The organism is Neobacillus niacini, from assembly GCF_036961885.1.
Classification (GTDB): Bacteria; Bacillota; Bacilli; order Bacillales; family Cytobacillaceae; genus Neobacillus; species Neobacillus niacini_H.
The window spans coordinates 4,245-51,634 of sequence record NZ_JBALNQ010000053.1 but is presented as its reverse complement, the minus strand read 5'-3'; the positions used below and the strand labels follow the sequence as shown (position 1 = coordinate 51,634).

Sequence of the window (47,390 nt, the reverse complement as noted above, 5' to 3'; positions counted from 1 at the left end):
CGCCATCCGCAACTAAATCTCGCCATCCGCCAGTATTCACCCGCCATCCGCCAGTATTTACGAAAAAATCCCAACATCATGTTGAGGATCTTAAATCTTTATTCATAGGTAATTTTATCAACGGTTTCACGGTTTAGTCGCTTGATGACTTCTACAATCAGCTTCACTGCATTTTCATAGTCATCGCGATGGAGCATCGCTGCATTCGTATGAATATATCGAGTTGCAATGGTAATGGCAATCGACGGAACACCGTGATGAGCTAGATGGATAGGACCTGCATCCGTTCCACCTCCAGGGATGGCATCAAATTGGTACGGGATATTCAATTCATCTGCTAAATTGGTAATAAAGTCGCGCAAACCTTTATGTGCCACAAGGGTAGCATCATATAAAATAATTTGCGGACCTTTCCCCATTTTGCTCATTGCTTCTTTTTCAGAAATTCCCGGCGTGTCTCCTGCAATACCTACATCGACTGCAAAACCAATATCCGGATTAATTTTTTCAGCAGAAGTCTTTGCACCGCGCGAGCCAATCTCTTCTTGGGTGGTTCCTAGGCCATAAACCTCATTCGGATGGTCCATACCTTTTAATTGCTTCATTACATCAATGGCAATCGCACAGCCAATTCGGTTATCCCATGCTTTTGCTAAAAGCATTTTTTCATTTTTCATAACGGTAAATTCGAAATATGGTACGACCATGTCACCTGGAAGGACACCCCATCCAAGAGCTTCCTCGCGGCTTGATGCACCAATATCAATAAACATATCCTTTATGTCTACCGGTTTCTTGCGAGCTTCTACCGATATAATGTGAGGAGGCTTGGAACCGATGACACCAATGATATCCCCTTTATTTGTAACCACCGTGACGCGTTGTGCCAGCATGACCTGTGACCACCAGCCGCCAACAGGTTGGAAACGAATAAAACCCTTATCATCAATTTGAGTAACCATAAAGCCTACTTCATCTAAGTGACCAGCCACGATAATTTTTGGCCCGCCCTCTTTTCCAACCTTCTTAGCGATTAAACTGCCAAGACCGTCTGTCGTTACTTCATCCGCATATGGTGCTATGTATTTCGTCATTACTTCGCGAACTTCCCTCTCGTTGCCGGGAATTCCATTGGCATCCGTTAAATCCTTTAACATCGTTAAAGTTTCATCTAATTTAGCCATTGCTTCGCCCCCTTTATGTATGTTAGACATTCATTATACAGAAAATAATGATGATATTCAGCTAATAGTTATTCTGCTGTCTTTGATAATTTACTTCATTTTTTTCAAAATATGCCTTTTCTAATTCTTCGTAGGTGATACCTAGCAGTGTACCTAACTGTATATAGGTTTCAAGCAGTTTTTTAAAGTCAACATTACTCTTTGTATTTTTAAAAATATTTACCTTTTCATAAATCAATAAAAATTGTTCTGAAACAGTTAATCCTGATGGTTCATTCGTAAGTGAGTAGTGTAAATCCTGGTACCCACATTCAATACCAAGCGATAAAATAAAATGGACTCCATCAACAAACTCCTCTAAGATAACGTCTTTTTCAGATGATGGCTTAATACTCCAAAATTTGAAACAGCGGGTTTCATTCGCCAATTCACCTAATTCTACAAGTAACGCAAGCACCTTCCTATTAAATAAATCCTCATCCTGTAATTCATGTTTTTCTTCAATATGCTGATCCAACGCTTGCTGCATTCTAAACAATTTCTCAAATTGCATTTTTTTCACTCCCTCTGCAAAATTATATCAAAGTATGGAAAGAATGAAACTTTTCTCTTTCTATTTCGTATAGTAGGTAAAAGTACTAGGAGGCATAACCATGGTTTGGCTGCTACGCTTGGTGTTACTATTATTAATTGCTTTCATTTTATTTGTAACAATTAAATTCCTCCTCAAACCAACACGGAAATTGGAAGCAGCACGGAAACACAAACGTTTCTTGCTATTAGATAACGATGAGGTCATAAAAAATTTTCAACTTACCTATAATGGAGCCGTATTTACGGGAGAAAAATATTTAGGTGCAACAAAAAACGCAATAGATGTTGTTTCCATTTCACTTTGGCCAAATCAGAACACTTCCATTACCGGGATGACTAAGGAAGACTTTTATTTTATTGAGGAAAAAATTCACGAAAAGTATCCTGTTGCCGAAATCCATTGGAAAAGTCCCATCCATGAATTTTTGCATCAAAAATAGCCGCTTACCCAGCGGCTTTTTCTTTTGTTCTTTTAAAAAAGACATTCCATTTAATCACATTTTGTTTTTCTCGCAACAAATAAACGAGACAAGTTAACCCAATTAGGATCAATACGATAAAAGAAGGGGTAAGCGTGCTGATGTACTCACCAAAAATGGTGCAAACAAAAGCAATTGGAATATTTGATAGGAGCGACGCCTTCATGTATTCTTTAAATCTTGGTTTTCTTTGTTTTAAACAAAAGCTTAATAGGTGGTAGTGTACAAATGGAATAAGTCTTAAAATAGTTATTTGACCAACCGTTAAGTTTCGATACTCACCGAACCAACGATTTTTAATTTTAATGATTCGTTCCTGCGTTTTCGGCATTTTATCAATAAAAACATAGAAAAGGATACTAACCCCCATTAAGCCAATAACTGAATAAGTAGTTCCCCACACCGTCCCAAAAAGAACTCCTCCCGCGATAACCACAACCGATACAGGAATAAATAAGAACGATCGCAACAAATGAAAGAGAATGAATGCCACCGGAGCAAAAATCCCCCCAGCTTCCACCATGATTAATAGCAAAGACAGATTCTCATTCATTATCATGCCCCCTGGGTTTTAAACTTTGTTCTGAATCCAGCTCCAGCGCCTAGCCCCTCGGGGTCATAAGCCATTCCGTCATGAAGGTTAAAGAACAACCTTCCTGCCGGCTCGGCCTTATGCCTGTCGGGGCTAAACAAGGCGCTTCCACTTTTTGTTGATAGTAAAGCTTATAGAAAGGGGCAAGCTGTTATGTCTATATCGTTAAAAAATAACCCAATAGTATGATTTCTGCTACAGCTAGAATAGGAAAACCAAATTTAAAGGATAAATGCTTTGTTTTATGTCGATACCTCTGCATTCCCACCGTTGTACCAACAGCACCGCCCAACAGAGCTATCAGCCACAGGGTATTTTCACTAATGCGATATTGCTGTTTTTTTGCTCGGTCTTTATCTACTTTCATCACAAGCAGTCCAATTAGATTCATGATGATATAAACCAGTAAAATGGAAGGCATTTTCCCCATCTCCCCTATAGAAAAAACCATCCTCACATGGAGAATGGCTTAATGAATTATTTCTGTTGTTGTTTTGCAACGTTTGCTAATTCAGTAAATGCTGCTGCATCGCTTACTGCTAATTCAGCAAGCATTTTGCGGTTTACTTCGATACCAGCAAGCTTTAAGCCATGCATTAAACGGCTATAAGAAAGTCCGTTCATACGAGCTGCTGCGTTGATACGAGTAATCCAAAGTCTACGGAAGTCGCGCTTCTTATTGCGACGATCGCGGTATGCATACATAAAAGATTTCATAACCTGTTGGTTAGCTACCTTATATAATATATGTTTTGAACCATAATAACCTTTTGCTAATTTAATAACTTTTTTACGACGCTGACGCGTTACTGTACCGCCTTTTACACGTGGCATTGAATTTCCCTCCTATATATCAATCGTTCGAGATTACTTAAGATTTGTTAATAAGAAACGAATGCGTTTGAAATCGCCTTTAGAAACAAGGGACGCTTTACGAAGCTTACGTTTAGCTTTTGTTGATTTGTTTGCAAATAAGTGGCTAGTATATGCGTGTGAACGCTTCAGTTTACCAGAACCAGTTTTCTTGAAACGCTTTGCAGCGCCACGGTGAGTTTTCATTTTTGGCATTGGGATAGTCCTCCTTATTACTTTTCAGTTTTAGGTGCTAGAACGAGGAACATGCTTCGTCCATCCATTTTCGGATGAGACTCGATGGTTGCAACTTCCTTACACTCTGCAGAAAAACGGTCTAACACACGCTGACCTATTTCTTTATGGGTAATCGCCCGGCCCTTAAAGCGGATTGAAGCTTTTACCTTGTCGCCTTTTTCCAAAAACTTAATCGCATTGCGAAGTTTTGTATTAAAGTCATGCTCATCAATTGTTGGGCTTAGACGAACTTCTTTCGTTACAATAATCTTTTGGTTCTTTCGAGCTTCTTTTTCTTTCTTTTGAGTCTCGAATTTAAATTTGCCATAGTCCATAATTCGGGCTACCGGAGGCTTCGCATTTGGTGCAACTAGTACCAAATCAAGATTTACTCGACCAGCAATCTCCAGCGCTTCAAATTTTGTTTTAATCCCCAGTTGTTCGCCGTTTTGATCAATTAGGCGAACTTCGCGAGCGCGAATACCCTCATTTAATAACATGTCTTTGCTAATAATTAGCCACCTCCAAGGTTTTAACGAATACAACTTTCGGGTCAAGTTAATCAACAGACTGACTATTGACACATTCGCTGATTCGGCAATAAATGAACAACGTTTAGATGCTTTGTTTTTTACAACATAAAAAAAGTGCGGATGCAAACACCCACACTTTACGAAACAAAAGTAATAAACTAAAAAGTTCACGTAAAACCTGCCAACTGCCAATTGCGTCAATCAGGTGAGAAGCGGGTGCTTCTTCTTTTCCCAAAACTAGTATTCAATTTTCCTTAGTTAATATAACATAAGCAAAGACGTTATGTCAAACATGCATTTCATATGACAACAAAATTCATTCTAACAAGAAACGAAAAATTATTCAATAGAAATATTTTCTTTTTTCGCCGTTGTTAACTAGTCTGTTGATTTCCGTTCCAGGCACTTCGCTTTCCGCAGGCGGTTCGGGAAGCCTCCTCGGCGCTAAAGCGCCTGCGGGGTCTCCCCTGTCCCGTCCTCCTGCAGGAGTCTTCGTGCCTTCCACTTCAATCAACAGAGTGCCAAAACATTCATCTTTACACAGCTTTTTTTAAAAAAAATTATCCTCTTTTTACTTCTGCAAGTAGAGATTCAAGGAACTGCCCAAATGGCACAGTTTCTGATTTTTGTTCGCCGTATTTGCGGACGTTTACGGCATTTTCTTCTACTTCCTTGTCACCGACAACAAGCATATATGGAATTTTTTGCATTTGTGCTTCACGAATTTTGTAACCGATTTTTTCATTACGTGCATCCAAATCAACACGGAAGCCTTCGTTTTGAAGCTGTTCCTGTACCTGCTTTGCAAAGTCATAATGTGCTTCTGGTGAAACAGGAATGACTTGAACTTGGACCGGAGCTAACCACGTTGGGAATGCACCTTTGTATTCTTCAATTAGAAAGGCAACAAAGCGTTCCATTGTCGACACCACTCCACGGTGAATAACGACTGGACGGTGCTGCTTGCCATCCTCGCCGACATACGTTAAATCAAATCTTTCAGGAAGCAAGAAATCTAACTGCACAGTTGAAAGAGTCTCGTCCTTACCTAAAGCAGTTTTTACTTGGACGTCAAGCTTTGGACCATAGAAGGCTGCCTCTCCCTCTGCCTCATAATACTCCAGACCAAGGTCATCCATTGCATCCTTTAGCATACCTTGTGCTTTTTCCCACATCGCATCATCATCATAATACTTTTCAGTATCTTGTGGGTCGCGGTAGGAAAGTCGGAAGGAATAGTCATTTAGGTCAAAGTCTTTGTAGACAGCAAGAATTAAATTAACAACGCGTTTAAATTCATCTTTAATTTGGTCTGGTCGAACAAATATATGAGCATCATTTAAAGTCATCCCGCGAACACGTTGCAGTCCTGATAATGCTCCAGACATCTCATAGCGGTGCTGTGTTCCAAGCTCCGCAATTCGAATGGGAAGTTCACGGTAGCTGTGAATGGCATTTTTATAGACCATCATATGGTGCGGGCAGTTCATTGGACGAAGAACCAATTGCTCATTATCCATCTCCATTACCGGGAACATATCCTCCTGGTAGTGATCCCAGTGACCTGAAGTTTTGTATAAATCCACACTTCCCATGATTGGAGTGTATACATGGTCATAGCCAAGACGCTGCTCTTTATCGACAATGTATCTTTCAATTACACGGCGAATGGTTGCTCCTTTTGGAAGCCATAACGGCAAACCTTGTCCAACTAATTGTGAACTTGTAAAAAGGCTCAACTCTTTACCAATCTTACGGTGATCCCGCTCTTTTGCTTCTTCTAATAAGCGAAGATGCTCAGCCAAATCCTCTTTCTTAAAGAAAGCAGTTCCGTAAATACGCTGGAGCATTTTATTTTTGCTGTCACCGCGCCAGTATGCACCAGCAATGCTTAACAATTTAAATTCTTTAATTTTTCCAGTTGACGGAACATGGACGCCCCGACAAAGGTCAGCGAAATCACCTTGCTCGTAGATGGTAACTGTCTCCTCATCAGGGATCGCTTCGATGAGTTCAAGCTTGTAAGGATCACCAGCTGCTTTGAAGAACTGCACTGCTTCTGCACGGCTTACTTCTTTACGGACGATTTCGATATTTTCATTAACGATTTTCGCCATTTCTTTTTCAATTCTTGGAAGGTCCTCTGGAGTAATCGATTCATCAAGGTCGATGTCATAATAAAATCCACCTTCGATAACGGGTCCTACACCCAGGTTTACCTCTTTACCATACAGCCTTTTAATCGCTTGCGCCATTAAGTGTGCTGTACTATGACGCAAAATCTCTAAGGCATCCTTTGAATCAGGGACAACGATTTCTATTGAACCGTCTTCTACAATCGGACGGCGAAGATCAAATAATTGACCATTCCATTTCCCGGCAATCGCTTTTTTCTTCAGTCCCGGGCTGATGGAAGCGGCAATATCTTCCGTTGTTGTTCCACGAGGGAACTCCTTTACTGCTCCATCTGGAAACGAAATCTTAACAACGTTTGACATGGTTTTTCCTCCTTTTAATTTAAAAGTCATTTTTGACTTAGTTTACTGTCCAGCTTCAGCGCCTAGTGGCTCGGGGTCATAAGCCAATCCGTCAAGAAGGTTAAAGAACAACCTTCATGCCGGCTCGTCTTATGCCTGTCGCCCCTGGGCACTAAGGAAAGCTCCTTAGAATAATCCTCGCAGGAACAAGCTGCGCTTGTTCCGAAGGCGCTTCCGCTTTTCTAATGAAAAATAAAAAAACCCGTCCCTGGAAAAGGGACGAGTTTAATAAACACGTGGTTCCACCCAATTTTTCATTTTTAAAAATAACATAAAAATGACTTTAGGACAGGGTAACGGGCTGTTTCCCGTCAGACGATTACTCACTTCAAAGAAGCGTTCACCGCTGAAGTTTAAAGGTGGTAAGCATTCAATCCGTGCTAGGAGGCTTTCAGCCAGGTCCTCCCTCTCTGGTAACCGTGAATAAATACTTTTGTCCTTATCATTACTTTTGCTTGATATATTGATGTCTAGCTTCAGTATTTCGTACTATGTACGTAATTATAATGATTCTATTTTCAAAAATCAATACACCAAGCACACAATTATGACAAAATTTTTCAAGCCCCATTTTCGTTTGCAGTATTTTCTAGTTGATTCCATTCTTTCGCATGCCGTAAACCCTTGTATGTTTTTATCGTTACTCTTTCTTCAAAAATATTCTTGATGGTCCGGACAAGCGGTTCTTCTGGTGTTTTTGTATAGAGTAAAATTCTCTTAGGGGCTATCGATAAAAGAGGGGCAATGGATGCAGAATCTACATACACGGGATGATTAAACAACAGCTTCCGGTCGATCATTCTCACCAGGTCACCTCTTTTTATCTCCATGAACTGTTCATCAAAAAATGTGATTTCCTCATCAAACAAAAGATGGAGCGTGTCCATTTTCGGTTCACGGCCAGATAAGAAATCCCTCAATGTATGAATAAATATTTGATACTCCTGCTCCATTTTATATTCGTCAATCGATATTTCCACATAACTCTCTAGCATCTTAAAATAGGGACGCATGCGGAATTTTAGAAAGGAATCAAACGAAAATGAAACATGCTCTTGGAAAATTTCATCAATGACTTCCCTTATTTTTGATACATCTCCATTTTCCTTAATTAAAATAGCCAGGTCCTTGCGCTGCCCTTCAAGAACGGAATAAATAATCTCCATAATGTGCTGCTGCTCTTCTAAATCCTCATAATAATATTGCTGTTGTAAAATAGCTCTAAACCAGTCATCAAGCTTTATTTTTACAATAAATTGATAAAAGGCGTCTTTGACCGCTTCAACTTCTACTTTGTTTTCTGAAATCTTTACTATATGTCGATCTTCTAAAAGAAGAATATCTAGATTATTTGGATTAAAACGTAAATACTCTAGCAAGTGATCATAAAATCTTTTCGCATCCATCCTGCTTCGGAAGATGATTTCTGCCAAACAAATCCCCCCTCTGACACATACTCTGTTTTACTATTTATATGGGGGTCTTGACCAAAATAGAAGTTTGTTAAGGCTCTTTTCTTAAACTAAGTTGTTTTTATCACAAAACAAACTTTGTAAAAAAAGGACTACCGAATATAACTCGGTAATCCTTTTAATTAATCTCTTCGGTTAGGTCCATCTACTAGAATTGGTTCACTTAAACTACGAATTCTTTCCAATATTCTTTTTGCTTTCATTTTTTCCTCTTCACCACGCTGGCTGTAGGTTAAATGGTGCTCCAACCCTTGCAAGTCGAAATTAGAGGTAAAGAAGGTCGGAAGCTTTTCAAGCATTCTAAACTGAAGGATCGGTCCAAGTACCTCATCTCGTGTCCAGCTAGAAACAGCTTCGGCACCAATATCATCAAGCATCAAGATAGGTTCTTTTTTAAGTGCTTCAATTTTTTCATTTAAGGTTGAATCACCAATTGCACTTTTCATTTCGCGCATCAGCTCAGGAACATAAACAATCATTGTGGAGATTTGTTTTTTCGCCAGTTCATTGGCGATGGCTCCTAATAAAAAGGATTTACCAACTCCAAACTTGCCATGCAGATATAATCCTTTAGGTTTAAGACCAGCCTCATAATTCATTAAAAAAGTGCCAGTCTTATCAGCTGCATCCATACGACCTAAGTCACTTTCAAACTCCTCAAAGGTAGCTTCCAAAATATCTTTCGGTACATATAGACTTTTGATTAGTTTTTGGTTCTTCTTTTGTTCATCAGCCATTACTTTCCTCGGGCATCGCTTATAAACCACATCAATCGAGTTGCGAACAAGCACCAAATCAGGATGATAGCCTTTCATGAAATTAATACAGCCATCAAGACTCTCGCACTGATTACATTCTTTACTCTGCTGGGTATATTCATAAAGCTTACTCATGCTTTTTTCAATGGTGGTTTGATCAAGCTTATTTTGATGTTCTGTCAGAAATGCCTTGATATCCGGATGGTTCATCACTTGCTGCCGCTGCTCTTCATAGCGTTTCTGAAAGCTTTCGCTAGAGGCTAGACGCTTAAGTGTTCGATTTATTTTTTCCAATTACCCTCACCCCCTATTTACGAAAGGCTTTTAGCTTTTCTTCAAATGCACGCTTTTTTGCTTCAAGCTCTATGTCATTATCTTTTGTTTGTTCTTTGACAGGATCTTTTCCTGTTTCATCAAACCAATCAGGTAATACCTCTGTCCGAATAGGTTTTTTAGCCGATCTTCCTGTTTTTTTACTCTCTTTAACACTGCGCTCTTCTTTCAGTGCTGCTTCCATCGCTTCCTTAACGGTTTTTATCTTTAATCGAGCCCAATGACTTGCAATCGATTCAACAAAGTTCTTTGTAAACTTCATATCTGTTTTTCTTAGAACAACCTCAATCAATACATTTACAACACCAGGGGGAAGTTTGTATTTAATCATGATTTCCTCTAATATTTTTAAATTGGAAACAGAAGGCTCTACACCACCTGAAAGTTCTTTAAAAATCACGATAGGGGGTGTCGTTTCATAATAACGAATTAATTTTTCTTCCTGCGTTTTCGGTTCTGTTAATTGGACCTGGTGTACAGCAGGCTGAGTTCTATTAATAAGACTCGGAAGTTGATCATAATTTTCAAATTGGTACCAATCACGCGCACCTTTTCTAAGATCTTCAATATCAATTTCATCCTTTTCATTGATGGCCCCTAAGATAAAATTTTTCATTTCAATAGGGCTAATCCCATATAGAAAGGCAAGGTTGCTAATAACCTCTTTTACCTTATTGGTTAGCGCTTTTTGCGGAACCAATGACTCATTAAGACCTGCCAATAACATATCGAAATCAAAGGTATTGGTATCAATTTGAATGGTTTTTTGATCCTGACGGCCAATAAATTCTTGATTTGCTTCTGCCTCTAAATCTTCTGAATGGTCTTGCATATACTGGAGGCTACCAGGTGTTGCCGAAGCAAACACATCCTGAAAGGCCCTAGTTACTTCTAAATAGTCTTCATCGACCGGCTTTTGCTTATCGCTAAAAAATCGTTTTAGACGCGCAAAGTGATTTTTCCCGATTTTACGATATAAATAAATATTTAACATTCCATCGAGAAAAAATTGCTCTGGATTTAAGGGCGGATTCATTTCATAGATAAAAGACCGACCACTTTCATCTGATTTTACATATGTTTTTAATAATCCAATTCCCTCAAGCTTCAACCTAGCTTCATATATATCCTTTAAGTTGATACTTAACAAATTCATTAATAAATGATGGGTGGAGGATTCAGACCACAATCTATTTTCTTCAAGCTCTGCCCAGAGAGTCATGTACAAGCTTAAGCAAGTGGAGCCAATTAAGGGCTGATACAGAAAAGTCAACACTTTGCGATCATATTCATGCAGCAATCCATTAGACGTAACAGAATAACGATCAATCGGAATCAATTCCTGCCAATGTTGCGCCATTTTCATTCACCCTTTTAAAAAAGTAATAAAGAGCCAAAGACTTTCTTCAGCTCCCTAGGATTTCTCCTTGTTTATCAATTCCTTTAATTCTTGAATAAAAACATTTATATCCTTAAATTGACGGTAAACAGACGCAAAGCGTACATAAGCAACCTCATCAACATGTGCGAGTCTGTCCATCACCATTTCACCGATCAATTCACTTTTTATTTCTGATATCCCTTGACTGCGAAGTTCCTTTTCTACCCCTTGGGTAATATCCTCAAGCTCTTTTAAAGCTACAGGGCGCTTTTCACAAGCTTTTATTAAGCCGCGTAAAATTTTATCACGACTGAATTCTTCCCTCGTACCTTCCTTTTTGACGACAATAAGTGGAATTTCTTCAATCTTCTCGAATGTTGTAAATCGATAACCACATTCTTCGCACTCACGCCTTCTTCGGGTTGCGCGACCCTCATCAACTGGCCGGGAATCAAGCACACGTGTACCATAATTTTGACATGAAGGGCACTTCATTTGATCAACTCCCAAATCAATCCATTCGTAAGTAAAAGTATCTATTATTATCTTAGTAGATAGAAAACGGTAACACAAGAAGTATTATGAGTTTTTTCCACTTCTTAAAAGTGTATGTATTTTGTTAATTTTCTCGTAATAAGAAATAAGCCTTTTTCTTAAAATAGGCTGCAAACCAATGGGCGAAAATTTTTCAGAAGAAATATTAAAGTCTACCGCCGTTTCCATTGGCTTCGCAGAAACCACCGTAACGATTAGAAAACAAGGAATCGGTTTATTGATTTCAACAGCAATTTCCCCATGGTCTTTCGAAACAGTTGTGATTCGACAATCTGCGTCCTGTCTAAATAGATCTTCAACGGATTTAAATAGCTGGTTGAAGGTCGCTTTATAATAATGGGTAGTTAAGGTACTATCTTTTTGATGATCTGAAGTTTCGATTTGTTTCCTGAAACGGATAAAAAAATTGCCGAACATTGACATAATTGCCTCCAAATTAATCTTTTTCTTTAGTTTACAATACTTTTAGAAAAAAATAAAAGGTGTGTGCTTAAATATACCGATCATTACCTTTCAAGGATAGATAAAAAGCTACAAAAAAAATGCTGTCCATCGACAGCATTTTTCCATTTTATCCAACTTTGACTTGATTGCAATTCGCCATTAGATGTGCAACATGTAAGGTTAGATCGACCACTCGGGAAGAATAGCCCCACTCGTTATCATACCAAGCAAGTACTTTTACTTTTCTGTTCCCCATTACCATTGTTGATAGTCCATCAATGATAGCAGAGTTCGGATTTGTTTTGAAATCAACTGATACAAGCGGTTCCATTGTAAAGTCAACAATTCCCTTTAAAGGACCATTTTTTGCTTCGATAAAAGCTTGGTTAATTTCATCAATTGTGACATCCTGTTTCAAATCAACTACTAAATCTACTAATGAAACATTTGGTGTAGGCACTCGAAGAGACATCCCGTGCAGCTTACCTTTTAACTGAGGTAATACAAGTGACAAGGCTTTAGCAGCCCCAGTTGAAGTAGGGATGATAGATTGTCCACACGCTCTAGCTCTCCGCAAATCTTTATGTGGATTATCAATGTTGTTCTGATCATTTGTATAAGAGTGTATCGTTGTCATTAGCCCGTTTTCAATTCCAAACTTTTCATCCAGCACTTTTGCAACGGGAGCGAGACAGTTTGTCGTACAAGAAGCATTGGAAATCACATCATGATGGTTGATATCAAGTATATCTTCATTTACTCCCATTACAATTGTGATATCCTCATTTTTACCCGGTGCAGTAATGATAACTTTTTTTGCTCCTGCATCTAAGTGGAGGCTCGCTTTGTCACGTGAGTTGAATTTACCAGTTGCCTCGATAACCACATCAATATTTAATTCTTTCCATGGAAGCTGCTCTGGATTTCGATTATTTAATAATTTTACACGTTTACCGTTTACAATCAGCTCTTCGTCCAACGCAATGATATCACCTTGAAATGGTCCATGGACCGTATCATATTTAATTAAATGAGCTAATGTTTCTGCCGGATAGCTCGCATTAATAGCAATAATATCAAGCTTATTTTCAAGGATCGCTTTTCTAAAAACCATCCTCCCAATTCTCCCAAAACCATTAATCGCAACTCTCGCTTTCATTTCACGGCCCCTTCCGCAATAATGTTATACTGTTTAACTCAATTCGATGTAATTAGTATAACATATTTAGATGAAATAGCGATATATAATGTGCGGATTTTTTAAAAATGTTTCTAATCCGGATAACTTGTTAACAAAACGTCCAAGAAGTTTGAGTCACAAAGATGGACTATTTGTATAAAATTAGAGTTAGAGAAAGGGAGTGGGAGATGTTAAAAAAAGGGCGGCCTATACCAGCCGAATTGATTGTATTACGAATTTTGAATGACAAAATGGAGTTTTCTGAAAAAGAAAAGCTTCACCTTTATAATCAAGAAAAAGGGTATGAGGGGGAAGTGAAGTTTGACGAAAAGACTGCAGGGCTAGAAAATGATAATTTGATTCTTAATGATTTGTTACTTGAAGTAGGTGAATCCTTATTTCAAATTGACACGTTGATTATTTTTTCCGGAGTTATTTACCTGATTGATGTGAAATATTATGAAGGAGAATATTATTATGATGAAGAAGGATTGTTTAAAAAGAAAACTGGAAGCGAAAAAAAGGACCCTATGCTTCAGTTGAAAAGATGTCATTCCTTGTTCCGCCAATTACTCCAAAAATATGGATATACTTATCCTACTGAAGCATACTTGGTTTTCAACAACCCCGAATTTACTTTATTTCTACCAAGTCAAAATCCACAAATCATTTTACCTACACAAATAAATTCCTTTATAAAAAAACTAAAAATGATAACTTCGAGGTTGAATGAACGGCATTCGAAACTTGCTGACTTATTAATTTCCTTGCATATAACTGATAATCCTTACACTCGGTTACCGAAATATAATTATGACAAATTGAAAAAGCAATTAACCTGTTGTAATTGTCACTCATGTTCTCTATCCGTCTCTAGATCGAAAATAACCTGTAACCATTGTGGTTCCGAGGAACGTGTTGAAGCTGCCGTACTCCGGGGTGTGGATGAAATGAGGATCTTGTTTCCTGGGATAAAGATTACAACTAATCTTGTTCATGAATGGTGTGGAGTGATAGGACCAAAAAAGAAGATTAGAAAAATATTATTGAAAAAGTTTGTGCTATTGGGACATGGTAAGTATTCGTATTTTGTGTAAAAGATAAAATTACCTTAAAACCTTTTCATGAAGCCCATTTTTGCGTTTTCACAATGATTTTTGGCCTCATGAACCTATCATGAGGTCCATTTTTACCTTCCATCACTGATTTTGGGCTCCATGAACACTTCATGAGGCCCATTTTTACCTACCAACGCTAAATTTGGGCTTCATGAACCCCTACCCTCACAGACAATCCTGCCAAAAACACAAAAAAGAAGAGGATCCCCCTTCTTTTTTACGTTGCACTTTCCCATTTTTGTAAAATCTCAATAAGCTGTTCCCGTGTTTTTTCGACTAGACCATTATTATCAATAACCGCATCAGCTAATGCAACTTTTTCCCCAAGAGGCATTTGTGAGTTTACTCGTGCCTCCGCCTCTTTAAAAGAGAGATCATTTCTCTCCATGAGTCGCTGCAATTGGACACCCCTATCAACAAATACCAAGATGGTTTTTTCGACTATCGATGTTAATTTACTTTCAAATAGCAGCGGAATATCGAGGACAATGACTTTTTCTCCTCGAGACTTAGCTGCATCTACTTGGTCATTCATTCTTTTTCTAACCTCTGGATGAACAATGCTATTCAAGAGCTGTCGTTTCTCAGTGTTATGAAAAATGATGGAACCGAGTTTCTGCCTATCAATTTCTCCGTTAGGCAATACAATCTCATCACCGAAATCAGCGACAATTTTCTGATAGGCGGGTTCCCCTTTTTCAACAGCAAGGCGGGCTTCTACGTCTGCATCAATAACTGCAATATCCATTTCTTTTAACATATTCGAAACTGTACTTTTTCCACTGGCTATTCCGCCTGTTAAACCGATTACTAGTGACATACTGTTATCCTTTCAATCTCATATTTTCCAAATGCCAATGATAATTAATAAAATCCCTGGTAAAATCGCAAACTTTTGGACCCAATTAAATTTATGAAAAAAAGCACCACTTTTTATTCCTAAAAGAACAAATAAAGAACTCATGACGGCAACGCTGACAGCCAGATAGAAGGGGGAGAATCCAAGCATAACGGCGCCTATTCCTGCACCAAATGCATCAATGGATAAGGCAAATCCCAACATGAATGCCTCGATTCCAGTTATCGTACCCGAACGGTCAAAGTCTGCTGACATTGGTTTTTTTAGAATGTTTATCGCTATCCCTAAAGAGCGAATTTCAAAATTAACAATTAACTTTTCATGTTCAAGCAGATCGGAGTCCTTTTCTTTTTCAGGTCGATAAAATTGATACAATACCCATGCTCCGAGAGCAATTAAAATAAATCCCCCAAGACTTGCCGTTATGGTCGGTGAAAAAATCTTCGCTAAGCCATGGCCAATTGACACTGCAATCATTAAAGATATTGCTGAACAAGTGGCAATGATGAGTACTGATTTAAGCGGCAGTACCATTTTTCTAAGTCCATACGTAAACCCCACGCTAAAGCTATCAAGACTGAGAGCAAAAGCCAGCAGGAGAAGTGAGAACAAGTGAAACATGATATCTAGGCTCCTTCCGTCAATCACTACGATAGTATATGGAAGGAGCCTATCCTTTGTTATTGGTTGTTAAGAAAAGAGCCTTGTTATTAAATTGTCAATCCACTTAAAGCTTTTGGCAGTTCGGGCAGAAATGTGTCCCTCTTCCGCCTACTTTCGTTTTTTCAAGGGGCCGGCCACAGTTTTTACAAGCTTCTCCTTCGCGTCCATAGGCAAATAATTCGAGCTGGAACATTCCAATCTCACCCTGAGAATTCACATACGAGCGAATCGTACTTCCACCTTTTTTAACTGCTTCATCTAATGTCCTAACAATTTCTTGATGAAGTAACGCTAGTTCCGATTCACTTAAAGAATTAGCAAGCCTTTCAGGATGAATACCAGAGCGAAACAATGCCTCGTCCACATAGATGTTACCCAGTCCCACAAAGACTTTTTGATCTAAGAGGGCAGGTTTTATCTTCCGATTTGTCTTTTTCAGTTTTACCGTCAAATACTCAACCGTAAACTCCTCTGAAAAAGGCTCTGGTCCAAGGTCAATCAGCGGAGGTTTTTGAAATTCCTCCCCCTTTTTAAATAAGTGCATCGTTCCAAATTTTCGCACATCGCGATACCGGAGCTCACTTCCATCGGAAAAGTGGAAGATGACATGCGTATGCTTATCAGCTGGCTCTTCACTTGGATAAAGCCCATATTTCCCTTCCATTCTTAAATGGGAAACTAAGGCGTATGTTGTTGTGTAGATAATTAAAAACTTTCCACGTCTGCCGACATCCTCAATCGTTTCTCCCTTAAGGGCATCAGTAAATTGCTCCACCTCTACGGGATTTTTAATCATTTTCGGCCAGTGAACGGATACATTTTCAATCTGTTTATGCAAGGTTAGATTTTTTAACGTCTTTCGTACTGTTTCTACTTCTGGCAGCTCTGGCATATATTAAGTCCTCCCTGAATGCTATCCTAGCATCACTGCAGCTATCTACTTCGCGTCAAACCATGTTGGTCCATAAGAATAGTCGACTTTTAATGGCACTTTTAATTCAAGGGCATTTTCCATAACATCGGGAACTAATTTCTTAAGTGTCTCAATTTCCTCTTCGGGTGCTTCAAAGATGAGTTCATCATGCACTTGGAGAAGAAGTCTTGTTTTTAAGCCATAATCCTTCAAAGCATCAGCCATATCAATCATCGCTTTTTTGATAATATCGGCTGCACTTCCCTGAATCGGTGTGTTCATCGCCGTTCTTTCGGCAAAGCTTCTAACATTAAAATTACGAGCAGTAATCTCGGGAATATATCTTCTTCTTTGAAGAAGAGTTGATACATAGCCTTTTTGTTTAGCCGAGTGAATAATGTCATCCATATAATCTTTCACCCCTGGATAGCTGGCAAGATAGCGGTCAATAAATAGACCTGCTTCCTTACGTGTGATTCCTAAACTTTGGGAAAGACCATAATCACTTATTCCATAGACGATGCCAAAGTTAACGGCCTTAGCCTGCCGTCTCATATTCGAGGTTACCTCTTCAGCACTCACGTGGAATACATCCATTGCCGTTTTTGTGTGAATATCAAGATCATCTTTAAATGCTTGAATCAGTTTCTCATCCCCAGCAATATCAGCTAGTACTCTTAGTTCGATTTGCGAATAATCGGCTGCAAAAATGATCCAGCCTGGTTCAGAAGGGACAAAGGCTTGGCGGATTTTTCGCCCCTCTTCCAAGCGAATCGGGATGTTTTGTAGATTTGGATCGATCGAACTTAATCTGCCTGTTGATGTTAATGTCTGCTGATATCGTGTATGAATTTTACCTGTCACTGGATGTATCACTTTCAGCAGACCTTCTATATAGGTAGACTGAAGCTTTCCTAGCTGTCTGTAAGTAAGAATATACTCAATGATTTCATGATCATTTGCTAATTTCTCCAAGACATCTGCTGAAGTAGAATATCCTGTTTTTGTTTTCTTAAAAGGTGGCAGGTTTAGCTTTTCAAATAAAATCACACCTAATTGCTTAGTTGAGTTAATGTTGAACTTTTCACCTGCCAAATCGTAAATAATACTTTCGATTTCAACAAGCCGTTCATGTATCTCGCCGCCCATCTTATGCAAGCGTTCTTTATCCACTTTAATTCCGCAGGACTCCATATCAGCTAAAATGAGTGATAATGGCATTTCAAGCTCAGTAAACAATCCATATTGTTCATTTGTTTTTAACTCATCTTCCAGCTTTTGCTTTAAATCAAACATAGCAAGACTTTTGCGAACAAGGTGCTCAGCTAATAGAGTGTCTTCCGGTATTTTCCTCTTAGCGCCTTTTCCATAGAACGACTCATCTGATTGGATGGTGAACCCATATTTCTTAGCGATGGTCGAAAGATCATCAATCGATTCAGTTGGATTAATAATATAAGAAGCCATTAACGTATCGAAATTGACCCCTTTTAGATGAATATCATGCCTTCTAAGGGATACTTCTGTACGCTTTGCATCATAAACATTTTTCTTTTTTGATGCATCTTCAGCCCATTTTTTAAAACTATCGGACTGGAGGGCTAATTCAGTTGGTAAATAATAATATCCATGTTCATTTACAATCGAAAACCCAAGAATATTTGCGTAATGGTAATTATCTTCGAGCATTTCAACGTAGAAATGATTATCATCTGCAAACATATCATCTGTAATCAATTCAGGTGTTTGGAACTCTATTTCTTCAAGTTCAACCTTTTCTATATTAGCTGTGTCGCCGCCTAACTTTTCCAATAAGGAATGAAAGCCAAGTTCTTTATATAATGCAACAACTTTTTCTCTTTCAAAACCCTCGAAAGCAGCATTTTCTACAGATACTTCGACCGGTGCCTGCCTTTCAATTGTGGCAAGCTCCTTACTCATTTTTGCTTGCTCTTTAAATTCTTCGAGCTTTTCTTTTAATTTATTTCCCGCCACTTGATCGATGGACTCTAGTAATTTCTCTAGGGTAGAAAATTCCTTCAGCAGCTTAATCGCCGTTTTTTCTCCGACACCAGGTACCCCTGGAATATTATCTGAAGGATCGCCCATTAACCCTTTCATATCGATAATTTGCTCCGGGGTTAACCCATACTTTTCCATTACATGTTCAGGTGTATATACCTCGATATCGGTAATTCCTTTACGGGTAATTCCGACAGTCGTATGTTCAGATGAAAGCTGTGTTAAATCTTTATCACCGGAAATGACTTTAATTTCATAGCCTTCTTTTTCGGCAGATAATGAGAGCGTTCCAATGATGTCATCCGCTTCATAATTTTCAAGCTCATAGCGCTTTATCCCATACGCATCTAGAAGTTCACGAATATAGGGGAATTGTTCAGATAGTTCGGGCGGTGTTTTTTGCCTTCCACCTTTATACTCTCCAAAAGTTTTATGTCGGAACGTGGTTTTCCCAGCGTCGAATGCAACGAGTATATGGGTTGGCTTTTCATCTTCCATAATCTTATTCAGCATCATGGTAAAACCATATACTGCGTTGGTATGGACACCTTTATCGTTATTTAATAGGGGCAGTGCAAAAAAAGCACGGTAAGCAATACTGTTCCCATCTATTAACACTAACTTCTTCTTTTCCATTCATTTACCCCTTTCAAGTTAATTCATATATTTATGTAGTTCGATAATAAACTCACTGCCTTTGCCAAGGGTGCTTCTTACTGTAATGTTTCCATGATGTGCATCTACTAAGTGCTTTACAATTGCTAAACCTAAGCCAGTCCCGCCAGAATCTCTGCTTCTTGCGCGGTCAACACGATAAAACCGTTCAAAAATCCGCGGAATTTCCTCTCTTTTTATTCCTATGCCTGAGTCTTTTACATGTATTTTCACGGTTTTTTCATATTCAAAAAGAGAAATTTTTATATATCCTTTTGCCGGGGTATATAGGATCGCATTATTAACTAAATTAATTATTACCTGCTTTAAGCGGTCATGGTCTCCTTGTATATATAATTCTTCCCTCTTATAATCAAGCTCCAGTCGAATATCCTTCGATAATGCTTTTTTGTTAAGCATGGTAATGACTTCATTAATTAATTCGGACAGATCAAAGTCCTGTATGTTAAGTTGAAATTCCTGCTGTTCAATTTTTGAGAAATCAAGCAGGTCTTGAATAAGCGATTGCATTCGGTCGCTTTCCTTATAAATTATCGATAAAAATGCTTCAAGTGTATCTTTATTGTTCATCGCACCATCTAACAACGTTTCAGTAAAGCCTTTAATAGAGGTAACAGGCGTCTTTAATTCATGGGATACATTCGCTACAAAATCTTTTCTCATTTTTTCAAGTTTCTTTAACTCCGTAATATCATGGAAAACAAGTAATACGCCTTTCCACACATTATTTGTCCCAATAATCGGTATCCCATGCACATCAAAGTATCTTCTTTCAATGCCCAACGGAAAACGAAGTTGTTTTCTGACCTTTTGTTCCGTACGGAAAACTTCCCCAATTACACTTCGGATTTCTTCCTGCTCAATTATTTCGTAATATAAATAATTTAAGTAATCTGATGTATTCACGTGAAAGATTTCGATGTAGCCTTTATTAATTAGATTTATGAATCCGCGGCTGTCAATCAGTAGCAGCCCAGCACCCATATTTTCTATCAGTGCACTTAAACGATCTTGTTGTATTTCTTGAACCCTGCTCATTTCTTCTAGATTTCTAGCCAACACATTGATGGAACTGCTTAACATACTCGTCTCGTTTATTTCGTCATTTTCTATTCTAGCCCGGTAATTTCCTTTCGCCAATTCCATTGCCACATTCGTAGCAGCTTCAATTGGTTTGGAATATCTAGAGGTTATTCGATATCCAAGATATATAAAAACAATGAGCGCCATCACAAGACTAATCATTACAATCCACCAAATTTGTCCGTATGCTTTTTTAAGTTCATCCGTTTCTGAAATGATAAACAGATATCCTTCATTCTCACCTGCTTTTAGTATCGGTTTCCAGGAATAGTGTAAATCGTAATTATCTTGCTCTACTAGCTTCGTTTCATTTTTTGCTTTCTCTTTTAGAACCTCATTGATATTTTCTTTTATACCCTTACCATTGGACTGGTCCTTTTCCCCGCTATCAAAATAAATAATTCCTTTGGTATCTGTAATAGCAAGCCTGACATTTAGCATGCGACTTATATCCATCACTTCATCTTCATTGATTGAGTTTACTCCACCGTTATTTTCAAAATACATTTTTAGGAGAGTGCCCTCTCTATTTAATCTTTCATTATATGTATCAAGGTAGTTACTTTTAAAAAGCTGACCTAGTATGATGCCCAATCCCACTAAGCCAATAATAATTAAGGATATTAGGGCAAAAAGGAGCTTTGAGCGGAATTTGTTCATTCCCCTTTCGGCTCCTCAAGCTTATATCCCAGCCCACGGACAGTTTTAATATAAGCAGGTTTTCTCGTATCCTCTTCAATTTTTTCCCGTAGGTGTGAGATATGAACATCTACAATACGAGTATCTCCAGCAAATTCATAATTCCATACAGCACTTAATAATTGGTCACGGGTTAACACACGATTTTTATTTTGTGCTAAATAATGCAGCAATTCGTATTCCTTCAGCGTTAATTCTAATTGCTGATTATTAAAATACGCTTCATATTTTTCTGGGAAAATTTGAAGCTTCCCGACGATAATTACGGAACTATCCAGAAGTTCCCCTTCATTGGTATTTGTCTGTATTTGAATTCTTCTTAAGATTGCCTTCACTCGTGCAACCACTTCTCTTGGGCTAAATGGCTTAATCATATAATCATCAGCACCGAGCTCAAGTCCCAATATTTTATCAAACTCATCATCTTTAGCGGTTAACATTAGAATTGGAGTCATGATTTTTTGCTGTCGAAGCTGTTTGCATACTTCAATTCCATCTAGTATTGGCAGCATAAGATCTAAAACAATAATATTAGGTGCCATTGTTTCTGCTAATTGTTTGCCCATTAGGCCATCCATTGCCGTAATGACTTCAAAACCTGCTTGTTCCAAATTATATTGAAGCAATGTTACAATTGATTGTTCATCGTCTACAACTAGTACTTTAGTTTTCATAGTAACCCCCGAAAATAATTTCAATTTCGCCACCTTTTTCTATTATAGTATAGAACCAAAAAGATTACCTACAATCAAACTTGACGACAAAAAAAGGAATGCCAGGTGCATCCCTTTACTAACTTGAAGGTATTAAAAATTATCTAATACATTCCCATCCATGCCACCTAAACGATAAGGAGGACAAACTTTCACTTTTCCAGTAATAACAGCCTCGTCTTTTTCATTTGTACCAACAACCGTTATCAACACAGTATGATCATCCTGATTTACTTCTACAACCTCCAGCAATAACTGGACAGTTGCATAATGGTATACAGGTTTAGGAAATTGGATATCTTGGCTGACGATATGACTTCCAGGGCCGGGTAAATACTTTGATATTGCTGAGGTAATCATTCCAGTGAGCAAAATACTAGGAACAATTGGTTTTTTGAATGGTGTTTGGGTTGCATAGTCATGCTGAATAAATAACGGATTTGCATCATCTGTTAAGCCTAAATACAGGAGAATGTCTTTATCCTCAACTTTTTCAGTAAGAGCTAGTTTTTCTCCAACTGACATTTCTTTTATTTCTCTGCCTAGTTTTCTTTTCTTCCCTAAAAGCAATCTTGCCACACTCCTTTTGTAAACGGTTTCAATTTGTAGAAAAAAATTCGGGGAATTAGTCCCCGAATTTCTATCTCTTAAACTAATACTTTCATTACATTTTGAACAGACTCAACGGATTTGTCTAGTGCAGCTTTTTCTTCTGCTGTTAGTTCAAGTTCAATAATTTTTTCAATTCCGTTTGCTCCTAGGATGGTTGGTACCCCAAGATAAATGCCTTCATAACCAAATTCTCCTTCAAGATACGCAATGGAAGGAAGAATGCGACGTTGGTCTTTTAAAATTGCTTCACACATTTCCACTAGTGATGCTGCAGGTGCATAATAAGCACTGCCGTTACCTAAAAGGTTTACAATTTCGCCGCCGCCTTTTCTAGTACGCTCAACTATGGCTTCTAACCGGTCTGTTGAAATTAATGTTGCTAACGGAATCCCACCAGCATATGAATACCGTACAAGTGGTACCATATCATCACCATGGCCGCCTAATACAAAGCCCGTAATATCTTTGACAGAAAGGTTTAATTCTTGTGCTACGAAGGTCCGGAAACGTGCCGTATCCAGTACACCTGATTGCCCAATTACACGATTTTTCGGGAATCCTGACTCTTGATATACAGTATAAGTCATTGCATCAACTGGGTTCGTTAAAACCAGGATTGTACAGTTTGGTGAGTATTTGACGATTGACTGTGTAACACTCTTCATTACTTTTTGGTTTGTTTGAACTAGATCATCACGGCTCATTCCAGGCTTACGAGCAATACCTGCAGTAATAACTACGATATCAGAGTCACGAGTATCCTCGTAATTCGATGTACCAGTGATATTCGCATCAAAACCTTGAACTGGACTAGCCTCAAGCATATCTAAGGCTTTTCCTTTTGTTGGGTTTTCTGCTTGTGGAATATCAACTAGCACGATATCACCTAACTCCTTTTGTGCCAGTAAGAAAGCTGTTGTTGCTCCAGTGAAACCGCCGCCAATTACAGAAACTTTTTTACGTTTTAATGACATTATTACCTCTCCCCTTTGAAAGTATTAATTCATTATGCAAAAGGGCTGTTGAAAACAGCCCTAATTGTCCTTGTCCAGTTTCAACACTTATGCGATGAGGTTTCCAATTATTCCATATTCTTAATTAATTCATCTGCAAATTCAGATGTTTTAACTTCTGTTGCTCCGTCCATCAAACGAGCGAAGTCATAGGTTACTACTTTAGAAGCGATTGTTTTCTCTACTGATTTAATAACCATAGTAGCCGCTTCGTTCCAGCCTAAGTGCTCAAGTAGTAATACACCTGAAAGGATAACAGATGAAGGATTTACTTTATCAAGTCCTGCATATTTTGGTGCAGTACCATGGGTTGCTTCAAAAATGGCGTGTCCAGTTTCATAATTGATGTTTGCTCCTGGTGCGATTCCGATTCCACCAACTTGTGCTGCAAGAGCATCGGAAATGAAATCTCCATTTAAGTTCATGGTTGCAACTACATCAAATTCACGCGGACGTGTGAGGATTTGCTGTAAGAAAATATCAGCAATCGCATCTTTCACAACAATTTTGCCTGCTGCTTCAGCATCAGCTTGTGCTTTGTTTGCAGCGTCAGTTCCTTGCTCAGCTTTTATGCGGTCATATTGAGCCCATGTAAAGACTTTATCACCAAATTCTTTTTCAGCAAGCTCATAACCCCAGTTTTTGAACGCGCCTTCAGTATATTTCATGATATTTCCTTTGTGTACAAGCGTTACAGATTTACGGCCTTCTTTAATTGCATAATTAATAGCTGCACGTACAAGACGAGTTGTTCCTTCCTCAGAAACTGGTTTAATACCGATACCTGAAGTTTCAGGGAATCTGATTTTCGTAACACCCATTTCATTTTGTAGGAAGTCGATTACTTTTTTAACGGCTTCTGTACCTTTTTCATATTCGATTCCAGCATAGATATCCTCTGTGTTTTCACGGAAGATAACCATATCCGTATCTTGAGGGCGCTTTACTGGAGAAGGTACCCCTTCAAACCATCTCACTGGACGTAAGCAGACAAATAAATCTAACTCTTGACGAAGGGCAACGTTCAATGAACGGATACCGCCGCCAACAGGTGTTGTAAGTGGACCTTTGATTGCAATCAAATATTCGTTGATGACATCAAGAGTCTCTTTTGGAAGCCATTCACCCGTTTGGTTAAAAGCCTTTTCACCAGCAAGAACTTCCTTCCAAACGATTTTACGCTCACCTTTATAGGCTTTTTCAACGGATGCATTTAATACTCTCTCAGAAGCTGCCCAAATATCTGGGCCGATTCCGTCACCCTCGATAAATGGTATTACTGGATTGTTTGGTACATTTAATACTCCATTAGTTACTGTGATTTTTTCGCCTGACATGATTTCTTTCTCCCTCCTGTATGTAAAAAAACAATCATTAGAATGTATCCTAGGTTAGAAAGTGGGACTCTCTAACCATAGTTTACATTCCTATTAGAACAATTTTTCTCATAAAAGTAAAATGAATTAACCCCTTTGTTCAATTGGAACATATGACTGCATGCCTGGGCCTGTATATTCAGCACGCGGGCGTATTAGTCTGTTATTATCATATTGTTCTAGAATGTGAGCAAGCCAGCCAGAAACCCTGCTGACTGCAAAGATTGGTGTAAATAAATCATGATCGATGCCTAAGCTGTGATACATGGAAGCTGAGTAGAAATCTACGTTGGGAGGTAATTTCTTTTCGCCTGTGACGATGGCTTCTATCTTTTCAGACATTTCATACCAATGAGGCTCACCTGTAAGCTCTGTTAATTTTTTAGACATTGCTCTTAAGTGTTTAGCACGAGGATCACCTAAACGATAAACACGGTGTCCGAAGCCCATAATTTTTTCCTTGTTGGCAAGCTTTTCATGAACATATGGCTCAACATTTTCTATCGTGCCAATTTCTTTAAGCATTTTCATTACTGCTTCATTAGCACCGCCATGCAGGGGTCCTTTAAGTGCCCCGATAGCTGCTGTTACACCGGAATACACATCTGATAAAGTTGCCACACATACTCTTGCAGTAAACGTAGATGCATTCAATTCATGATCTGCATGTAGGACCAGTGCTTTGTCTAAAGCGTCAACAGCGATTTGATCTGGTTCTTGACCAGTCAACATGTAAAGGAAGTTTGCTGCAAAGCTTAAATCTGTTCTTGGACCAATTGGTTCAAGTCCTTTTCTTACTCGTGCAAATGTAGTAACGATTGCAGGCATTTTTGCTTGAAGTCGAATCGCCTTTTGATAGTTTGACTCAGCATCCATTAAGTCAGATTCATCGTCATATAATCCCAGTAATGAAACGGCAGATCTTAGTGCAGCCATAGGATGAACCTTTTCGATCGGATACATCTTAAAGTGCTCAATCACTTCTTGTGGCAGTGCAGCGTTTTCAGCCAACTGCGTTTTCAATTCTGCTAATTCAGGCACGGTTGGTAATCTACGGTGCCACAGTAAATAAATAACTTCTTCAAAACTTGCGTTTTCAGCTAAATCATCGATATCATACCCAACATATGTCAATGTATCATCAATGATTGAGCTGATGGAAGAAGTTGTTGCCACTACCCCTTCAAGACCACGTGTTACTGTCATAGAAAATCTCTCCTTCTCATTCTAATTTCCCCATTACCCATTACCCATTTGTAAAAAGAAGTATTTTTTATTAGCTGAAATCGTACAACGGTCACAGCCATTTTGGAAAGAAACTCTTCATTTCAAACAATGCTTATGAAAAAAACTACGCCCCTCTTTTCAATCATGTTACTAGATTGAGCGCTTGCTCGGGAAAAATCCAATAAGCAAATAACTTTTCTTTAGTAAAAAAGTTATTTACAAGTAATCTAGCATATTTATGTGATTTATGTAATAAAGGATGCGCTTTCAAGTCCTATTATAAACAATTATCAGATTTTTGTGAATGGAAAGGAATTGAAAAGTTCAAAAAAATATTATTTTACAAAAAATCTATTGAAAATAATTGATTATTTTCATTGCGGTATAGGCAATTCCAGCACCAATTAACGGACCTACAGCAACACCTTTAAAAATAGATACAGATAAAATGGTTCCCAGCACAAGTGCGGTAGTAATATGCGGGTCATTTTGTAAGAGGGATACCCCACCCTTTGCTAATAAAGCGACTAGCACACCAGAAATGAGTGCTACCCAAGCTTGCGGTGATTTAAAAGCACCAGACAAATCTTTAAAACCAATATCACCCGATGCAATCGGAGCTAAAACGGCGATTGTAATGATGGTAATTCCCCAGTTAATTCCTTTACTTTGTATAAAAGAAAAAGATTTGCTATCAAGTCCGCTAAATTTTAAAACAAGCAAGACCACAATCGCAATCAACAAGGAGTTGTTTTTTGCAATAATTCCAATAACTAGCAGCAGTAATAAGAACAAAAATGACTCATTAAACATTTCTTTCATCCACCTTTTATCATCTCTGGTATGGAAAATCATGCGGTATCATGCAAATAATGTTAAACTATAACTATCAATATGATTAGTTAGGAGGCATGTTATTGGATAAAAAATACTTGTACCGAACAGTAAGGTTCACTATAGTGATTGCCATTATTGTTTTTGCACTTCTTTCATTTTATTATTTATCAAAAGTGACTTATCCATTTATAATTGCCTTAGTAATTGCCTTTTTCATTAATCCAATTGTTAATATGTTTGAAAAAAAACTGCGAATGCCCAGAGGGTTAGCTGTTTTTGTCGCGTTAATCATTATTTTTGCACTTTTTGCAGGCTTAGTTACACTGTTGGTGGCCGAAATTGTAACCGGAGCAAATTATCTTGCTAAAGTAGTTCCCGAGCATTTGGATACATTAATCGGATTCATCGAAGAGTATATTACTGGTCAAATTATTCCACTTTATAATCAATTAACTGGCATGTTTAAACAGTTGGATGATGGCCAGCAAAATACGATTATCAATAATATTCAAAATGTCGGCACAACCATTGGTTCAACAGTTGGCACATTTATTCAAAATCTATTTGGTAATATCCCGGTGATACTATCTTGGTTCCCAAATGCAGCAACAGTATTAATTTTTTCCTTGCTAGCTACCTTTTTTATAAGTAAAGATTGGGACAGATTTTCACGGTTCGGAAGCCGGATATTACCAGAAAGAGCTAAATCAAGCAGTAAAACAGTCATTGTTGATTTACAGAAGGCATTATTTGGTTTTCTAAAAGCGCAATTAACTCTTATTTCTATAACAACGGTTATTATTTTAATTGGATTGCTTGTCCTTCGGGTTGATTATGCGATAACCATCGCTTTAATAACGGGGGTCGTGGACATTATTCCATACCTTGGTACTGGAGCTGTATTTGTACCATGGATTATCTATGAAGTCATTACTGGTGATATTGGTCTCGCGGTGGGCTTAGGAGTACTTTATTTATTGGTTATTGTTCAAAGACAAGTTATGGAGCCAAAAATACTCTCATCGAATATTGGTATCGATCCATTAGCCACGTTGATCGCGTTATTTGTTGGATTTAAACTTATTGGCTTTCTAGGATTAATCATCGGCCCCGTTACCCTTGTTATTATCAGCACCCTCTATCGTGCAAATGTTTTTCACGACTTATGGACATTTATTAAAGGAAAAGAAATTTAACTATAAAAACGTCAACCTCCAATTGGAAGTTGGCGTTTTTTATTTAAGGCTCTTTTCTTAAACTTTGTTGCTTTTCAGTGAAAAAACTAATATTGTGCTGTGTTATGGTCAGAAAACAGCATAAAATTGATAAGAAAAGAGCTGGCAAACTAAATTCAAAGGAGCAAAGATACCTATTGCCACGTTAAAGTCGGCTTTAAGACTTTAACAACAATTATTACGAAAACAGCCTTATTTGATAATCTTACTATTCCCTTTTTCAATTCTCTTGCGTAAGGAATTAATCATCAGGAATTTAAAAGGCTTTCTTGTAGGTGGAAATAAAAACAAAAATCCGAAAATATCGGTAATAAACCCAGGTGTCAATAGCAGCGTTCCACCAATTAATATACAAATGCCATCCAATACAGAGTCACCAGGAATTTGACCATAGGCAAGCTGCTCCTGTGCTCTTTTTATCGTTTGCAGTCCTTCTCGCTTAGCCAGGTAAGCGCCAACTACACCTGTTAAAATAATAAAAGCAATCGTTGGCAAAACACCAAACGTTTTACCGGATAAAAGCAGGACACCAATATCAATGGCAGGGATCACAATAATTAATAAAGCTAAATAGCGCATTTATCTATCTCCTTCAAACTAGCTTGTACTAATTATATACCGAATTTGTGAATAATGTTTCTAAAAACAGAAAAAGAAGGGAATATCCCTTCCTTTTCATACATTCTTAAAGAACACTTGCGTGTCCGTTATAGATGACTCCTCTTGATGCGTCTACTGTGATTTCTTGTCCATCTCTGAACAACTCAAGTGCATTTTCAACACCAACAATAACTGGTATTCCAAGATTTAGTCCAACGACAGCAGCATGGCTAGTTAGTCCGCCTTCTTGAGTGATCAAAGCAGCACATTTTTCAATAGCCGGTACCATATCACGGTCTGAACCAAGTGTGATTAAAATGGATCCAGGCTTTACTTTTTCAATAGCCTCACCTGCATTATGGGCAATAACTACTTTACCAAAAGCAGACTTACGACCAATCCCCTGTGCTCGTACGATAATATCACCGACAACATGGATCTTCATTAAGTTGGTTGTACCTGCTTCACCAACAGGAACTCCAGCTGTAATGACAACTAAATCACCATGTTTAACAAGACCGCTGTTTACACTATCTTCCACTGCACTATCCAGCATTTCATCTGTTGAACTGCAAATTCTTCCAAGCTGAGGATACACACCCCATACAAGGGCTAATCGGCGGCAAACATGCTCGTTTGCTGTAACTGCAACGATTTGTGCCTTTGGACGATACTTTGAAATCATCCTTGCAGTATGACCACTTTCAGTTGGTGTAATGATTGAATTTACATCAAGATTTAAGGCCGTATGTGCAACTGATTGACCAATTGCATCTGTTAGATTGTGCTCAGTATCTTTCCTGCGGGCAGATAAGATTTCTTTATGGTTTAGAGCTGATTCTGCTCTTGCAGCAATATTATGCATGGTTTGTACAGCTTCAACCGGGTATATACCTGCTGCTGTTTCACCAGATAACATAATCGCATCCGTACCATCAAAAATTGCATTGGCAACATCACTTGCTTCCGCACGTGTCGGACGTGGATTACGCTGCATAGAGTCCAACATTTGTGTAGCGGTAATGACAGGTTTACCTTGTGCGTTACATTTCTTAATTAACATTTTTTGCACAAGAGGTACTTCCTCCGCAGGGATTTCAACGCCTAGATCTCCACGAGCGACCATTAATCCATCGGACACTTCAAGGATTTCATCAATATTATCGACACCCTCTTGGTTTTCGATCTTAGGAATAATATGAATATGTGTAGCCTGCTTCTCTTCTAAAAGCTGGCGAATTTCCATTACGTCGCTTGCCCGGCGTACAAAAGATGCAGCAATAAAATCGACACCTTGTTCAATTCCAAAAAGAATATCATTTGTATCTTTTTCTGTGATACCTGGAAGTTTTACTGACACTCCTGGTACGTTAACCCCTTTTTTGTTTTTCAAAGTTCCGCTGTTTAGAATTTTTGTCAGAATTTCATTTTTTGCCTTATCTGTAGTAAGAACTTCTAGTCCAATCAAGCCGTCATCCAATAGAATTTTTGAACCAACTTGAACATCATCAATTAATCCTGGATATGTAATCGAAAACTTTTCGGTCGTACCCTCTACCTCTGTCATCGAAACAATAATGTTATCTCCGGATGTTAACTCGATTGATCCGTTAACCATATTATTTGTGCGGATTTCTGGACCTTTCGTATCAAGTAAAATCGCAACAGTCTTACCAGTTAGTTTTGAAGCTTCACGAATATTTTGGATACGCTGGCCATGCTCTTCAAAGTCACCATGGGAAAAATTCAAACGAGCCACATTCATCCCAGATTCCATCAATTGAGTTAATTTTTCCACACTTTCACTTGCAGGACCGATCGTACAGACGATTTTTGTTTTACGCAACATTAATGTTTCCTCCTAAATTTCAGCTAGTACTTTTAGATAGATAATTCTTTTGATAGTTTTACAAGTTCTAGGTCTAGCTTATGCTTTCTTTCTAAAGCTTCGACGATATCGTAATCAACAAGGGTGTTTTTTTCAATCCCTACTGCACGTCCGCCTTTTCCTTCAATTAATAACTCGACTGCTCTTGCTCCTAAGCGGCTTGCCAGCACTCGGTCAGCTGCAGTTGGGGAACCGCCGCGTTGAATATGCCCAAGTACAGATAATCTAACATCAAAGTTTGTTGCTTCTTTTAGCTGCTTGGCAATATCATTTCCGTTGCAAACACCTTCAGCGACAATAATGATACTATGCTTCTTCCCGCGTTCCTGCCCTTTGCGCAGTCGGTCTACAATTTCAGCCAAATCATAGCCTTCTTCAGGAATGAGAATGGTTTCTGCTCCACCTGCTAGTCCAGCATACAATGCCAGGTCACCAGCGTCCCTTCCCATTACCTCAATCACAAAAGTTCTTTCATGAGATGTTGCAGTATCACGTATTTTATCCAAAGCATCAATAACTGTGTTTAATGCCGTATCAAAACCAATGGTTACTTCGGTACCAGGGATATCGTTATCAATTGTTCCAGGCACACCAATACATGGATAACCGCGCTGTGTCAAAGCTCTCGCACCTTGATAAGAACCATCGCCGCCAATAACAACCAGTCCTTCAATACCATGTGCTTTTAATTGTTCAATGCCTTTTTGCTGTCCCTCGGGTGTTTTAAATTCTGGACAGCGTGCAGTTTGCAGCATGGTCCCTCCGCGATGAATAATATCACCTACAGAGCCAAGTTCAAGTTTTTTTATTTTTCCAGAAATGAGTCCAGAATATCCACCATAAATTCCAAAAACTTCTACATTGTGATAGATTGCCTTTCGAACAACAGCCCGGATAGCTGGGTTCATTCCTGGTGAGTCACCACCGCTTGTTAGGACGCCAATTTTTTTCATTTATACCACCTCATGCGATTTAGTAAAATAATATGTATATCTAAGATAGAGATCTTCCGTTTAATTAATTTGGTCGGTCACAATGTACTTCATTTATTATTTACATAAAATCCGGTAATATTAATAAAATACCATGAAAGCGAAGGCTATAACAACTTAATCATATTACTAATTTTAATAGACGGAATTATCGGTTAACTGAAATCGCTTAACACGATATTGAAAACGGAAACATTAACATTTATTGGGTTTTTGTTGTCATATGTGTGAATTTGAAAAAAAAAGGAAAACGTGCTCCATGAGCACGTTTTTAGAAAGGCTTCTCGTAACGATTGGTTGTTAAAGTCTTAACCTTAGATACTAATAAAATCCTTTAAAAAGGAATATTCACCAATCGTCCGAAATTTATTATAACGATCTACGATTAATTCTTCCTCTGATAATTCTAAAAGTTCCTTTAAGGATTTCTTTAAGAAGATGTCAATTGTCTCTGATTGACCCAAAACGTTTTTATGTGCTCCACCCTTGATTTCTGGAATGATATCATCAATGATGCCAAGTTCCTTCAGGTCAGGTGCCGTTATTTTCATAGACTCCGCAGCCTTCTTAGAAAGTGAAGAATCCTTCCAGAGAATAGCCGCAGCACCTTCTGGTGAGATAACAGAGTAAGTAGAATTTTCGAGCATATACATACGATTCCCTACTCCTAAAGCCAGCGCTCCACCACTTCCACCTTCACCAATAACGATACAAATGACTGGAACCTTAAGTCCGGCCATTTCAAAAAGGTTACGTGCAATAGCCTCGCTTTGTCCTCGTTCTTCGGCTGCTTTACCTGGATAAGCACCTTTCGTATCAATGAAGCAAATAATCGGACGTTTAAATTTATCCGCTTGCTTCATTAACCGCAATGCTTTGCGATAGCCTTCAGGGTGTGGCATTCCAAAGTTTCTGCGAATATTTTCCTTTGTATCTTTTCCTCTTTGATGGCCAATTACAGTTACCGGCAGGCCTCTAAACTTAGCAACTCCGCCGACAATTGCTTCATCATCACCAAAGGTTCGATCTCCATGGCATTCAAAGAACCCGTCAAAGAGATTCGCAATATAATCTAATGTGGTTGGCCGATTGGGATGGCGGGCAATTTGAACCCGGTCCCACGGCTTTATATTGTCATAAATATCTTTTTCAAGTTTTTCAAGTCTTGATTCTAATTTCTCAATTTCTGAAGTTAAATCTACATCTGCAGTTTTTGTAAACTCTTTTAGTTCGGCAATTTTGTTTCTTAGTTGCACGATTGGGCGTTCAAATTCTAATTCCCCTACCATCCGAGCTCACCTCCTGGTTGATGAATTTCAAGTATGTTTGTGATTTGATCGATTAAATCCAGACGGGAAATAATAGCATCCAGCTGACCATGCTTCAAAAGGAATTCTGATGTTTGGAAATCTTCAGGAAGTTCCTCACGAATGGATTGTTCGATGACTCTCCGTCCTGCAAAACCAATTAACGCCCCCGGCTCTGCAAAGTTATAATCACCAAGTGACGCGAAGCTTGCTGAAACACCGCCCGTTGTTGGATGGGTCATCATCGAAATAATTAGCCCGCCATTATCACTAAATCGCTTTAAAGCGACACTTGTTTTGGCCATTTGCATTAAACTAAGGACCCCTTCTTGCATCCTAGCACCGCCAGATGCTGTAAAAATAATAAATGGTACTGACAATTCATCTGCTTTTTCAATTGCGCGAGTTATTTTTTCACCGACTACAGAACCCATACTACCCATTCTAAAGGTGGAATCCATAATGGCTAAAACAAGCTTATTTCCATTAACACTTCCACTGCCCGTTACAACAGCTTCATTAATTTTTGTTTTTTGACGGTCTTTTTCTACTTTTTCAAGGTAGTCTGGGAAGTTCAATGGATTTTCAGACACCATATTTTCATTGATTTCTATAAAACTGTCCTCATCTAAAAAGCTGACAATCCGCTCTTTTGCGGTCATGGCAAAGTGATGCCCACACTGCAAGCAAACCTTCATATTTTTCGTTAATTCTTTTGTATACATAATGGTTTTACATGATGGACATTTAGTCATAATCCCTTCAGGTACATCACTTTTCGCAGCCTCGGTAGGAATCGTTGCATATTTCTTCTTTTTAGGTGTATTTTTTGTAAAAAGGTCTTTAAGCAATTTGTCCAAACCTCCCATGTTTGAAAAAAAATCAAGCCAAACGGCAAGTTTTTATTATCTTTTATTGAGGCTGTTTTCGTAACGATTGTTGTTAAAATCTTAAAGCCGATTTTAACGTGACAATAGTTAGTTTTTCGCCTTTTTTTAGTTTGCAAGCTCTTTTCTTAATAAATTTATGCTTTTTACTGTGAAGACCCAGCACTAATATTATTTTGTTCCTAAAAGCAACAAAGTTTAAGAAAAGTGCCTTATTGAAGTCTATCCTAAAATATTGACAATTCAAACGTATCTTTAACTGGTCAGACCACCTAAAAATTAAAAATGCCCACTTTTATTAGGGCTTGTTGGCTTGTCTATCACTATAAAGGATAAATCCTTCAAAATCTGTTAGTATTTGTCGGTTAAAATAGACAAATTTCTTAATTGCCGATAAGCGGATAATGTCTTTATCTCATCTTTTTCTATCAATGCTTCAATTAATAGTAAAAGGTTATTCTGATTATACTTTATATTCTTTTGGTGAACTGAATGGTAATAATCTTTTAATATTAACCAGATTCTCGAAAACAAATAATTATCTGCAATGTCATTTAGCTGAGAAAAGAATTGATCATCATTTAATAGATTTTTTTCAACCTGACTCTTTAAATTCATTAGCCGCTTCTCGTCTGCTCTATTTAAAACTAATCGCAGTAAATCCATTTCAATTAGGTTCTTTGTTTCAATCACATCCAGCTTCGCTTTTTCATCTTGGAGAATAAAGGTGCCGAGCAGCTGCACAAGCTGGTTACCCTGAAAATCTCTTATGAAAGTACCTTCACCGCGTCTCGTCTCAATTAAACCGAGCAGTTCCAATGCCCTTAATGCTTCTCGAACGGAAGAGCGCCCTACATTTAGGCGCTCAGACAATTCCCGTTCAGATGGGATTTTATCACCAGATACTAAATTATCTGCTGATATCATCTCTCTTAGCTGTTTAACAATTTCTAGATATACTTTTTTATTCGTCACTACCTAATCACTCACTTTTTCCGATAATAGCGAGCCTCATTGTTTTTTCTTTAATATCTTCAGGGTCAACCTTAATACGGGCAACACCTGTCTCCATAGCGGCTTTAGCTACTGCAGCAGCAACAGCTGGTGCAACTCTCGGATCAAAAGGTGCAGGGATAACATAATCCTCATTTAGCTCTGATTCATGGATTAAGCTAGCAATTGCCTCAACTGCTGCTACCTTCATCTTTTCGTTTATATGGGTCGCACGCACATCTAGTGCACCACGGAAAATTCCTGGGAAAGCTAGGACATTATTTACTTGGTTAGGAAAATCGGATCTACCTGTGCCAATCACTCTAGCTCCCGCTTCTTTTGCTACATCCGGCATGATTTCTGGATTAGGGTTAGCCATAGCAAAAATAACTGAATCTTTATTCATGGATGCAACCATTTCCTTTGTTAGTGCTCCCGCAACAGATACACCAATAAATACATCTGCACCTTTTATTACATCTTCAAGGCTTCCTGTAAGATTATCACGATTGGTGAATTTCGCTACTTCTGCCTTAACATCATTCATACCTTGAGGGCGTCCTTCATAAATTGCACCCTTTGTATCACACATAATAATATCTCTTACACCATAGCTATGCAACAGTTTAATAATGGCAATGCCGGCTGCACCAGCTCCATTAGCAACAACTTTTATTTCAGTGATTTTTTTACCAATTAGTTTTAAAGCATTTACAAGACCAGCTGCAGTTACAATTGCGGTACCATGCTGATCATCATGAAAAATAGGAATATTGGTTTCTTTTTTTAATCTTTCTTCAATCACAAAGCAATTTGGAGCGGCAATATCTTCTAGATTCACTCCACCAAATGTCGGCTCGAGTAACTTAACTGTTTCAATTATTTTTTCAACATCCGTTGTATTTAAACAAATTGGGAAGGCATCGACACCAGCAAAGCTTTTAAATAATACAGCTTTTCCTTCCATTACTGGAAGTGCAGCTTCTGGTCCAATATTTCCTAGACCTAAAACAGCTGTCCCATCTGTGACTATAGCAACCATATTGCCCTTCATCGTGTAATCGTAAACCATTTCTGGTTTTTCATAAATATCTTTACACGGTTCAGCAACTCCAGGAGAATACGCTAAACTAAGATCTTTGGCATTTCTTACAGGTACTTTTGATTTAGACTCAAGCTTTCCTTTGTTAATTCGATGCATATGTAGTGCTTCTTCCCGTAAAGTCAAAATATACCACCCCTTATATTAGTACAAACAGATCCGATCAAATACAAGTTTCTCTAGTATGTTTTTCTAGTGGTCAGACCACGTTTATCCATTTACACTATACCATATCTTCAATCGTTGTAAAGAATTATTCTTTCAAAACTACATTATCTTTTCCTAGAAAATCACTCAATAAATTCATTAGATTAACGTTTGGTTGGACCATAAATTCACTACCCAATTTAAAGGTTTTCTTACTGGCTTCATAATGCAGGACAACTTGTGTCTTTCCAGTATTACCTTTAAATAATTGTTTTAATTGATTTAATGATTGCTCATCTTGTTTTTCCTCGACTACTTTTAGATATAAAATCGAGCCCTGCTTGGCCCTTGTAGTAATCCATGTTTCTATTTCAGATACTTGTTGAATTATAAATTGAAGCTTATCATCTCGTTCTTCAATTCTCCCCTCTATTACTGCAAGGTTTCCCTGATCTAAAAGGTGAGAATACTTTTTATATACAACTGGAAAAACGACTGCTTCCATTTCTCCGCTAGAATCACTAACATTCAAAAAGGCCATGGACTCACCTTTTTTTGTACGGATTTTTCTTGATGATGTTATATAAACACCCACAGATGCACGTTTATGATCCACTGATAATTCAAATAAAACCAATGCTCCAGCTTGTTTGAGTCTCATTTCAAAAATGGATACCGGATGATCAGAAAGGTAGAATCCGAGTGCCTCTTTTTCAAAAAAAAGCTTATCCTCCAGCCTGATAGGATCAACCTGTACGTACTTTGGCTTCAGCTGAAATTCATCCATAAATAATTCGACTTGACTTGAATCATCCACCTTGAATAATTGCGCATGTTCGAGCGCCACGTCCAAACTAGCAAGTAAGACCGCACGATCTTCCTTAAATTCATCAAAACTTCCAGAATGAACAAGGACCTCCAACGTTTTTCGATTGATAGCTTTGGAAGAAACTCGTGTGCAAAAATCAAATAGATCCTCAAACTTTTTATTTTTTCTTGCTCGAAAAATTTCCTTTAGTGCAGCCGCACCTACACTTTTAATAGCTGCAAGGCTGTATCTGATACTCGACTTCTCTACCTGAAAAGAAAAACCGCTGTAATTGATAGAAGGAGGCAGAATCTCGATTTCATTCTGCTTTGATTCTAAGATATACTGGGCTATTTTTGTTTCATTTCCAATTGCAGATGTGAGCAAACCCGCCATAAAATAAACAGAGTAATTCGCTTTTAGAAAAGCAAGCTGGTACGTAATCATACTGTAGGCAACCGCATGGCTTCGATTGAACCCATAGTTCGCAAATCGAACGATTAGGTCATAAATATCATTAGCAAGTACCAGGTCATATCCTTTCTTTAAAGCACCTTGGACGAAATGGTTTCGTTCTCTGTCTAACACATCCTTCTGCTTCTTCCCTACTGCCCTCCGTAAAAGGTCTGCCTCGCCAAGAGAAAATCCGGCCATGACGGAGGCAATCTGCATGATTTGTTCCTGGTACACGATGACTCCATAAGTATTTTCCAGGATGGGTTCCAAATCTTTATGAGGGTATTCCACTGCCTGTCTTCCATGTTTCCGATCAATAAACAGAGGAATATTCTCCATTGGTCCAGGACGGTATAAGGCATTAACTGCAACAATATCTTCAAATCGTGAAGGTTTTAAACGCAATAATACCTTTCTCATCCCCTCTGATTCCAGCTGGAAAATCCCTGTTGTCTCTCCCCTTGCTAATAATTCAAACGTTTTTTCATCATTTAATGGTATCTTTTTAATATCTATTTTTCTTCCGGTTTTCTTTTTTATGGAAGCTGTGATGGATTCGATCAATGATAAATTTCTCAGACCAAGAAAATCCATTTTCAGTAATCCTATTTCTTCAAGATGATCCATAGAATACTGCGTCAAATAAACATGATTATGTCCCTTTTGAATGGGGATTAACTCTACCAGTTGCTTCTCACTAATAACGACACCGGCAGCATGTGTTGATGTATGGCGAGGCAATCCCTCTAACTTTAAAGCTGTATCAAAAAGTTTTCGATTTAGTGGGCTTTCATCAATAAATGCCCGTAATGGCTGCGATTCTTTAAAAGCATCTTCTAGATTTATTCCTAACCTTGATGGAATACGCCTTGATAATTGTTCTAGCTCCTTGGTATTCAAGCCAAATGCTCTACCAACATCCCTCATTGCTCCCTTGGCAGCCATCGTGCCAAATGTTACAATTTGAGCTACATGTAGTTCACCGTATTTCTTTGCAACATATTCGATAACTTCATCCCGGCGGTGGTCTGGAAAATCAATATCTATATCTGGCATCGAAATCCGCTCTGGATTCAAGAAGCGCTCGAACAATAACTGATGGGCTAGTGGGTCTACATCCGTTATATACAATACATAAGCAACGAGTGACCCAGCTGCCGAACCCCTTCCTGGACCTGTCAAAATACCATTCTCCCGGGCATATCTCATAAAATCCCAAACAATTAAAAAGTAGTTACTGAATTTCATTGAGTTAATGACTGATAATTCATAGGACAATCGTTCCATATGTTCACGGGTTGGTGATTCGAAGCGCTCTCGCAACCCTTTTTGGCAGAGTTTTCCGAGGTATTCCGCTGCTGGTTGGCCATTTTCTGTCGGAAATTCAGGTAGATAGGTTTTATTCAATTCGATGTTTACCATGCATCTTTTAGCGATTGCAATCGTGTTCTCTAAGGCATCGGGTATTTCAGCAAAGACTTCAATCATTTCTATCGCGGTTTTTAAATAGAATTGATCGCTATCTAACCTTTCTCTGTGATCATCCTGGAGTTTGTCGCCATTTTTAATCGCAAGTAAACATTCGTGTGCAAACATATCTTCTTGTTCAATGTAATGAACTCTATTTGTTGCAACCATGGGAATTTTTTGTTTTTCGGCAATCGTTTGAATCTTCCTTGTAACAATAGCTTCCTTTTCAATTTGATGATTTTGAATAGCTAGAAAAAAGGATCCCATTCCAAAGATGGACTGAAGTTTTTCAATTATTTCTATCGCTTGTTCCTGTTTTCCATTTAGTAAATTTTGTTCAATCTCGCCTTCTATTCCCGGAGAAATGGCAATGAGACCATCTGAATAATGTTTTAACCATTTAAAAGGAATTCCATTATCAGCTTTTGTTTGAACAGCACTCGATATTTTTAACAGGTTTTTAAATCCTATTTCATTTTCAGCTAGTAATACTAACGGGTAGGAATTTTCCTTCTCGTTTTCACTTTCCACATCTACGGTTAACCCAATAATTGGCTGGATACCATTTTTTATACATAATTTATAAAATTCAATGGTTCCATACATAACATTTCTATCTGTTAAGGCTATCGCTTTAAAGCCTTTTTTCTTTGCATTAACGATCAATTCATTAACGGATGCTGTGCTTGTTAACAAACTAAACGCACTATATACATGAAGGTGAATAAAAGACATTTTTGTCACCCCTTCCAACTAGATCTCTTACCTACATTATAGAGCCTATCGGTAAAAAAGGAAAATATGTTCTTATTTTTAAAATCATAATCAGGGTGGTTTGTCCATATACATGATACATAAGATATTTAAATAGGGGCGGTTGAGGTTATGAAAGAGATCGGTTTTTTTCCGACTTTTATTGAAAGCTATTTTATTGCCTTAGGAGTTATTTTAGGGGGAGCTTTAATTGGTGGGATTGCGGCCTTTTTAACTGGACAACCCCCTTTGACTGCGGTTTACCGGCTGTCTACAGACTTAAGAATCTGGGCAATTGTTGCTGCTATTGGCGGAACATTTGATGCCGTCTACACCTTTGAGAGAGGGTTATTCAATGCGGAGACAAGAGATATTTTTAAACAGCTCCTCATCATCCTTTCTGCATTAGGAGGCGCACAGACAGGCGCACTGATTATTAACTGGTTAACTCAGGAGTATATATCGTGAGAATTCCTCCCTATTATCGAAAACCTGGTTGGCAGCGTTTTTTTGCTGGCATGGCTATTGGCGGCGCAATCAGTTGGTGCATTTTTATTTATATTCATGGAGTCTGGCAGGAGAAGCATACGGCGTTGATTAATGAACAGAGTGAAAAAATTGTTGACTTAGAAAATGAAAAAAAGATATGGCAGGAAGAATATAAAGAGATAAATAAACGGACGATTGAGCAGCTTACCATACAAAAAATCAACGTAAAAATAACGAATTCAGAAAAATACAAACTAGACTTACTGAGTGTTTCAGAAATTGAAGATTCGGTAAAAGATGACATAAGTCTGATGCTTGCAAAGGATATTGACACTGTCTATAAAAGCAAGGAATTAATCAAAAAAATCATTCAAAATAAACCCGTAAAAATACATGACAAACGGTATAAACTACAAGTAAAGGAAATGGTGATCTTCACAACCCTCTCCATTCAACTTGAAATCGAATTTGAAAAGTAAAAATCGGCCGTCAAATTGAAGGCCGATTTTTTATTATAACTGATAATTTTCACATGCTTTGCTAAGCTCTTTTAATACCTGGTCGACTTCGTCCCATGAATGGATGGATGCACCCGAAGCAAGCGGATGGCCGCCGCCCTTAAACATTCTTGCAATCCCATTAATGACTGGACCCTTTGAACGAAGTCGGACCCTGATTTGGTCTTCCTCCTCTATGAAAAAGACCCATGCCAATATCCCTTTAACATTTCCTAAGGTTCCAACAAGTAAAGAAGCTTCTGATGGTACAGCTTCGTATTCTTCCAATAATTTCTTTGTAAGTACAACAGAAGCAAGACCGTTACTCTGCATTTCAAAATTTTGGAGAATGTAGCCGTTTAGTTTAATTATGTTCGTATCTAGCTCATACATTTTGTCAAAAAGTTCGGTACGGGAAAAATTATAATGGATCAGTTCGCCTGCGTAAGCAAAGGTTTTGTCTGTCGTACTTGGAAATAGGAATCTCCCAGTATCCCCAACAATTCCACCGAATAAAAGCCTAGCAGCCTCATCATTTAATTTTAATCCGCGGTCTTTGCCAAATAAATAGAATTCATAAATCATCTCACTGCAGGAACTTGCGGTTGTGTCTACCCACAATAAATCGCCGTACGGGTCCTCGTTAGGGTGATGATCTATTTTTATCAGTTTATCTCCCAATGAAAAACGTTGGTCACAAATTCTTTCAGCATTTGCCGTGTCACAAACAATTACTAACGCTCCTTCATATTCCTTATCTTCAATGGCGTCAAGTCGGCGCATAAAATGGAGTGACTTTTCTTCCTTCCCAACTGCAAATATCTTTTTATCGGGGTAGGATGCTTTTAATATTTCTACCAATCCACATTGAGAGCCATAGGCATCCGGGTCTGGACGAACATGACGATGAACGATGATGGTTTCATATTTTTCAATCATTTCTAAAATTTTTTCATTCACTGTTATCACCTCTATAGTTTTTGATGCAGGATGCAGGGGTAGTATTTTGTTAAAATAATATGTACAATTAACAAGAGAATTTTAGACTTGGAGGAAATTTAATGTCTGTTCTAGTGTTTTTTATTGTCATTCTCTTTGCTTTCTATTTATTCTATAAAACCAAATATTTTAGAAGCCGCCTTCCGGTTGAAAAGAAATGGATTGCTGCTAAATCCAATATAGCTCTTGGCTTGTTTGTCTGCTTATTTGGTATTAATCATTTATTCTTTATATCTGAAACGACTGTTACCTTTGTTGTGTCCATAATCTTTATTGTGTATGGCGGTGTATTTGGCTGGGTCGGATTCAAAAAATATAAACACTATCTTCCCTTTGCTGCTGAAGAAGCAATGAACGAGAGCCGCTCATCATGAAGCGGCTTTTTTTAATTCCGGTCAATTAATTGACACATCATCATTGCTTTTCCAACTAAGATATTGTCATTAAAGACTTCAACGTCTACTTTGCCAAATTTACGGCCTACTTCGAGGACTCTTGGGTAGATTTCTAAGACACTTTCCATCTGGACTGGCTTTAAAAAGTAGATTGTCATATTTTCAACAACCAAATCACCTTTTTTATAGCTTCGTAATATCCTGTTGGCAGCATCTGATACAATCGTGGTAAACACTCCATATGAGATCGTGCCTAGATGGTTGGTCATTTGCGGGGTTACTTCGCAGGAATACGCTTCCTCACCTTTTGCTCTTCCGCGCATTAATACCATTTGGTTGGTAACAATATCATCAAGTGTTTCACCCACCTGTGGCTGACGTTGGTTCATTTGCAGTGCTTTTATTACATCCTGTCTGCTAATAATGCCTTGAAGACGGTTGGAATCATCGACAACAGGGAGAACTTCAATTCCTTCCCAGACCATCATATGTGCTGTTGAGGCAACACTTGTCTTCTCTGAGACCGACATTGGTTGTTTCGTCATAATTCGATCGATAATGATGTCAGCATCCTGCCCCATGATATCCTTTGCGGTTACCATTCCTTGTATCTTCATATTCTGATCGACAACTGGATAACGGCTATGCGTGGTTTCATGATTCAAGTCATGCCACTTTGAAACCTTATCGGAGGTATTTAGATAAAATGTTTCTGATAGCGGGGTGAGAATATCCTCAACTAAAATGATTTCCTTTTTAATTAACTGATCATAGATGGCACGGTTTATCATTGTTGCCACGGTAAAAGTATCATAACTGGTCGAGATAATCGGCATCTCAAGACGGTCTGCTAATCTCTTGATATCGTCCTCCGTATCAAATCCACCCGTAATTAAGACAGCTGCACCAGCTTTCAAGGCAAGCTCCTGTGCCTGCGAACGGTTTCCGACAATTAACAAGTTATCAGGACCGGTATAGCGCATCATCGCCTCAAGTTTCATTGCACCGATAACAAATTTATTAAGTGTTTTATGCAAGCCTGTCCTTCCGCCAAGCACCTGGCCTTCGACAATGTTTACCACTTCAGCAAAAGTAAGCTTTTCAATATTCTCTTTTTTCTTTCTTTCTATCCTAATCGTACCAACGCGTTCAATGGTACTGACATACCCTTTATTTTCTGCTTCCTTGATGGCTCTATACGCTGTACCTTCACTTACATTTAACGCCTTAGCGATTTGACGTACCGATATTTTTTCTCCGACAGGAAGTTCATCAATATATTGCAGAATCAGTTCATGCTTAGTAGCCAAGACCTTCACCCATTTCTTAAAACCCTTTAATTAAAATAATAATCGTTATATAATTTTACCATTATTTTAATTAAATTCCTAAATTCTTTTACAAAAATTCGTAGGGAGCCTGCAAATACCAGGCTCCCTTTACAAATTTAGTATCAGTAATAAGATCTTGATTTTTTGTTTATTCGTGGCTGCTGGCGTCTTTCTGCTGATATTCTTGGAGTATACAAAAGTGCTGTGAGATTTCCTGCGATAACAATTAAGGCAAGTCCAAGCCAAGCTAGGGCAAAAATTCCTTCGAGACCTTCTGCACCAATTGATAGTCTCGGAACAGCAAAATAAAGCATGAACCCACAGAGCAACAAGCATAGTAAATATCGGTTCTTTTTCATTCTTAATCTCCCTTCCTTAAACTGCTTGTTTCAATTTATGCAAGGAAGGAAGAAAAAAGTATTATAATTCTATAAAATCTCCAGCACCAAGAACTTTTCCATTCTTATTCTCAAGCATTTCAATAAACTGGGCAGGGTCTTGCTTAATAGGTGGAAACGTATTGTAATGGATTGGTACAATTATTTTTGCCCCTAGTAATTTAGCAGCATATGCTGCGTCTTCTGGTCCCATGGTAAAATTATCACCGATTGGCAAGAAAGCTAAATCAATCGGATGCCTTTCACCAATGAGCTTCATATCTGAAAACAGCCCCGTATCTCCTGCATGGTAAATCGTTTTTCCCTCCGCCATAAAAAGAATTCCCGCTGGCATGCCACAATAAACTAGTTCCTTATTCTTGGTCTCATAGCTAGAACCATGAAAAGCTTGTGTTAATTTAACTTTTCCAAAATCAAATTGATGTGCACCGCCGATATGCATACCGTAAGTATTCACCCCTTGCCATCCCAGAAAGGTAGAAAGCTCGTGATTAGCAATAACAAGGGCATTATTTTTTTTGGCTAATTCGACTGTATCTCCAACATGATCATTGTGACCATGAGTTATGAGAATTACATCTGGATTTATATCATCCACTCTCAAGTCTGTTAGTTGGTTACCCCTAATAAACGGATCAATGATAATCCTTTTGCCATTGACTTGAATTTGAACAACTGAATGCCCGTGATAAGATACCTTCATCTACTCATCTCCTCCATAATGTTTATAGTATTACTTCCATAAGAATTTTAAAATTCCTTCCTCATTTATATCCAAAAATCAGTTGTTTTAGCACATGCTATGTTTACACATGGTTTTAAAATTGATACTCTCAAGTTGGAATGTTTAATTTAGGAGGAGAAAAAATGAATCAACGATTAATAAACCTGCAAACATGGATGAAGGAAAATGGGATTGAAGTGAGCTTCATCAGCTCTTCAGAGAATGTATTTTATTTAAGCGGGTTTTTCTCAGATCCCCACGAGCGTTTATTAGGGTTAGCAGTATTCCAAGAGGAAGAGCCTTTCCTTGTATGTCCCGGAATGGAAGTGCATGATGTTAACCGATCTGGTTGGAATTATGAAATCATCGGGTATAGTGATATCGAAAACCCATGGGAATTAGTACATAGTTCGATCAAAAAGAGAAACATAGGAGTAAAGAACGTCGCAATTGAAAAAGAACATATGAATGTAGAGCGCTATGAGCTTTTGACTGCATTATTTCCAAGCGCTGCTTTTGTTTCCGCAGAAGAAAAGTTAAGAAAACTACGAATGATTAAAGATGCGAAGGAATTAAAAAGTATCGAGGAAGCTTGTGCACTGGCTGACTATGCCATTGAAGTGGGCTGTAGTGAAATCAAAGAAGGTAGAACGGAATTAGACGTCCTCAATGCGGTTGAATTTGCCCTTAAGCAAAAAGGCGTAACAGAAATGTCATTTTCAACAATGGTACTTACCGGAGCAAATGCAGCTTCACCACATGGAAATCCTGGAGCTACAAAAATCAAAAAAGGCGATCTTGTTCTTTTCGATTTAGGTGTTGTTGTTGATCGCTATTGCTCAGATATTACCAGAACTGTTGCATTTGGTGATATAAATGATAAACAAAAAGAAATCTATGATACCGTCCTTAGGGGACAATTAGCTGCTATTGAAGCAAGTAAACCTGGTGTTACCGCTGCAGAGGTTGACCTGACAGCAAGAAGAATCATAGCTGAAGCTGGCTATGGAGAATACTTCCCACACCGCCTCGGGCATGGATTAGGAATTAGTGTACATGAGTACCCTTCGATAACAGAAACAAACCAATTAGTGATTGAAGAAGGGATGGTATATACAATTGAACCAGGGATTTATGTGCCAAATGTAGCTGGAGTACGGATTGAGGATGATATATTGATTACGGCAGTCGGGGCAAAAGTCCTTACAAAATTCCCTAAAGAACTACAAATCATTAAATAGTTGTTTGGTGGCTTTTACCATTGAATGGATGAAGAAATTGCAGTATTATAAAAATACAAGCTGCGTTGCTCGTAGTGATAATAAAGTTTTAACCTTTAAGCTGTAAAAGGGAGTTTTACTATCAAAGCTGAAATGACAAGCCTCTGTCTAAACGACATGGAGGACATGCATAGAAGGCTTTTGCGAACACCCACTTTGAGGAGTGGTGGTTTAAAACTTTCTTATATGAGGTACGGCAAATGCGGCTCTATCATTTAATCATTCTAAAGCCAGCTTCGAAATCGAAGCTGGCTTTTTTTCTTATAATTGTCCAAGTAATGTTTTTGTATCGGAGAATGGAAGTCCCTGTGCCTCTGCCACAGCCTCATAGGTTACGAAGCCGCCTAATGTATTTATACCTTTTAATAAAGCTTCATTATCTAGGCACGCTTGACTATAGCCCTTATTTGCGATTTGAATGGCATATGGTACTGTTACGTTTGTTAAAGCCATGGTTGAAGTTCTTGGGACTGCTCCAGGCATATTAGCAACAGCATAATGAACAACTCCATGCTTAATATATGTTGGATTATCATGTGTGGTTATTCGGTCAGTCGTTTCAAAAATACCACCTTGATCGATAGCAATATCAACCACTACACTTCCAGGATTCATAGATTTGATCATTTCCTCCGTTACAAGCCTAGGTGCTTTTGCCCCAGGTATTAGAACAGCACCTATAACCACATCAGATTGCTTTACTGCTTCAGCAATGTTGTATGGGTTAGAAATGAGGGTCGTCACTTCTGATCCAAAAATATCATCTAATTGACGAAGGCGCTCTGGATTCAAATCAATAATGGTAACTTTTGCCCCTAGTCCAATCGCCATTTTCGCAGCATTTGTTCCCGCTACACCGCCACCGATAATGGCAACAATTCCTCTTTGGACACCTGGAACTCCAGAGAGAAGAATCCCTTTACCGCCATGAACCTTTTCAAGGAATTGTGCACCAATTTGGGCAGCCATTCTTCCGGCAACCTCACTCATTGGTGTTAATAAAGGTAATGATTTATTTTGTAGTTGGACTGTTTCATAAGCAATTCCAACTACTTTCTTATCAATCAATGCTTTTGTTAGTTCTGGCTCTGGTGCTAGATGTAAATATGTAAATAAAATTAGACCTTCACGAAAGTATTGGTATTCACTTGGCAGCGGTTCTTTAACCTTCATCACCATTTCCGTTGACCATGCTTCAGATGCCGTTAGCACTATTTTTGCACCAGCAGAAATATAATCCTCATCAGTGAAACCAGAACCTTGACCTGCACTTGTTTCAATATAAACTTCATGTCCAAACTTCAGTATATTGAATACCCCTGCTGGTGTCATTGCAACACGATTTTCATTATTTTTTATTTCTTTCGGTACACCAATTCGCATTTACATACCCCCAATTAATAATAGCTTAATAAAATTTAAAAAAATTATTACTCTGATATGAAAGCACTTTCATTTTACCATAACTTCATTAAAAAGGCTTCAAGCTGTTCGCTATGAAGCCCTTAATTTTTGAGTTATTAATAATAAGGATAGTACGGGTAGCCATAATATGGGTATGGGTATGGATAAGGGTATCCATATCCGAACCCTGGACTTAATGCTGCACCTAGCGCTAATCCCCCTAAGAATGGTAATCCAAAACCGAATCCAAATGGTCTTCCAAATCCAAATCCAAATGGTCTTCCAAATCCAAAT

45 protein-coding genes, 1 other RNA gene and 1 other annotated feature are annotated in these 47,390 nt (G+C 38.2%); of the genes, 8 read left to right on the top strand and 38 right to left on the bottom strand.

Features of this window, described 5'->3' with window-relative positions; all coding sequences use genetic code 11:
* Nucleotides 1-98: 98 nt before the first annotated feature.
* Both V7124_RS20330 and V7124_RS20325 read right to left on the bottom strand, forming a co-directional pair.
* Nucleotides 99-1,184: a M42 family metallopeptidase gene (locus V7124_RS20330; RefSeq protein ID WP_335492842.1), complete on the bottom strand. Its 1,086-nt coding sequence runs from the start codon at nt 1,182-1,184 to the stop codon at nt 99-101.
* Between the two features lie 61 nt (nt 1,185-1,245).
* A complete protein-coding gene (locus V7124_RS20325; protein ID WP_335492839.1) occupies nt 1,246-1,737 on the bottom strand; it encodes a dUTP diphosphatase in 492 nt (163 codons plus the stop codon).
* A 100-nt stretch (nt 1,738-1,837) separates the two neighbouring features.
* On the opposite strand from V7124_RS20325, the gene V7124_RS20320 reads away from it, so the two are divergent.
* Nucleotides 1,838-2,218: a sigma-w pathway protein ysdB gene (locus V7124_RS20320; protein WP_335492837.1), complete on the top strand. Its 381-nt coding sequence runs from the start codon at nt 1,838-1,840 to the stop codon at nt 2,216-2,218.
* 4 nt (nt 2,219-2,222) lie between these two features.
* Here the strand turns inward: V7124_RS20320 and V7124_RS20315 are convergent, their stop codons facing one another.
* The 12 genes from V7124_RS20315 to V7124_RS20260 all read right to left on the bottom strand — a co-directional run bounded on the left by V7124_RS20315 (nt 2,223) and on the right by V7124_RS20260 (nt 13,110).
* Entirely contained in the window at nt 2,223-2,810 is a 588-nt protein-coding gene (locus V7124_RS20315) for a TVP38/TMEM64 family protein (RefSeq protein WP_335416222.1), read from the bottom strand.
* A gap of 196 nt (nt 2,811-3,006) precedes the next feature.
* Nucleotides 3,007-3,270, bottom strand: a complete 264-nt coding sequence (locus V7124_RS20310) for a DUF1294 domain-containing protein (protein ID WP_335492833.1) — start codon at nt 3,268-3,270, stop codon at nt 3,007-3,009.
* A 56-nt stretch (nt 3,271-3,326) separates the two neighbouring features.
* Complete coding sequence (rplT, locus tag V7124_RS20305; protein ID WP_335416217.1) at nt 3,327-3,683, bottom strand: 50S ribosomal protein L20; 357 nt, start codon at nt 3,681-3,683, stop codon at nt 3,327-3,329.
* Between the two features lie 33 nt (nt 3,684-3,716).
* Nucleotides 3,717-3,917, bottom strand: a complete 201-nt coding sequence (gene rpmI / locus V7124_RS20300; protein WP_034676880.1) for a 50S ribosomal protein L35 — start codon at nt 3,915-3,917, stop codon at nt 3,717-3,719.
* Between the two features lie 17 nt (nt 3,918-3,934).
* On the bottom strand, nt 3,935-4,438 hold the full coding sequence (gene infC, locus V7124_RS20295; RefSeq protein WP_335416212.1) for a translation initiation factor IF-3: 504 nt from the start codon (nt 4,436-4,438) through the stop codon (nt 3,935-3,937).
* A gap of 135 nt (nt 4,439-4,573) precedes the next feature.
* Nucleotides 4,574-4,705, bottom strand: a sequence feature (ribosomal protein L20 leader region).
* A 326-nt stretch (nt 4,706-5,031) separates the two neighbouring features.
* Entirely contained in the window at nt 5,032-6,969 is a 1,938-nt protein-coding gene (gene thrS, locus V7124_RS20290) for a threonine--tRNA ligase (protein ID WP_335492829.1), read from the bottom strand.
* A 599-nt stretch (nt 6,970-7,568) separates the two neighbouring features.
* Nucleotides 7,569-8,441, bottom strand: coding sequence for a putative sporulation protein YtxC (locus V7124_RS20285; RefSeq protein WP_335492826.1), 873 nt, complete (start codon nt 8,439-8,441; stop codon nt 7,569-7,571).
* Between the two features lie 161 nt (nt 8,442-8,602).
* Complete coding sequence (gene dnaI / locus V7124_RS20280) at nt 8,603-9,532, bottom strand: primosomal protein DnaI (protein WP_335492824.1); 930 nt, start codon at nt 9,530-9,532, stop codon at nt 8,603-8,605.
* Between the two features lie 13 nt (nt 9,533-9,545).
* A complete protein-coding gene (locus V7124_RS20275; RefSeq protein ID WP_335492821.1) occupies nt 9,546-10,931 on the bottom strand; it encodes a replication initiation and membrane attachment family protein in 1,386 nt (461 codons plus the stop codon).
* A 54-nt stretch (nt 10,932-10,985) separates the two neighbouring features.
* Nucleotides 10,986-11,447 carry a transcriptional regulator NrdR gene (nrdR, locus tag V7124_RS20270; RefSeq protein WP_045523558.1) on the bottom strand — a complete coding sequence of 154 codons (462 nt, stop codon included), beginning with the start codon at nt 11,445-11,447 and terminating at the stop codon, nt 10,986-10,988.
* 84 nt (nt 11,448-11,531) lie between these two features.
* Entirely contained in the window at nt 11,532-11,930 is a 399-nt protein-coding gene (locus V7124_RS20265; RefSeq protein WP_335416192.1) for a hypothetical protein, read from the bottom strand.
* 148 nt (nt 11,931-12,078) lie between these two features.
* The gene (locus V7124_RS20260) at nt 12,079-13,110 is read right to left on the bottom strand and encodes a glyceraldehyde-3-phosphate dehydrogenase (RefSeq protein WP_335416189.1); all 1,032 of its coding nucleotides are present in this window, start codon (nt 13,108-13,110) and stop codon (nt 12,079-12,081) included.
* 209 nt (nt 13,111-13,319) lie between these two features.
* Here V7124_RS20260 and V7124_RS20255 point away from each other — a divergent pair, with 209 nt between their 5' ends.
* The gene (locus V7124_RS20255) at nt 13,320-14,228 is read left to right on the top strand and encodes a nuclease-related domain-containing protein (RefSeq protein WP_335492815.1); all 909 of its coding nucleotides are present in this window, start codon (nt 13,320-13,322) and stop codon (nt 14,226-14,228) included.
* A 238-nt stretch (nt 14,229-14,466) separates the two neighbouring features.
* Here V7124_RS20255 and coaE read toward each other — a convergent pair whose 3' ends face one another.
* The 11 genes from coaE to V7124_RS20200 form a co-directional block, all read right to left on the bottom strand.
* Entirely contained in the window at nt 14,467-15,069 is a 603-nt protein-coding gene (gene coaE, locus V7124_RS20250) for a dephospho-CoA kinase (RefSeq protein WP_335492812.1), read from the bottom strand.
* Between the two features lie 18 nt (nt 15,070-15,087).
* Nucleotides 15,088-15,729 carry a sporulation membrane protein YtaF gene (gene ytaF / locus V7124_RS20245; protein ID WP_335492808.1) on the bottom strand — a complete coding sequence of 214 codons (642 nt, stop codon included), beginning with the start codon at nt 15,727-15,729 and terminating at the stop codon, nt 15,088-15,090.
* A 106-nt stretch (nt 15,730-15,835) separates the two neighbouring features.
* A complete protein-coding gene (gene mutM, locus V7124_RS20240) occupies nt 15,836-16,663 on the bottom strand; it encodes a DNA-formamidopyrimidine glycosylase (protein WP_335492805.1) in 828 nt (275 codons plus the stop codon).
* A gap of 45 nt (nt 16,664-16,708) precedes the next feature.
* Entirely contained in the window at nt 16,709-19,342 is a 2,634-nt protein-coding gene (polA, locus tag V7124_RS20235) for a DNA polymerase I (protein ID WP_335492803.1), read from the bottom strand.
* Between the two features lie 18 nt (nt 19,343-19,360).
* Nucleotides 19,361-21,124 (bottom strand): two-component system histidine kinase PnpS, encoded by a 1,764-nt coding sequence (gene pnpS / locus V7124_RS20230; protein ID WP_335492798.1) that lies wholly within the window; start codon nt 21,122-21,124, stop codon nt 19,361-19,363.
* Nucleotides 21,121-21,837 (bottom strand): response regulator transcription factor, encoded by a 717-nt coding sequence (locus tag V7124_RS20225; RefSeq protein ID WP_335410822.1) that lies wholly within the window; start codon nt 21,835-21,837, stop codon nt 21,121-21,123. Before V7124_RS20225 ends, pnpS begins: the two co-directional genes overlap by 4 nt.
* A gap of 132 nt (nt 21,838-21,969) precedes the next feature.
* A complete protein-coding gene (locus V7124_RS20220) occupies nt 21,970-22,446 on the bottom strand; it encodes a MaoC/PaaZ C-terminal domain-containing protein (protein ID WP_335410926.1) in 477 nt (158 codons plus the stop codon).
* A gap of 77 nt (nt 22,447-22,523) precedes the next feature.
* On the bottom strand, nt 22,524-23,462 hold the full coding sequence (mdh, locus tag V7124_RS20215) for a malate dehydrogenase (protein WP_335492794.1): 939 nt from the start codon (nt 23,460-23,462) through the stop codon (nt 22,524-22,526).
* Nucleotides 23,463-23,569: 107 nt separating this feature from the next.
* The gene (gene icd, locus V7124_RS20210) at nt 23,570-24,838 is read right to left on the bottom strand and encodes an NADP-dependent isocitrate dehydrogenase (protein ID WP_335492791.1); all 1,269 of its coding nucleotides are present in this window, start codon (nt 24,836-24,838) and stop codon (nt 23,570-23,572) included.
* A 126-nt stretch (nt 24,839-24,964) separates the two neighbouring features.
* Nucleotides 24,965-26,083 carry a citrate synthase gene (gene citZ / locus V7124_RS20205; RefSeq protein ID WP_335410827.1) on the bottom strand — a complete coding sequence of 373 codons (1,119 nt, stop codon included), beginning with the start codon at nt 26,081-26,083 and terminating at the stop codon, nt 24,965-24,967.
* A gap of 372 nt (nt 26,084-26,455) precedes the next feature.
* A complete protein-coding gene (locus V7124_RS20200) occupies nt 26,456-26,917 on the bottom strand; it encodes a DUF441 domain-containing protein (protein ID WP_335410829.1) in 462 nt (153 codons plus the stop codon).
* Nucleotides 26,918-27,021: 104 nt separating this feature from the next.
* Here V7124_RS20200 and ytvI point away from each other — a divergent pair, with 104 nt between their 5' ends.
* Nucleotides 27,022-28,137, top strand: a complete 1,116-nt coding sequence (gene ytvI, locus V7124_RS20195; RefSeq protein ID WP_335410832.1) for a sporulation integral membrane protein YtvI — start codon at nt 27,022-27,024, stop codon at nt 28,135-28,137.
* A gap of 231 nt (nt 28,138-28,368) precedes the next feature.
* On the opposite strand, the gene V7124_RS20190 is transcribed toward ytvI, so the two are convergent.
* From V7124_RS20190 to dnaE, 8 genes are all read right to left on the bottom strand, one after another.
* Entirely contained in the window at nt 28,369-28,755 is a 387-nt protein-coding gene (locus V7124_RS20190; RefSeq protein ID WP_335410834.1) for an FxsA family protein, read from the bottom strand.
* 106 nt (nt 28,756-28,861) lie between these two features.
* Nucleotides 28,862-30,622, bottom strand: coding sequence for a pyruvate kinase (gene pyk / locus V7124_RS20185; RefSeq protein ID WP_335410928.1), 1,761 nt, complete (start codon nt 30,620-30,622; stop codon nt 28,862-28,864).
* 35 nt (nt 30,623-30,657) lie between these two features.
* On the bottom strand, nt 30,658-31,617 hold the full coding sequence (pfkA, locus tag V7124_RS20180) for a 6-phosphofructokinase (RefSeq protein ID WP_335410835.1): 960 nt from the start codon (nt 31,615-31,617) through the stop codon (nt 30,658-30,660).
* A 353-nt stretch (nt 31,618-31,970) separates the two neighbouring features.
* Nucleotides 31,971-32,945 carry an acetyl-CoA carboxylase carboxyl transferase subunit alpha gene (gene accA / locus V7124_RS20175; protein ID WP_335410837.1) on the bottom strand — a complete coding sequence of 325 codons (975 nt, stop codon included), beginning with the start codon at nt 32,943-32,945 and terminating at the stop codon, nt 31,971-31,973.
* Entirely contained in the window at nt 32,939-33,814 is an 876-nt protein-coding gene (gene accD, locus V7124_RS20170) for an acetyl-CoA carboxylase, carboxyltransferase subunit beta (protein WP_335410838.1), read from the bottom strand. Before accD ends, accA begins: the two co-directional genes overlap by 7 nt.
* A gap of 387 nt (nt 33,815-34,201) precedes the next feature.
* Complete coding sequence (locus tag V7124_RS20165; protein ID WP_420489496.1) at nt 34,202-34,777, bottom strand: FadR/GntR family transcriptional regulator; 576 nt, start codon at nt 34,775-34,777, stop codon at nt 34,202-34,204.
* A 55-nt stretch (nt 34,778-34,832) separates the two neighbouring features.
* Nucleotides 34,833-36,071: an NAD(P)-dependent malic enzyme gene (locus V7124_RS20160; RefSeq protein ID WP_335410840.1), complete on the bottom strand. Its 1,239-nt coding sequence runs from the start codon at nt 36,069-36,071 to the stop codon at nt 34,833-34,835.
* Between the two features lie 127 nt (nt 36,072-36,198).
* Nucleotides 36,199-39,561, bottom strand: coding sequence for a DNA polymerase III subunit alpha (dnaE, locus tag V7124_RS20155; RefSeq protein WP_335492787.1), 3,363 nt, complete (start codon nt 39,559-39,561; stop codon nt 36,199-36,201).
* Between the two features lie 150 nt (nt 39,562-39,711).
* On the opposite strand from dnaE, the gene V7124_RS20150 reads away from it, so the two are divergent.
* Together V7124_RS20150 and ytrI are read left to right on the top strand one after the other, a co-directional pair.
* Nucleotides 39,712-40,047, top strand: a complete 336-nt coding sequence (locus V7124_RS20150) for a YtrH family sporulation protein (protein ID WP_132093129.1) — start codon at nt 39,712-39,714, stop codon at nt 40,045-40,047.
* Entirely contained in the window at nt 40,044-40,547 is a 504-nt protein-coding gene (gene ytrI / locus V7124_RS20145) for a sporulation membrane protein YtrI (RefSeq protein ID WP_335410845.1), read from the top strand. Before V7124_RS20150 ends, ytrI begins: the two co-directional genes overlap by 4 nt.
* 33 nt (nt 40,548-40,580) lie before the next feature.
* Here the strand turns inward: ytrI and V7124_RS20140 are convergent, their stop codons facing one another.
* On the bottom strand, nt 40,581-41,525 hold the full coding sequence (locus V7124_RS20140) for a DHH family phosphoesterase (RefSeq protein ID WP_335492784.1): 945 nt from the start codon (nt 41,523-41,525) through the stop codon (nt 40,581-40,583).
* 101 nt (nt 41,526-41,626) lie between these two features.
* Here V7124_RS20140 and V7124_RS20135 point away from each other — a divergent pair, with 101 nt between their 5' ends.
* The gene (locus V7124_RS20135; protein ID WP_335492781.1) at nt 41,627-41,938 is read left to right on the top strand and encodes a YtpI family protein; all 312 of its coding nucleotides are present in this window, start codon (nt 41,627-41,629) and stop codon (nt 41,936-41,938) included.
* Between the two features lie 11 nt (nt 41,939-41,949).
* On the opposite strand, the gene V7124_RS20130 is transcribed toward V7124_RS20135, so the two are convergent.
* The 3 genes from V7124_RS20130 to V7124_RS20120 form a co-directional block, all read right to left on the bottom strand.
* Nucleotides 41,950-43,269: a CBS domain-containing protein gene (locus V7124_RS20130; RefSeq protein ID WP_335410850.1), complete on the bottom strand. Its 1,320-nt coding sequence runs from the start codon at nt 43,267-43,269 to the stop codon at nt 41,950-41,952.
* Nucleotides 43,270-43,412: 143 nt separating this feature from the next.
* The gene (locus V7124_RS20125) at nt 43,413-43,649 is read right to left on the bottom strand and encodes a hypothetical protein (RefSeq protein WP_335410852.1); all 237 of its coding nucleotides are present in this window, start codon (nt 43,647-43,649) and stop codon (nt 43,413-43,415) included.
* 61 nt (nt 43,650-43,710) lie between these two features.
* Nucleotides 43,711-44,391 (bottom strand): metal-dependent hydrolase, encoded by a 681-nt coding sequence (locus V7124_RS20120; RefSeq protein ID WP_335492778.1) that lies wholly within the window; start codon nt 44,389-44,391, stop codon nt 43,711-43,713.
* 164 nt (nt 44,392-44,555) lie between these two features.
* Here V7124_RS20120 and V7124_RS20115 point away from each other — a divergent pair, with 164 nt between their 5' ends.
* A complete protein-coding gene (locus tag V7124_RS20115; protein WP_335492775.1) occupies nt 44,556-45,653 on the top strand; it encodes a M24 family metallopeptidase in 1,098 nt (365 codons plus the stop codon).
* 54 nt (nt 45,654-45,707) lie between these two features.
* Nucleotides 45,708-45,905: non-coding RNA, 6S RNA (gene ssrS / locus V7124_RS20110), on the top strand.
* Between the two features lie 48 nt (nt 45,906-45,953).
* Here the strand turns inward: ssrS and ald are convergent.
* On the bottom strand, nt 45,954-47,075 hold the full coding sequence (ald, locus tag V7124_RS20105; protein WP_335492772.1) for an alanine dehydrogenase: 1,122 nt from the start codon (nt 47,073-47,075) through the stop codon (nt 45,954-45,956).
* Nucleotides 47,076-47,390 lie beyond the last annotated feature (315 nt).

Coding starts and splice junctions, on each gene's coding strand:
- V7124_RS20330 (WP_335492842.1), bottom strand. CDS start 1,184: ATGGCTAAATTAGATGAAACTTTAACGATGTTAAAGGATTTAACGGAT.
- V7124_RS20325 (WP_335492839.1), bottom strand. CDS start 1,737: ATGCAATTTGAGAAATTGTTTAGAATGCAGCAAGCGTTGGATCAGCAT.
- V7124_RS20320 (WP_335492837.1), top strand. CDS start 1,838: ATGGTTTGGCTGCTACGCTTGGTGTTACTATTATTAATTGCTTTCATT.
- V7124_RS20315 (WP_335416222.1), bottom strand. CDS start 2,810: ATGAATGAGAATCTGTCTTTGCTATTAATCATGGTGGAAGCTGGGGGG.
- V7124_RS20310 (WP_335492833.1), bottom strand. CDS start 3,270: ATGCCTTCCATTTTACTGGTTTATATCATCATGAATCTAATTGGACTG.
- rplT (WP_335416217.1), bottom strand. CDS start 3,683: ATGCCACGTGTAAAAGGCGGTACAGTAACGCGTCAGCGTCGTAAAAAA.
- rpmI (WP_034676880.1), bottom strand. CDS start 3,917: ATGCCAAAAATGAAAACTCACCGTGGCGCTGCAAAGCGTTTCAAGAAA.
- infC (WP_335416212.1), bottom strand. CDS start 4,438: ATGTTATTAAATGAGGGTATTCGCGCTCGCGAAGTTCGCCTAATTGAT.
- thrS (WP_335492829.1), bottom strand. CDS start 6,969: ATGTCAAACGTTGTTAAGATTTCGTTTCCAGATGGAGCAGTAAAGGAG.
- V7124_RS20275 (WP_335492821.1), bottom strand. CDS start 10,931: ATGGCGCAACATTGGCAGGAATTGATTCCGATTGATCGTTATTCTGTT.
- nrdR (WP_045523558.1), bottom strand. CDS start 11,447: ATGAAGTGCCCTTCATGTCAAAATTATGGTACACGTGTGCTTGATTCC.
- V7124_RS20265 (WP_335416192.1), bottom strand. CDS start 11,930: ATGTCAATGTTCGGCAATTTTTTTATCCGTTTCAGGAAACAAATCGAA.
- V7124_RS20260 (WP_335416189.1), bottom strand. CDS start 13,110: ATGAAAGCGAGAGTTGCGATTAATGGTTTTGGGAGAATTGGGAGGATG.
- V7124_RS20255 (WP_335492815.1), top strand. CDS start 13,320: ATGTTAAAAAAAGGGCGGCCTATACCAGCCGAATTGATTGTATTACGA.
- coaE (WP_335492812.1), bottom strand. CDS start 15,069: ATGTCACTAGTAATCGGTTTAACAGGCGGAATAGCCAGTGGAAAAAGT.
- ytaF (WP_335492808.1), bottom strand. CDS start 15,729: ATGTTTCACTTGTTCTCACTTCTCCTGCTGGCTTTTGCTCTCAGTCTT.
- mutM (WP_335492805.1), bottom strand. CDS start 16,663: ATGCCAGAGCTGCCAGAAGTAGAAACAGTACGAAAGACGTTAAAAAAT.
- polA (WP_335492803.1), bottom strand. CDS start 19,342: ATGGAAAAGAAGAAGTTAGTGTTAATAGATGGGAACAGTATTGCTTAC.
- pnpS (WP_335492798.1), bottom strand. CDS start 21,124: ATGAACAAATTCCGCTCAAAGCTCCTTTTTGCCCTAATATCCTTAATT.
- V7124_RS20225 (WP_335410822.1), bottom strand. CDS start 21,837: ATGAAAACTAAAGTACTAGTTGTAGACGATGAACAATCAATTGTAACA.
- mdh (WP_335492794.1), bottom strand. CDS start 23,462: ATGTCATTAAAACGTAAAAAAGTTTCTGTAATTGGCGGCGGTTTCACT.
- icd (WP_335492791.1), bottom strand. CDS start 24,838: ATGTCAGGCGAAAAAATCACAGTAACTAATGGAGTATTAAATGTACCA.
- citZ (WP_335410827.1), bottom strand. CDS start 26,083: ATGACAGTAACACGTGGTCTTGAAGGGGTAGTGGCAACAACTTCTTCC.
- V7124_RS20200 (WP_335410829.1), bottom strand. CDS start 26,917: ATGTTTAATGAGTCATTTTTGTTCTTATTACTGCTGCTAGTTATTGGA.
- V7124_RS20190 (WP_335410834.1), bottom strand. CDS start 28,755: ATGCGCTATTTAGCTTTATTAATTATTGTGATCCCTGCCATTGATATT.
- pfkA (WP_335410835.1), bottom strand. CDS start 31,617: ATGAAAAAAATTGGCGTCCTAACAAGCGGTGGTGACTCACCAGGAATG.
- accA (WP_335410837.1), bottom strand. CDS start 32,945: ATGGTAGGGGAATTAGAATTTGAACGCCCAATCGTGCAACTAAGAAAC.
- V7124_RS20165 (WP_420489496.1), bottom strand. CDS start 34,777: ATGATATCAGCAGATAATTTAGTATCTGGTGATAAAATCCCATCTGAA.
- dnaE (WP_335492787.1), bottom strand. CDS start 39,561: ATGTCTTTTATTCACCTTCATGTATATAGTGCGTTTAGTTTGTTAACA.
- V7124_RS20150 (WP_132093129.1), top strand. CDS start 39,712: ATGAAAGAGATCGGTTTTTTTCCGACTTTTATTGAAAGCTATTTTATT.
- V7124_RS20135 (WP_335492781.1), top strand. CDS start 41,627: ATGTCTGTTCTAGTGTTTTTTATTGTCATTCTCTTTGCTTTCTATTTA.
- V7124_RS20125 (WP_335410852.1), bottom strand. CDS start 43,649: ATGAAAAAGAACCGATATTTACTATGCTTGTTGCTCTGTGGGTTCATG.
- V7124_RS20120 (WP_335492778.1), bottom strand. CDS start 44,391: ATGAAGGTATCTTATCACGGGCATTCAGTTGTTCAAATTCAAGTCAAT.
- V7124_RS20115 (WP_335492775.1), top strand. CDS start 44,556: ATGAATCAACGATTAATAAACCTGCAAACATGGATGAAGGAAAATGGG.
- ald (WP_335492772.1), bottom strand. CDS start 47,075: ATGCGAATTGGTGTACCGAAAGAAATAAAAAATAATGAAAATCGTGTT.